Source organism: Mesorhizobium sp. M0514 (assembly GCF_040321145.1).
GTDB lineage: Bacteria > Pseudomonadota > Alphaproteobacteria > Rhizobiales > Rhizobiaceae > Mesorhizobium.
Genome location: NZ_JAMYQZ010000029.1, coordinates 1 through 57107, shown reverse-complemented (window position 1 = coordinate 57107; position 57107 = coordinate 1). Strand labels below are relative to the sequence as shown.

Genomic DNA, 57107 nt, shown 5'->3' with positions numbered 1-57107 from the left:
GCCCGCGCACCTCATTGTCAAAGTATCGATCAACGACATGAGGAGCAGCAGCCATGACCACCCAGACAGGCCACACCGAAGCCATCGCCGCTTCGCGCGTCATCGGCACGTCGGTCTACAACACCGAAGGCACGAGCATCGGCAGCATCGAGGACATCATGCTCGACAAGACGTCGAACGGCATCATGTTCGCGGTGATCGGGTTCGGTGGATTTCTCGGCATTGGCGAGAAGTATCACGCCATTCCGTGGGCGAGCCTCGACTATGACGAGGACAAGGGCGGCTATGTCGTGCCGTTCTCGAAGGAGCAGCTGAAGGCAGCACCCGCCTATTCGATCAATGAACTGGCCGGCGCCGATGGCGAGGCCGCACGTGATGCTTCCTATGATTACTACAAGGTCACGCCGTATTGGCATTGATCAGCTGCGCTGACGCCTGACGTGAAAAGGCCCCCGAATTCCGAAACGGGGGCCTTTTCAGTGCAACCCGACAGTTTCTAAATTATTCTGCTGCATGAAGCGTGGACAGCTGCGTCGCCGCCTTTGGCGGCTGCTGCGTATCGCACGACGTCAGGAACGCCGCCGCGATCAGGAACAAACTCACGATACCGCTCAACTCGGACATGGCGAAACTCCTCCTGTTTCGCCCCGCGCATCACCATCCTAGTCGACACAGAGATTGTTATCTCTGAATTATGATGACGTGGTGTTGCCGAACGTGATCCGAGGCATGCTCAGCCGAGGAGTCCGGCATTCTTCACCGCCTTGAAAATCTTTTCGTGCCAGGCGATCCGATCCGCTTCGCCATTGGCCGGCGTGGTGGAATTGGCGTTGCCGACGTTGATCGCGCGCGAGATCTTTTTAATCAGGCCGGCATCGGCAAAGGCATTGCAGCCTGACCCTTTCCATTCGGCGCAAGCTGCGAGCAGCGAAATCTGCGGATCCTCGATCAGTTCAGGATGATTGGCGAGGTCGACCTTGGCGAGCTTGCCCTTGGCCGTGTACGCGTCGCGCCCGGTGGTCTGGAACGTGCCGCCGCCGCGGAAATTGAAGCCGTCCAACGTTCCTTTCACATTGCCCATGCGGCCGCCATAGGCCCAGTCGCCCAGGGCTTGCGGCTTGCGCAGCAGGTTGTCCTCGATCCACTGATCGGTCTTGCCCGCGGCTCGCGACCTCCATGCGTTCCGGATTGCCGCCACGGTCGTGTAGGTCAGGGATTCGCGAATGAGGGTGAAGCCACCGGTTTCCATCGCCGCTTGAGCGAAGAAATGCATCAGCCGATCATAGTTGTTGCACACCCCATGATCGCCAAGTGTCTTGAGGCCTTTGTCGGAGGTAAAGGCGCCGATGTAACCGTCATAGATTGTTCGCTTGGAACCGCTTGCCGGTCTCTGCGCGAATTTCTGGAAGACCGCTGCTGGCAAACCCTTGTTCGGATCGCCCGCAACGGCTTCGAGCACGCTCTCGACACTCTCGGTCGACAGCACCGGTTCGCCTTCGACGACCACCGAAGCATTGGGGATTCGCTTGCCGTTGCTTTTCGGGAAGCCACCGCCGGCAAAGGTTTTCAGATCGTCGATGAGGGCGATTACGCGTGTCCGGCTCTCCGTGAAATCCATGTCGGAAAGCGGACCGCTCACCTTCTTCGTCGGGTTGATGCATCCGACGCTGGACAGGAAATTGACGCCCGGATGGATCAGGATTTCGGTGCGCTTGTTGGTCTTCAGCAGTTCGAGTCCAGGTTTGGGTGGCGTCTTGGCGCCAGTGTAGCCGATCGTCACATATTTGCCTCCGGCCTGTGTCGCCAGCGGATAGGTGCCGGGCTCGATGCGCCTGCCATTGTCTTCTTTGGAATTGTCGCCTGGGCCGCGAGATTCACACACGAACCCCGATAGACCCGTTACTGCCGTGCCGTTGTGAAAGACTTTATAGGTACCAACTGTCCTGCGTCTGGTGCCCCTCATATGCTCGACTTTGCGGCTAATAAGAAGTTCCCAGCCAGTACCTGAAATCGCTGCCATTGCCGCCTCCCCAAAGAGTTCAAGTTTGTTGATTTCACTGTGGTCGCCAAATAGTTCGCGTTGTAGATGTGACCCTAACATCTTCGAATTCTCTGCATTGTGAAGTTTGTCACGTTGGCGGTAGCCTCTTTTGAAGCATCGGGTGGAGTTTGTGTGCCGCCTGGTTTCGTGACAAAGGCATTGCCGCAGGGGCGGGGCACCCACCCCATGCCGCGCCAGACATATGACGTCAGGGCGGGCTGTTTGCGTTCAGATGGCGTCGCCCATGCCCCACGGCCTGAGCGCATGGGGCGACTGTCACCATTATTTCATGCCATTCCTGATTGCCTTTTGCGGCACTTTGGCTAAGAGGGGCGCGACGCTTTCAATCGATCAATCGGGGACATCGCAATGACCGCCATCATCGACATTGTCGGGCGTGAAATCCTGGACAGCCGTGGAAGTCCGACCGTCGAGGTCGACGTCGTCCTCGAAGACGGCTCGATGGGCCGCGCCGCGGTGCCGTCGGGCGCGTCGACCGGCGCGCATGAGGCCGTCGAACTGCGCGACGGTGGCGCCCGCTATCTCGGCAAGGGCGTGCTCAAGGCGGTCGAGGCCGTCAATGGCGAGCTGTTCGAGGCGATCGGCGGCTTGGAAGCCGAAAACCAGATCCACATCGACCAGACCATGATCGAGCTCGACGGCACGCCCAACAAGAGCCGGCTCGGCGCCAACGCCATCCTCGGCGTCTCGCTGGCGGTCGCCAAGGCCGCGGCGGAAGCCGCCGGCCTGCCGCTCTACCGCTATGTCGGCGGCACCAAGGCGCATTTGCTGCCGGTGCCCATGATGAACATCATCAATGGCGGCGCGCATGCCGACAATCCGATCGATTTCCAGGAATTCATGATCCTGCCGGTCGGCGCGCCGACGCTGCGCGAAGGCGTGCGCTGGGGCTCGGAAATCTTCCACACGCTGCGCAAGAAGCTCAAGGATGCCGGCCACAACACCAATGTCGGCGACGAAGGCGGCTTCGCGCCCAATCTGAAGAGTGCGCCGGTGGCGCTCGATTTCATCATGGAATCGATCGAGAAGGCCGGCTTCAAGCCGGGCGAGGAGATCGCGCTTGGTCTCGACTGTGCGGCGACCGAATTCTTCAAGGACGGCAATTACGTCTATGAGGGCGAGAAGAGGACCCGCGATCCCAAGGCGCAGGCCAAGTACCTGGCCAAGCTTGCCGCCGACTATCCGATCATCTCGATCGAGGACGGCCTGGCCGAGGACGACTGGGAGGGCTGGAAGTACCTGACCGATTTGATCGGCAACAAGACGCAGCTGGTTGGCGACGACCTCTTCGTCACCAACACGGCGCGGCTGCGCGACGGCATCCGCATGGGTGTCGCCAATTCGATCCTGGTCAAGGTCAACCAGATCGGCTCGCTCACCGAAACGCTCGACGCTGTCGAGACCGCGCACAAGGCAGGCTACACAGCCGTCATGTCGCACCGTTCGGGCGAAACCGAGGATTCGACCATCGCCGACCTCGCCGTCGCCACCAATTGCGGGCAGATCAAGACCGGTTCGCTGTCGCGCTCGGATCGCATGGCCAAGTACAACCAGCTGATCCGCATCGAGGAAGAGCTCGGCAAGCAGGCGCGCTACGCCGGCAAGTCGGTGGTCAAAGCTTAAATTCTGCCGAACTGGCGAAAACGACGAAGGGCGGGATTTTCCCGCCCTTTTTCGTTGCGGCCGCTGGCTAATGCACCTGTCCGTAACCGTCCATTAAGCACAATCGAGCGACAAATGGCGGTCAAAGGATTGCGACCATGTGGACACGCCAGCACAAGCAGAGAAACACCGGCCGGCTGATCATCCCGTCGCTTTGCGTGGCGTTCCTGGCCTATTTCGGCTTCCATGCCTATCATGGCGAGTTCGGCATCAATTCCAAATATCAGCTCGAAGCGCAGACCATCGAATTGCAGGCCAAGTACGATGCCATCAAGGCGCGCCGGATCGATCTGGAGCGGCGCGTCCAGCTGATGCATGAGGGCACGCTTGAAAAGGATATGCTCGACGAGCAGGCACGCCGGGCGCTCAATCTGTCCCAGCCCGATGAAATCACCATCATGCTGCCGGCCAATTCGAAATAACCGAATTTCGGTTAATCGCTGATATCTCTAACGATTCTGGGCGTTTAGGCGCATGCCAGCCATGCGTTTTTCTGCATGGCGAAACGCCGTCTCGCATGTTAGCTTCCTTCCAATCGGTGGGGAGGAGCTGATCCTCCCCGGAGCAGACATGGTCTGCTTTAGTGTCCGCGAAGAGACGCCAACAGGGAGTGATGCATGGCCACCGCCGCCAAAAAAGCGCCTGCCAAATCCGTTAAATCGACATCCGCCAAATCAACGGGGCTTTCCGCCCCCAAGCCGGCCGACTTCACCAAGGACGAGGAGCTTGCCGCCTACCGGCACATGCTGCTTATCCGTCGCTTCGAGGAAAAGGCCGGCCAGCTCTACGGCATGGGCTTTATCGGCGGCTTCTGCCACCTCTATATCGGCCAGGAAGCGGTCGTCACCGGCATGAAGATGTCGCTGATCAACGGCGACCAGATGATCACCGCCTATCGCGACCATGGCCACATGCTGGCGATGGAACTGTCACCGCGGGGCGTCATGGCAGAGCTGACCGGACGCCGTGGTGGCCTGTCGAGGGGCAAGGGCGGCTCCATGCACATGTTCTCCAAGGAGAAGCATTTTTACGGCGGCCACGGCATTGTCGGCGCGCAGGTTTCGCTCGGCACCGGGCTGGCCTTCGCCAACCGCTACCGCGACAACAACAATGTCTCGCTGACCTATTTCGGCGATGGCGCAGCCAACCAGGGCCAGGTCTATGAAAGCTTCAACATGGCCTCGCTGTGGAAGCTGCCGGTGATCTACATCATCGAGAACAACCGCTATGCCATGGGCACCTCGGTGTCGCGCTCGTCGGCGGAAACCAATTTTTCGCATCGCGGCGCATCGTTCAAGATTCCCGGCATTCAGGTCGACGGCATGGATGTGCGTGCGGTCAAATCCGCCGGCGATCAGGCGACCGAATGGTGCCGTGCCGGCAACGGTCCGATCATCCTCGAGATGCAGACCTATCGCTATCGCGGTCACTCGATGTCGGATCCCGCGAAATACCGCTCCAAGGAAGAAGTGCAGAAGATGCGCTCGGATCATGATCCGATCGAGCAGGTCAAGGCGCGGCTGACGGCCAAGAAGTGGGCGACCGAGGACGAGCTCAAGAACATCGACAAGGAAGTCCGCGACATCGTCGCCGACGCTGCCGAATTTGCCCAGCACGACGCAGAGCCGGATCCGTCCGAGCTCTGGACCGACATCGTATTGTAACGGGAGGGCAAGGACATGCCGATCGAAATTCTCATGCCCGCTCTCTCGCCGACCATGGAAGAGGGCAATCTTACCAAGTGGTTGAAGAACGAGGGCGACAAGGTCGTCGCCGGTGATGTCATCGCCGAGATCGAAACCGACAAGGCGACGATGGAAGTCGAGGCCGTCGATGAAGGCACGATCGGCAAGATCGTGGTTCCCGCCGGCACCGAAGGCGTCAAGGTCAATGCGGTGATCGCCGTGTTGCTGCAGGACGGCGAAAGTGCAGGCGACGTCGAAAAGAGCGGCAAGCCTGGCTCCACCCAGGATGCCGTTTCCGCTGGCGGTCAGCGGACCGATGCAGCCGAGGAAGGTTCAAAAGCGGCTCCCCAGGATGCCGGCGAGGCTCCGAAGGCAGTTCCCGCCGCTCCGGCGGCCAAACCTGCGGCCGATCCCGATCTTCCCGCCGGCACCGAGATGGTCTCGACCACGGTGCGCGAGGCCTTGCGCGATGCCATGGCCGAGGAAATGCGCCGCGACGGCGATGTCTTCGTCATGGGCGAGGAGGTCGCGGAATACCAGGGCGCCTACAAGATCACGCAAGGGCTGCTGCAGGAATTCGGGCCGCGCCGCGTCGTCGACACGCCGATCACCGAGCACGGCTTTGCCGGCGTCGGCGTCGGTGCGGCGATGGCCGGCCTGAAGCCGATCGTCGAATTCATGACCTTCAACTTCGCCATGCAGGCGATCGACCAGATCATCAACTCCGCCGCCAAGACGCTCTATATGTCGGGCGGCCAGATGGGCGCACCGATCGTGTTCCGCGGACCGAACGGGGCTGCCGCCCGCGTCGGCGCCCAGCATTCGCAGTGCTATGCCGCCTGGTACAGCCATATTCCCGGGCTAAAGGTGGTGATGCCGTATACGGCGGCCGACGCCAAGGGCCTGCTCAAGGCAGCGATCCGCGATCCGAACCCGGTCATCTTCCTCGAAAACGAAATCCTCTACGGCCAGTCCTTCGACGTGCCGAAGCTTGACGATTTCGTGCTGCCGATCGGCAAGGCCCGCATTCACAAGCAGGGCAAGGACGTCACCATCGTCTCGTTCGGCATCGGCATGACCTATGCCATCAAGGCGGAAGCCGAGCTGCGCGGCATGGGCATCGATGCCGAGATCATCGATCTCAGGACCATCCGTCCGCTCGACCTCGACACCGTCATTGCCTCGGTGAAGAAGACCAACCGCTTGATCGTGGTCGAAGAAGGTTTCCCGCAAAGTTCGGTCGGCGACCACATCGCCAACCAGGTTTCGCAGCGCGCCTTCGATTTCCTCGACGCGCCGGTCATCACCATCGCCGGCAAGGACGTGCCGATGCCTTATGCGGCGAACCTCGAAAAGCTGGCTTTGCCCAATGTCGGCGAGGTCATAGAGGCGGTCAAAGCCGTCACGTATCGCTGACGGTCTTTCTTGCGGGGGAGGCAGAAATGGCGACGATGGCAGATGTGAGGAGAATAGCTTGGTCTCTATTTTGGCGGAGCTTCCTGTCTAGTATCGCTTGTGGATTTGTTGCTGGCGCGATTGTTGGGTTCGTCATTGGGTTCATTGGCGGTTTTTTTGGACTTCGCCATGAGGCAATTCAGGTACTGAGCTCTGTTGGGGGAGCATGCCTTGGGCTTGTAGCATCATTCCTTTGTTTGAATTTCTTCTTGGCCCGATCGATTGGCAAGGAATTCAAAGGCAAACGTCTAGAACTTGCCGTGGTTAGCCCGGCTGGCTTGCAGGGAGAGTAACTATGCCAATCAACATCACCATGCCGGCACTCTCGCCCACGATGGAAGAGGGCAATCTTTCCAAGTGGCTGGTCAAGGAGGGCGACAAGGTTTCGCCGGGCGACGTGATCGCCGAGATCGAGACCGACAAGGCGACGATGGAAGTCGAGGCCGTCGATGAGGGCACGGTCGCCAAGCTGGTCGTTCCGGCCGGCACCGAAGGCGTCAAGGTCAATGCGCTGATCGCCATTCTCGCCGGCGAAGGCGAGGATGCAGGGGCGGCGGCAAAGGGTGGTGGCGATGCCGCGCCCGCGAAAGCCGATGCCAAGCAGGACAAGGCGTCAATCTCCCCACCCGTGGGGGAGATGTCGACGAAGTCGACAGAGGGGGGCGCTGTCCCGCCGACCTCTCAGTCTGTCGCGCCCCCCTCTGGCCTGCCGGCCATCTCCCCCACAAGGGGGGAGATCAGCCAATCGTCAGGCGAGCGCACTTTCGCCTCGCCGCTGGCGCGGCGCATAGCCAAGGACGCCGGCGTCGATGTGTCCGCTGTGAGTGGCACCGGCCCGCATGGCCGTGTCGTCAAGGCCGATGTCGAGGCGGCGATTGCCGGCGGTGGCGCCAAGGCTGCACCGGCCGCGAAAGCCGCACCTGCCGGCGCTCCGGCACCTGCGGCTCCGGCTGCGGCACCCAAGGCGATGTCGGACGAACAGGTGCTGAAGCTGTTTGCCGAAGGGTCCTATGAGCTCGTCCCGCACGACAATATGCGCAAGACCATTGCGCGCCGCCTGGTCGAGGCCAAGACAACCATCCCGCATTTCTACCTGACGCTCGACTGCGAGCTCGATGCGCTGCTGGCGCTGCGCACACAGATCAATGCGGCTGCTCCGACGAAGAAGACCGACAAGGGCGAGGCTCCCGTCTACAAACTCTCGGTCAACGACATGGTGATCAAGGCGATGGCGATGGCGCTGATGGCGGTGCCGGATGCCAATGCATCGTGGACCGAAAGCGCCATGGTCAAGCACAAGCACGCCGATGTCGGCGTTGCCGTGTCAATCCCCGGCGGCCTGATCACGCCGATCATCCGCCACGCCGACGAAAAGACGCTGTCCACTATCTCCAACGAGATGAAGGATCTGGCGAGCCGTGCCCGCAGCCGCAAGCTGAAGCCTGAGGAATATCAAGGCGGCACGACGGCTGTCTCCAATCTCGGTATGTTCGGCATCAAGGACTTTGCCGCCGTCATCAACCCGCCGCATGCGACGATCCTGGCGGTGGGTGCGGGCGAGCAGCGGCCGGTGGTCAAGAATGGCGAGATCAAAATCGCCAATATCATGTCGGTGACGCTGTCGACCGATCACCGCGCCGTCGACGGTGCGCTCGGCGCCGAACTTCTGGTCGCCTTCAAGCGCATGATCGAAAATCCGATGGGCATGCTGGTCTAGGAAGGAAAGGCTGTGCGGAAATTCGTCACCAGCCTTTTCGCCCTGATCCTTTCCGGCCTGGCCGGCGGGCTGGCGGCGCTGTGGCTGGCAATCGCCACCAATGCGAATTCGGAATACATCCTGGTGTTCATGGTTTCGGCGCTGGTCACCATCGTTGCGACGGTGGTATTTTTCATCGCGCAGTTCGTGCCAAATCCGCAAAGGGCGATAAACCTGGCGGGGCTTGTTGGGATTACGTTGTTCGTGCTGGCCGGAATCGGGCTGATTGCCTGGACCTTCTCGCAGCCGCCGGGCAAGGCCCAGTGGTCGGGCGATCTTCCCGTTGGCGCCGGTCTGATTTTGCCAAGCATCGCCACGGTTATCGTGCAGTGGCTGTTCGTGGGATGGCGCGTGCGGCGCGGGCTTAAGGCGGAGGCGGGTGCGGGTGCATGAAGACGATCCTCTGCTATGGCGATTCCCTGACCTGGGGCTACGACGCGGCGAGCCTCGGGCGCCATGCTCTGGATAATCGCTGGCCGAGCGTGCTCAAGGCGGCGCTGGGCGACGATGATACCGAGGTCATCGCCGAAGGGCTGAACGGTCGCACCACGGCATTCGACGACCATCTGGCCGGTGCGGACCGCAACGGCGCCAAGGTGCTGCCGACAATCCTGACCAGCCATGCGCCGCTCGACCTGATCATCATCATGCTCGGCGCCAACGACATGAAGCCCTGGATCCACGGCAATCCGGTCGCGGCCAAGCAGGGCGTGCAGCGGCTGATCGACATCGTGCGCGGCCACGATTACCCGTTCGACTGGGCCGCGCCGCAAATCCTGATCGTCGCGCCACCAGCGGTCAGCCGCACGGACAATGCCGAATTCAAGGAAATGTTTGCCGGCGGCGACGAGGCATCGAAGCGGCTGGCGCCGCACTATTCCGCGCTCGCCGACGAGGCCGGCTGCGGCTTTTTCGATGCCGGCACGGTGGCCGAGACCACACCGATCGACGGCGTCCATCTCGATGCCGAAAACACGCGAAATATCGGCCAGGCGCTGGCGCCATTGGTGCGCGTGATGCTGGAACTCTAGAGAAAAATCAGGGAGAAACCCCGTGGCTGAATCCTACGACGTGATCATCATCGGCTCAGGCCCCGGCGGCTATGTCACGGCGGTGCGCTCCGCCCAGCTCGGCTTCAAGACTGCCATCGTCGAGCGCGAGCATCTCGGCGGCATCTGCCTCAACTGGGGCTGCATCCCGACCAAGGCGCTACTGCGCTCGGCCGAGATCATGCACTATTCCGACCATCTGAAGGACTACGGCCTGAAGCTCGAAGGCGGCAAGGTCAGCGCCGACACGGCCGCTGTCGTCGACCGCTCGCGCAAAGTGTCGTTGAGGCTCAATGGCGGCGTCGCCTTCCTGATGAAGAAGAACAAGGTCGACGTCATCTGGGGCGAGGCCAAGCTTTCAAAGCCAGGTGAAATCGTCGTCTCCAAGACGGCCAAGAAACCGATGGAGCCGCAGCCGCCGGTGCCGAAGGGCGTCAAGGGCGAGGGCACCTATACCGCCAAGCACATCATTCTCGCCACCGGCGCCCGGCCTCGCGCGCTGCCCGGCATCGAGCCGGACGGCAAGCTGATCTGGACCTATTTTGAAGCGATGGTGCCGAAGGAGATGCCGAAATCGCTGCTGGTCATGGGTTCGGGCGCCATCGGCATCGAGTTCGCCTCCTTCTATCGCACCATGGGTGCCGAGGTGACGGTGGTCGAGCTGTTGCCGGCGGTGATGCCGGTTGAGGACGCCGAGATCTCGAAATTTGCGCAAAAGCAGTTCGAGAAACAAGGCATGAAGATCATCCTCGAGGCCAAGGTGACCAAGGTCGAAAAGGGCGCCAACTCCGTCACCGCACACGTCGAGATGAAGGACGGCAAGGTCGAGAAGATCACGGCCGACCGCATGATCTCCGCCGTCGGCGTGCAGGGCAACATCGAGAATCTCGGCCTCGAGACGCTCGGCGTGAAGACCGACCGCGGCTGTGTCGTCATTGACGGTTACGGCAAGACCAATGTGCCCGGCATCTACGCCATCGGCGATGTCGCCGGGCCGCCTATGCTGGCTCACAAGGCTGAGCATGAGGGCGTGGTCTGCATCGAAAAGATCGCCAATTTCCCGGGCGTGCATGCGACAGACAAGCTGAAGATCCCGGGCTGCACCTATTGCAACCCCCAGGTCGCATCGGTTGGGCTCACCGAAGCCAAGGCCAAGGCCGAAGGCAAGGACATTCGTGTCGGCCGCTTCCAGTTCGGCGCCAACGGCAAGGCGATCGCGCTTGGCGAGGACCAGGGCTTCATCAAGACCATCTTCGACAAGAAGACCGGCCAGCTGCTCGGCGCGCATATGGTCGGCGCCGAGGTGACGGAGCTGATCCAGGGCTTTGTCGTGGCGATGAACCTGGAGACCACCGAGGAAGAACTGATGCACACCATCTTCCCGCATCCGACGCTGTCGGAGATGATGAAGGAAAGCGTGCTTGATGCCTATGGCCGTGCGCTCAACGTGTGATAAATTGCTGCCGCGAGACTCAGACGCATGCGCCGGAGGAACCTTACGGCAAGACAGTTCGTTTCCGGATGCATTTTCACCTGACACTGGAGGAGTTGGCATATGGACGTGAATGGCGTGGGCTGGATTGCGGCCATCATCATCGGCGGTTTGGCCGGGTGGCTGGCCGAGATGGTCATGAAGAGCAATACCGGCGTCTTGATGAACATCATTATGGGCATTGTCGGCGCGGTGGTGCTGAACGCAATTCTCAGGGCGCTCAACATCGAACCCTTCGGTGTCGGCTGGCTCGCCTACCTGATCACCGGCTTCATCGGCGCCTGCCTGCTGATCTTTGCCGGGCGGCTGATACGCCGCTAGACTACCGCTATGCGAAAAAGGCTGTGGCGGCATGCGCCGCCGCGGCCTTTTTCTTTGCACCGAAAAGTCCTAGATGACGTCAGAAGGGCGAATGCCGACGGGCAGACGCCAACAAGTCAGGTTTGAGATGGTCACCGTCCTCGACACGATCGCCAACGCGCCGCGCCTGCGGCACCCCGAGAAGGCGCACAAGCCTGATCAGGACGTGCTGCGCAAACCCGACTGGATCCGCGTCAAGGCGCCGATGTCCAAGGGCTATGCCGAAACCCGCGAGATCGTGAAGTCGCACAAGCTGGTCACGGTGTGCGAAGAGGCCGGCTGCCCCAATATCGGCGAGTGCTGGGAAAAAAAGCACGCCACCTTCATGATCATGGGCGAGATCTGCACGCGCGCTTGCGCCTTCTGCAATGTCGCCACCGGCATTCCCACCGCGCTCGATGCCGATGAGCCGGCGCGTGTCGCGCATGCCGTCAAGCAGATGGGGCTGACCCATGTCGTCATCACCTCGGTCGACCGCGATGATCTTGCCGATGGCGGCGCGCAGCATTTCGCCGAGGTTATCCGGGCGATCCGAGCAGCGACGCCCTTGACCACGATCGAAATCCTGACGCCCGATTTCCTGCGCAAGGAGGGCGCGCTGGAGATCGTCGTGGCGGCCAAGCCCGATGTCTTCAACCACAATCTCGAAACCGTGCCGTCGAACTACCTGACGGTGCGGCCGGGTGCTCGCTATTTCCACTCGATCCGGCTGTTGCAGCGCGTCAAGGAGCTCGACCCGTCGATCTTCACGAAGTCCGGCATCATGGTCGGCCTCGGCGAAGAGCGGAACGAGATCCTGCAACTGATGGACGACCTGCGCTCGGCCAATGTCGACTTCATGACCATTGGCCAGTATCTGCAGCCGTCGAAGAAACACCACCCGGTGATCCGCTTCGTCACGCCGGAGGAATTCAGCTCCTTCGCGACGATCGGCAAGACCAAGGGTTTCCTGCTGGTGGCGTCGAGCCCGCTGACGCGCTCGTCGCATCATGCCGGCGACGATTTCGCCAGGCTGCGGGCGGCGCGTGAGGCGCAGCTCAAAAAAGCCAGTTAAATCCTGCTTCAATGCCGAAATTCGAAGCCACACGCCGCGTTGCCCACACGCCGGAGCAGATGTTTGCTCTGGTCGCCGATATCGAGACCTATCCGCAATTTCTGCCGCTTTGCGAGGCGCTGACGGTGCGCTCTCGCAAGGAGCGTGATGGCCGCACCATTCTCCTCGCCGATATGAGCATCGGCTACAAGGCGATCCGCGAGACCTTTACGACGCAGGTGCTGTTGAAGCCGGACGAGAACACAATCGACGTCAAATACATCGATGGGCCGTTCAAATATCTAAGCAATATCTGGCGCTTCGAGCCGGCCGACGGCGGCGGCTGCAACGTTCGCTTCTTCATCGACTACGAGTTCAAGAGCCGTATCCTCGGCGTGTTGATGGGCACCATGTTCGATCGCGCCTTCCGCATGTTTTCCGAAGCGTTCGAAAAACGTGCGGACGTCATCTACGGAACGACGCCCATCTCATGAGTGTCGCCCAGCGCGCGCAGGCCGATCTCCAGCGCATGCTTGACCGTCTCGCGGCGGATGAAGTCGCGGCCATTGTCGGCAAACATATTGAGCTCGGCAGCCACCGGCCCACCTCTTAGGGCAACTCCGAACCAGACGAGGCCGACCGGTTTTTCCGGCGAGCCGCCGCCTGGGCCGGCAATGCCGGTGACGGCAAGCGCAAGCCCGGCGCGCGAGCGGGCCAGAGCGCCCTCCGCCATCTCCAGAACCGTTTCGCGCGAGACGGCGCCATGCGCCTCGAGTGTGGCGGGCGAGACGCCGAGCATCTCCATCTTTGCTTCATCGGAATAGGTGATGAGGCCGCGATCGACGACAGCGGACGAGCCGGCAATGTCGGTCAGTGCCGAGATGATCATGCCGCCGGTGCAACTCTCCGCCGTCGCCAGCATGATGCCGCGTTGCTGGCAGACCTGGAGCAGGGCGTTGGCAAGATCGCTGTTGTTCATGCGGGAACCTCCCCGGGGAAGACGACACTGGCGGTGGCGATGGCGGCGATGCCTTCCTCGCGGCCGACAAAGCCGAGTTTCTCGTTCGTCGTCGCCTTGATCGAGATGCGATCGCTGGAAATGCCCAGCATCGCCGACAACGCGTTGGTCATGGCCTCGCGATGCGGGCCGACGCGCGGCGCCTCGCAGATCAGCGTGATGTCGGCATTGGCGATGCGGCCGCCGCGTTCGCGCACCAACCTGGCCGCATGCTCGACGAAGATCTTTGACGCCGCGCCCTTCCATTGCGGATCGGAAGGCGGGAAATGCGTGCCGATGTCGCCGGCGCCGCAAGTGGCGAGCAGCGCATCGGTCAGCGCGTGCAGGCCGACATCGGCATCCGAATGGCCGGAAAGCTTCTTGCCGTGCGGAATGGCGACGCCGCACAAAGTGACATGGTCGCCGGCCTCGAAAGCGTGCACGTCATAGCCATTGCCGGTGCGAATGTCTGGAAAACGCTCACCAGTAAGCCGTTGATCCGCCATCGCAATATCCCTTGCCCAGGTCAGTTTGACATTGTCCGGCGACCCCTCGACGATTTTCACCGGAATATGCGCCCATTCCGCAATCGCGGCATCGTCGGTGAAATCCGTCTTGCCGAGATGATGGGCCTTTTCGTGCGCGGCGAGCAACGGCCAGAACGGAAAGCCTTGCGGTGTCTGCGCGGCATGAAGGCCGGCCCTTGGCACCGTCTCCTCGATCATGCCGGTCGCCGACTCGCGCTTCAGCGTATCGGCGACAGGCAAAGCGGGCAGCGCGCCCTGGCGCTCGCCAATGGCCGCGATGGTACGGTCGATCAGGGCCGCGTCGACAAACGGCCGCACCGCGTCATGGACAAGGACACGGCCGGGCGTACGATCCCTCAGCGCCAGCAGGCCGAGCCGGACCGAGGCCTGGCGCGACTCGCCACCGACCACGGCGCTAACCCGCTCGGCATACAGGCCGGCTGCCTTGTCGAAAAGCGCGCGGTCATCGGCATGGATGGCGACGACGACGGGACCAATTTCGGGATGCGCCAGGAATGTCTCCAGCGTGCGCGCGATGACGGCACGGCCACCGACGCGCTGATATTGCTTCGGCCCGTCGGCCTGTCCGGCGCGCGCGCCGCGGCCGGCTGCAACGATGACCACGCCGACCTTGTCGGTCGTCGCCTCGGCCGGTTTTTCGCTTGCGTCTGTCATGCCGAGAGGCTTAGTCGCGGCTTATGGCGAAGGCCAGCATTTTCCCAAATGCGCCGCAATGTGACGTCATTGCGCGTTGCACAATGCCTTTCTTATGGCTAGAGAATGTGCAGCAATCCGATATGCTTGGTTTTTGTGCATGCCTGAAGTGACAAAATTGGCTTCGCCGCTCGACCTTGGCGGCGTGACGATCCGCAACCGCGTCTTCCTCGCGCCCATGTCGGGAATAACGGACGAGCCGTTCCGGCAGCGCGCCTACGCGCATGGCGCGGGCCTGGTCGTGTCGGAAATGGTGGCGAGCGGCGAGCTTGCCAAGGGCAGGGCCGGCTGCGACCTGCGCATCCGTCATTCCGGGCTGCCCGTCCATATGGTCCAGCTTGCCGGCCGCGAGGCCGAGCACATGGCCGAGGGCGCGCGCATCGCTGCCGGCGAGGGCGCTGACATCATCGACATCAATATGGGCTGCCCGGCCAAGAAGGTGACCGGCGGCTATGCCGGCTCGGCGCTGATGCGCGATCTCGACCACGCGCTGTCGCTGATCGAAGCGGTGATCGGCGCGGTCCAGGTGCCGGTCACGGTCAAGATGCGGCTCGGCTGGGACGACAATGCGCTCAATGCACCCGTCTTGGCGCGCCGCGCCGAAGAGGCCGGTGTTAAAATGGTGACCGTGCATGGGCGCACGCGCTGCCAGTTTTATCAAGGCAAGGCCGATTGGGGCGCCATCGCCCGCATCAAGGACGTCGTCTCGATCCCGGTCGTCGCCAATGGCGATGTGGGCTCGCCCGCGGAGGCCGCCGAAATCCTTGAACAGTCGGGCGCCGACGCGGTGATGATCGGCCGCGCGCATTATGGCGCGCCATGGACGGCGGGCCACATCGCGGCAACGGCTGCGGGCGACGCGCCCTCCGGCGTGCCGGAAAGCCCGCAAGCCATGGCGGACTACATCGTTTCCCACTACGAAGACATGCTGACGCTTTACGGCGTCGAAAGTGGCTTGCGCCAGGCGCGCAAGCATCTCGGCTGGTATCTCGACCGCCACTCTGCTGGCGTTTCCGATGAGCGGCGGAAAGCCATCCTCACCTCTTTCGAACCCGCCCGCGTCATTGCCTTGCTGCATGAGGTGTTTTCCGGCGAAGCCACGCCCTTGCGGAGCGCCGCATGAACGCCACCGTCACACCGAGCTCCGACATGGCGGATGCCGCCAGTATCGTGCTGAACACCATCCGCCGTCCGGTCATCATGGTCGATCCGGACGGGTTCATCACCTACGCCAATGCCGATGCGGAAGACTTCTTCCGTTCAAGTGCCAACATGCTTGCCCGCAACACACTGTCCAAGCTGATCCCGTTCGGCAGCCCGCTGTTGCAACTGGTCGACCAGGTGCGCGAGCGCCGTGCGCCGGTCAACGAATACCGTGTCGACGTGTCGTCGCCGCGTCTCGGCATCGAGAAGGTCGTCGATCTCTATGTCGCGCCGGTGCCGGAATTCCCAGGCTCGATCGTGGTGATGTTCCAGGAACGCTCGATGGCCGACAAGATCGACCGGCAGATGACACACAGGGGTGCCGCGCGTTCGGTCACCGGCCTTGCCGCCATGCTGGCACATGAGATCAAGAACCCGCTGTCCGGCATACGTGGCGCCGCACAGCTGCTCGAACTCTCGGCGTCCGACGAGGATCGCGCGCTGACCCGCCTCATCACCGACGAGACCGATCGTATCGTCTCCCTCGTCGACCGCATGGAAGTGTTTTCCGACGAGCGGCCGATTGACCGCTATCCTGTCAACATCCATGTCGTGCTGGACCATGTGAAGGCAATCGCGAAGAACGGTTTTGCCAAGAGAATCAGGATATTGGAGGACTATGATCCATCATTGCCTCCGGTTTTCGCCAACCGCGACCAACTGATCCAGGTGTTTCTCAACCTGGTCAAGAACGCTGCCGAGGCGATCGGCGGCGACCCGCAGGGCGAGATCGTGCTGTCGACCGCGTTCAGGCCGGGCATCCGCGTTTCCGTTCCCGGAACCCAGGACCGCGTGTCGCTACCGCTTGAATTCTGCGTGCGCGACAATGGGTCCGGCGTTTCGGAAGACATTCTGCCGATCCTGTTCGATCCGTTCATCACCACCAAGCCGAACGGGTCGGGGCTCGGCCTGGCGCTGGTGGCGAAAATCGTCGGCGAGCATGGCGGCATCATCGAATGCGATTCGACGCCGCGCGGCACCACCTTCCGAATCCTGATGCCGGCCTGGAAAGAAACACCCATCGACACTGCCGATGATGAAGGCGAAGGAGACCGCAAATGACGGTTCGCGGCAATATTCTCGTCGCCGACGACGATGCGGCCATCCGCACCGTGCTCAATCAGGCGCTGTCGCGCGTCGGCCATGAGGTGCGCGTGACCTCCAACGCCTCGACGCTGTGGCGCTGGGTGGCGGCGGGCGAGGGCGATCTGGTGATCACCGACGTTGTCATGCCGGACGAGAACGCCTTCGACATGCTGCCGCGCATCAAGAAGGCGCGGCCCGAGCTGCCGGTCATCGTGATGAGCGCGCAAAACACTTTCATGACGGCGATCCGTGCTTCCGAAACAGGTGCTTACGAGTATCTGCCGAAGCCGTTCGACCTGACCGAACTGCTCAACATCGTCAACCGGGCACTGTCAGAGCCGCGCCGACCGAAGATCGATACGCGACCGGAAGAACAGCCTGACGCGATGCCGCTGGTCGGCCGGTCGGCCGCCATGCAGGACATCTACCGCATGCTGGCGCGCATGATGCAGACCGACCTGACGGTGATGATCTCGGGCGAGTCCGGCACCGGCAAGGAATTGGTGGCGCGCGCGTTGCACGAATATGGCCGTCGCCGCGGCGGTCCGTTCGTCGCCATCAACATGGCGGCGATCCCGCGCGATTTGATCGAATCGGAGCTGTTCGGCCACGAGAAGGGCGCCTTCACCGGCGCACAGAACCGCTCGACCGGCCGCTTCGAGCAGGCCGAGGGCGGCACGCTTTTCCTCGACGAGATCGGCGACATGCCGATGGAGGCGCAGACGCGGCTGCTGCGCGTGCTGCAGCAGGGCGAATACACAACGGTCGGCGGGCGCACCCCGATCAAGACCGATGTGCGCATCGTCGCCGCCACCAACAAGGATCTGCGCACGCTGATCAACCAGGGGCTTTTCCGCGAGGATCTGTTCTATCGCCTGAATGTCGTGCCGCTTCGGCTGCCGGGTTTGCGTGAGAGATCGGAAGACATTCCCGATCTGGTGCGGCATTTCTTCAAGATCGGCGCCAGCGAAGGCTTGCAGACCAAGCGCATTTCGACCGGCGGCATCGAATTGATGAAGCGCTATCCGTGGCCGGGAAACGTGCGCGAGTTGGAAAACCTGGTGCGCCGGCTTGCGGCGCTCTATTCGCAGGACGAAATATCAGCCGAGATCATTGAAGCCGAACTGAAGACAGGCGAAAGACCGGTCGTTCCCGGCGGCGGCAATTTGATCCCGGACGATCTATCCATCGGCCAGGCGGTGGAGCACTTCCTGCAGCGCTATTTTGCCTCTTTCGCCGGTGAGTTGCCGCCGGCAGGTCTCTATCAGCGCATCTTGTCCGAGGTCGAATATCCGCTGGTGCTCGCTTCCATGACGGCAACGCGCGGCAACCAGATCAAGGCGGCCGAATTGCTCGGCTTGAATCGCAACACGCTGCGCAAGAAGATTCGCGAGCTGGGCGTCAACGTCTACAAATCGTCGAGATCATGAGCGCCTGGCGCCCGAAGTGACGCGAGGTCGTCCCCTTTTCAGGGGATCGGCGGCCGAAAGATTTCCGTCACGGCCACACTTGTTGCATAATCGCCACAATGCGTTGCATACATCCGACGCAATCACTGGCTCTTAGACGGCGACATGGCTTCGCAAGCTCTGACATCAAACGAACCGCTTTTCAGCAGACCCGGCCAGAGGGATGGACGGCGGCTGCTTGCGTTGCCCGGCGTTGTGGCAATTGCCGGCGCGCTGGTTACGGCGGCAATCTCGTTTGCGATTCTTGTCGGCGCCACGCCGATCACGCCAGACGCAAACACAACGCTGACGCTGATTGCGGCCAATGCCTTATTTGTGCTGGCGCTGATTGCCCTCGTCGGCCGCGAGGTGCATCGCATCACCATGGCGCGCCGGCACGGCAAGGCGGCGTCGCGGCTGCATGTGCGCATCGTGACGATGTTTGCGCTGGTCGCGGCCATCCCCGCCATCATGGTGGCCATCATCGCCTCGATCACGCTCGATATCGGCCTCGACCGCTGGTTCGAAATCCGCACCAAGGCAATCGTCAACTCGTCGCTGTCGATCGCGGACGCCTATGTGCAGGAAAACGCTCGCAATCTTCAGGGCACGACGCTGTCGATGGCCTACGATCTCGATGCGTCGCGCACGCTTTACGGCCTCGATCGAACCGGCTTTCTCGACCTGATGAACAAGGAAGCCGTGGGCAGGAGCCTGGTGCATGCGGCGCTGGTCAGGGAAGACGGCTCCTTTGTCATGAGCGCGAAGACCGATGCGGATTTCTCTATGCCGCCACCGCCGGAGGGCGCGGTCAGCGCCGCGGCCGACGGCAAACCGGTGCTGATCGAGCCGAAGACGCGCAACATCATGGGCGCCATCATCAAGCTGCGGGAGATCGAAGGCCTCTACCTCTACACCAATCGCCTCGTCGACCCCGAAGTGATCAAGGCGAGGGCGATCGTCCAGTCCAACACCGCCGAATATCGCGGCCTGGAAGACAACAGGCGGACGTCGCAGGTGGCGTTCGCGCTGCCCTATCTGTCGCTGACGCTGATCATCATCCTGTCGGCCATCTGGACCGGCATAGCGGTGGCCGACCGTCTGGTGCGGCCCATCCGTCAGCTCATCGGCGCGGCTGACGAGGTTGCGACCGGCAATCTCGATGTCGCCGTTCCGGTACGGCCTTCCGACGGCGATGTCGCCTCGCTTGGCGATACGTTCAACAAGATGCTGCTGGAGCTTAAATCGCAGCGCAACGAGATCCTGTCGGCCAAGGATTTGATCGACGAACGGCGTCGTTTCTCGGAAGCGGTGCTGGCCGGCGTCACCGCCGGCGTCATCGGCGTCGATCCCTACGGCATCGTCTCCATCGTCAACAAATCGGCCGAAACGATGCTGGCCATATCGGCCACGGCGGCGCTGGGGCAGAACCTGTCCGCCGTGCTACCGCATGTCGGCCGTGTCTTCGAGATCGGCCGCAAATCCGGCAAGCCGGTCTATCGCGAGCAGGTCACCTTCTATCGCACCGGCGCCGAGCGTACCTTCAACGTGCAGATCACCATCGAGGCCGGCGACGACGGCGAGGAGGAGAAATCCTACGTCGTGACGGTCGACGACATCACCGATCTGGTCCAGGCACAGCGCTCGTCTGCCTGGGCGGATGTGGCGCGGCGTATCGCACATGAAATCAAGAACCCGCTGACGCCGATCCAGCTCTCGGCCGAGCGCATCAAGCGACGCTTCGGCAAGGTCATCACCGAGGACCGCGAGATTTTCGACCAGTGCACCGACACGATCATCCGGCAGGTCGAGGATATCGGCCGCATGGTTGACGAGTTCTCGGCTTTCGCCCGCATGCCCAAGCCCGAGATGAAAGCCATCGATCTGCGTGAATCGCTGCGCGAGGCGTCGTTCCTGGTCGAAGTCAGCCGTGCCGACATCGCTTTCGAACGCGTGTTCGGCAACGAGCCGCTCAAGGGCACTTTCGATAGCCGATTGATGGCGCAGGCTTTCGGCAACGTGATCAAGAACGCGGCCGAGGCGATTGACGGGCTGGAACAAAAGGACGGTTCGCACGGCATAATCCGGATTCAAGCCGCCCGGGAGAATGGCGCGATCAGAATCGACGTCATCGACAATGGCAAAGGCTTGCCGCGCGAGAACCGCCAAAGGCTGCTCGAGCCCTATATGACGACGCGCGAGAAGGGCACCGGGCTCGGTCTCGCCATCGTCAAGAAGATCGTGGAGGACCATGGCGGGCGGCTCGAATTGCACGATGCGCCCGCGGATTTCCACGGTGGACGCGGCGCGATGATCTCGATCATCCTGCCGCCAGTTGCCGCAACCGCGCCGCCACGCGGTCAAGGCGAAACGGAACACGAACGAGAAACTGAAAAGGTCGGTAATGGCGTCTGATATTCTCATCGTCGATGACGAGGAAGACATCCGTGAACTCGTCGCGGGCATATTGAGCGACGAAGGGCATGAAACCCGCACGGCATTCGATGCCGACAGCGCGCTCGCGGCGATCGCCGACCGGGCGCCGCGGTTGATTTTCCTCGACATCTGGCTGCAGGGCTCGCGCCTCGACGGGCTGGCGCTGCTCGACGAGATCAAGACGATGCATCCGAGCCTGCCGGTGGTGATGATCTCGGGCCATGGCAATATCGAGACAGCGGTGTCGGCCATCCGCCGCGGCGCCTATGATTTCATCGAGAAGCCGTTCAAGGCCGACAGGCTGATCCTGATCGCTGAGCGGGCGCTCGAAACCTCGAAATTACGGCGCGAGGTGTCCGACCTCAAGCAGCGCAGCGGCGAAACCTTCGACTTGATCGGCATGTCGTCGGCGATGAGCCAGCTGCGCCAGACCATCGAGCGCGTGGCGCCGACCAACAGCCGCGTCATGATCATCGGTCCGTCCGGTTCGGGCAAGGAGCTCGCCGCGCGCGCCATCCACACGCTGTCGACGCGCAAGGGCGCGCCGTTCGTGACGCTGAGCGCGGCCAACATCACGCCCGAGCGCATGGAGATCGAGCTGTTCGGCACCGAATCGAACGGCACCGAGCGCAAGGTCGGCGCGCTTGAAGAGGCGCACCGCGGCATTCTCTACATCGACGAAGTGGCCGACATGCCGCGCGAGACGCAGAACAAGATTTTGCGCGTGCTGGTCGAACAGCAGTTCGAGCGGGTCGGCGGCACCAAGCGGGTCAAGGTCGACGTCCGCATCATCTCCTCGACCTCGCAGAACCTGGAGGCGATGATCGCCGACGGCCGTTTTCGCGAAGACCTCTATCACCGCCTGGCGGTGGTTCCGGTCATGGTGCCGGGACTGGCCGAGCGACGCGAGGACATTCCCTACCTCGTCGACAATTTCATGAAGCAGATCGCTCGCCAGGCCGGTATCAAGCCGCGCCGCATCGGCGACGATGCGCTTGCCGTGCTGCAGGCGCACAACTGGCCGGGCAATGTCCGCCAGCTGCGCAACAATGTCGAACGGCTGATGATCCTGGCGCGTGGCGACGATATCGATGCGCCGATCACCGCCGACCTGTTGCCGTCGGAGATCGGCGATGTCATGCCGCGCACGCCGAACCAGTCCGACCAGCACATCATGGCGCTGCCGCTGCGCGAGGCGCGCGAACAGTTCGAGAAGGACTATCTGATCGCCCAGATCAACCGTTTCGGCGGCAACATCTCGAAGACGGCCGAATTCATTGGCATGGAGCGCTCGGCTCTGCACCGGAAACTGAAGTCGCTGGGGGTCTAGCTGATCTCTTCAGGAAGAAAGCCCCCCGTCTGGCGTTTCCACAGCCGTGCGAACAAGCCGTCCTGCTTGACCAGCTCGTCCGGCTTGCCTTCTTCGACGATACGTCCCTGATCGAGCACGACTATCCGGTCCATCATCCCAATTGTTGAGAGGCGATGGGCGATGGCGATCACCGTCTTTGCCTCCATCACGAGATTAAGTTTCTCTTGGATAGCAGCTTCGGACTCGCTGTCGAGGGCGGAGGTTGCCTCGTCCAGCACCAGGATCGGGGCGTTCTTCAACAGGACGCGGGCGATAGCGACACGCTGGCGCTGGCCGCCGGACAGCTTGATGCCGCGGTCACCGACGAAAGCATCATAGCCCTTGCGGCCTTCGGAGTCCGAGAGATCGGCGATGAAGGCATCGGCGGCTGCCATTTTCGCCACCTCTTCGATGTCCTGCTCTGCCGCCTCCGGCCGGCCATAGCGAATATTGTCGCCGACCGAGCGATGCAGCAGCGCGACATCCTGGGCGATGACACCGATGGCGCGCCGAAGGCTTGCCTGGCTGACGGTGCGGATGTCCTGCCCGTCGATGAGTATCGCGCCTTCCCTGATGTCGTAGAAGCGCAAGAGCAGGTTTGCGAGCGTGGTCTTGCCCGCACCCGAAAGGCCTACGAGGCCGACCTTCTCGCAGGGGCGGACCGTCAGCGACAGATTTTCGATGACAGGCTTGCCGGCCTTGTAGGCGAAGTGAACATTTTCGAAACGGATCTCGCCGGTCTCAATCTTGAGATCAGCGGCATCCGGGCGGTCGGTGATGGTTGGCGGGGTTGTCATGACCGGCATGGCATCCTTGATCGTGCCGATCGCCTGGAAGATCTGTTGGCCCATCTGCAGAAAGGTGAAGATCTGTGTCGACAGCCGCTGGAGGATGTACACGGCGCCGACAAACTGGCCGACAGAGAGAAACCCTTTGACGAGACCAGAAAATCCGATCGAAAGCATCGTCAGCCACAGCACCGTATTGAGGACGACGACCGTCAGTTCCGAAGTGCGGTAGATGCGCTGTTCGCTGTGTTGCGTCTGCACGGCCTTCTGGATGGTGCGGCGGATAGCGCCTGCCTCACTGTCTTCTGCGGCGAACTGCTTGATCATCTGCATGTTGGTGTAGAGATCGGTGATGGCGCCGGCCACCAGGCTGCGCTGCTTGGCGGTACGGCGCGAGCGTTCGGCAAAGGTGGGAACTATCCTAACGGTGAATGCCACGTTGAGCGCGATCCAGACGACGACCGGCAAGGCAAGCTGCCAGGACAGTGTGCTGAGCAGGACGACGGAGCCGACCAACTGCAGTAGAAAGCGTGGAATGGACTGGAACGCGGCAATGATCTGCTGCTGCACGGCAGATGCCACCTGCTGCAGGCGCGAGGCGACCTGACCGGCATAGAGATCATGGAAAAAGGCGAGATCCTGCCGCTCCACCGCCTTGAGGCCCTGCCACTGAATGGCGGCCGGCATGCCGACGCCGAGCGTGTGTGAGGTCAGAGTGTTGAGCAGGAACGAGGCGACCGGCATGGCCGGAAAGATCAGCAGGCCGAGGAAGGTCAAAAGCTTCCATTCGTTCCGCAGGAATGCTGAAGCGCCCTGTTGCGTGACGCCGTCGACGATCACCGAAAGCCCCCAGACGATGGTCAGATTGATGGCTTCCCTCGCCATTGAGGAAAGTGCCAGCGCAATCAGCACGCCGCGAAACATCGAAATGAAGTGCAGGAGGACGGCTACAGGCCCCTTGGAGGGTAACGGCTGGTAAGGAATATCCAGTGGCCGGATCAAATTTTCGAAGGGACGGTAGATCGCATCTGATATTGACATTGGTGCGCTTGAGCTCTGATTGGGACCGAGGGCGAGGACTCAACTGCCGGGATAGGATCGCCTACCGGCCGCAACCTCAATTAGAGCAATTCCAGGAAAAGTGTGAAACGGTTTCCGTCCAGAATAGCGTCAACGCTCCGACAGGCGCGACCTCGGCTCACTCGCGCTGGGCCAAGCATTTGCCGGTTACGGCGGCAACGGAATCACATAAGAAAAACAGGAATTCTCTTTAGGGGTAACCCATGCCGCGCATTGCCTATGTGAACGGGCGCTATGTCGCCCATGCCGACGCTGTCGTGCATATCGAGGATCGCGGCTATCAGTTCGCCGACGGCGTCTACGAGGTCTGCGAGGTGGCGCAGGGCTTTGTCGTCGACATGCCGCGCCATCTTGCCCGGCTGAGCCGCTCGCTTGGCGAATTGTCGATCAACTGGCCGGTCACCAAGGGCGTGCTGCCGCTTCTCCTGCGCGAAATCGTCCGGCGCAACCACGTCGTCAACGGCCTGGTCTATGTCCAGGTTACGCGCGGTGTTGCCAGCCGCGACTTCGTTTTCCCGGCCGATACACCGTCATCGCTGGTGATTACGGCCAGAAAGGCCGACCCGGTGGCGGCCGCCAAGCGAGCCGAGGCGGGCATCAAGGTCATCACCGTGCCGGAAAACCGTTGGGACCGGGTCGACATCAAGAGCACCGGCCTGCTGCCCAACGTGCTGGCCAAGCAGAAGGCCAAGGAGGCCGGCGCCCAGGAAGCCTGGTTCGTCGACACCGATGGCAACGTCAAGGAGGGCGGCTCGTCCAACGCCTGGATCGTTACAAGGGACGGCGTTCTGGTCACCCGGCCGGCGGAGCATGGCATCCTGCGCGGCATCACCCGCACGACCATGTTCGAAGTGGCGGCAAAGCTCGGGTTGACGATCGAGGAGCGCGGGTTTTCAGTCACTGAAGCCAAGGCGGCGCGAGAAGCTTTCATCAGTTCGGCAACGACAATCGCCATGCCGGTCGTGGCAATCGACGGTGCCGCGGTCGCCAATGGGCACCCCGGTTCGATAACACTTTCATTGCGGCAAGCCTTTTTTGACGTTGCGGAAAAAAGTCCAGCCTGATAACCGCACAGACGGACTGCACATCAATATATCTCGTTCTGCTTGTCGTTACTGACGGCAAGGGGGTGTTTGCAAGCTTGACATGTGCCCGCTAATTTGGCGCATTAGCCTGCAAACCGAAGGGGATCGGCGAAAGACAAGAACAATGGCGGAACGATCGCAAAACCTTCAGGACCTGTTCCTGAATTCTGTTCGCAAGAGCAAAAATCCACTCACCATCTTTCTCATCAACGGCGTCAAGCTGACCGGCGTGGTCACTTCCTTCGACAATTTTTGTGTTCTGCTGCGCCGTGACGGCCACTCCCAGCTCGTCTACAAGCATGCCATTTCCACGATCATGCCGAGCCAGCCGGTTCAGATGTTCGATGGCGAGGAAAGCCAGGGCGCCTGATTGGCACGTGAAAAAGACGCGGACCGCGGCGTCCGCGGGAAACCAGCACATAATTCCGGGACGGAAGCCACAGGTCCGACCCGGGCGGTTGTCATTGTGCCGGTGCTTACCCGGCATCAGCGCAACGATGACGAAACGAACCGTCCACGGCTGACGCGTTCGGCGGATGCGCGCCACGACGAAGCGGTCGGCCTTGCCCGCGCCATCAACCTGGATCTGATCCACACGGCGGTGGTCACCGTCAACGATCCACGCCCGGCAACCTTGCTCGGCAGCGGCAAGGTCGCGGAATTCGCCGAGATCGTCAAAGAGGGTCACGCGGAGGTGGTCATCGTCGACCATCCGCTGACGCCGGTGCAGCAGCGCAATCTCGAAAAAGAAATGAATGCCAAGGTGCTCGACCGCACCGGATTGATCCTGGAGATTTTTGGCGAGCGCGCGCGGACCAAGGAGGGCACGCTGCAGGTCGAACTTGCCCATCTCAACTACCAGAAGGGCCGCCTGGTGCGGAGCTGGACCCACCTTGAACGCCAGCGCGGCGGCGCCGGCTTCCTCGGCGGCCCCGGCGAAACCCAGATCGAGTCGGACCGGCGGCAGCTGCAGGAAAAAATCATCAAGCTCAAGCATGAGCTGGAAACGGTGCGCCGCACCCGCGACCTGCACCGCGCCAAGCGCAAGAAGGTGCCGTTCCCGGTGGTGGCGATTGTCGGCTACACCAATGCCGGAAAGTCGACGCTGTTCAACCGGCTGACCGGGGCCGACGTGCTGGCCGAAGACATGCTGTTTGCAACGCTCGACCCGACGCTGCGCCGCGTGCGCCTGCCGCACGGCACGCCGATCATCCTGTCGGACACAGTCGGCTTCATTTCGGACCTGCCGACGCATCTGGTCGCCGCCTTCCGCGCCACGCTGGAAGAGGTCGTCGAGGCCGATCTGGTCATCCACCTGCGCGATATTTCGGATCCGGATACCGCAGCGCAAGCCGAGGACGTCGAGCGCATTCTCGCCGATCTCGGCGTCGATGCCGGCGATGCCAAGCGCGTCGTCGAAGTGTGGAACAAGGTCGACCTTCTCGACGACGGCAACCGGGAGCGCCTGCTCGCCGACGGCACTGACGCCAGCAAGGCGCCGCCGATCGCCATCTCGGCGGTCACCGGCGAAGGCATCGATGCGCTGAAGGCGCTGATCGAGACCAGGATGTCGGGCGAACTGGAGGAATTGACGGTGACGATCGAACCGGCGCAGTTCGGCCTTGTCGACTGGCTCTACCGCAACGGCGACGTCGTTTCGCGGGTAGACAATGAGGATGGCAGCGCGACCATCGCACTCAAGGCCACGCACAGCGCGCGGCATGAGATCGAAAGCCGATTGCACCGCAAAAACAGGCAGTAAGCCTGATTATTTCGCGCTCTTGGCCTGCTGCCAGAGCGCTTCCATCTCGTCCAGCGTGGCTTTTTCGAGCGTGCTTCCCGATGCATCGATCGCGCGCTCGACATAGTGGAAGCGCGAGCGGAACTTTTCGTTGGTGCCGCTGAGCGCCGCTTCCGAATCGAGCTTGAGGTGACGCCCCAGATTGACGACGGCAAACAGCATGTCGCCGAATTCGTCCTTGATCTCAGCCGTTTCGCCCTTGGCCAGCGCCTCGCGCAATTCGCCGATCTCTTCCTCGATCTTGTCGAGGATGGGCGCCGCCTCGCTCCAGTCGAAGCCGACCCGGGCTGCCTTTTCCTGCAGTTTCAGTGCCCGCGTCAAAGCGGGCAGGGCGACCGGCACGCTGTCCAGGAACCCCTTGCCATGGTCTTCGGGGTCGAGGCCGCGGGCGAGGCGCGCACTTCGCTTTTCAGCTTTTTCCTCAGCCTTGATCTTTTCCCACATGCCCTTTGCCATGCCGGCGCTGCGCGCCTTCTCGTCGCCGAAGACATGCGGATGGCGCCGGATCATCTTGGTGGTGATGGCCTCGACCACATCACCGAAGGCAAAATCGCCGGCTTCCTCAGCCATCTGCGCGTGGTAGACGACCTGCAGCAGGAGGTCGCCGAGTTCGTCGCGCAGATCGTCGAGATCGCCGCGCGCAATGGCGTCCGCCACCTCGTAGGCTTCCTCGATCGTATAGGGCGCGATCGTCGAGAAATCCTGCTCGATGTCCCAGGGACAACCGGTCTTCGGCGCCCTGAGCGCCGCCATGATCTCGATCAGCCGGGAAATGTCGCGCGAAGGTTTCATGCGGCGAATGCTATCCCGCTGCCTGTCGTGCGGCCAACGGCGTCAGCCGGAGAGGGGAGATTGTCCACAGCGAGCTTCAGCCGAGTACCGACACAACCGCCTTGGCGAGGTCATCCATGCCGTCCTCGGGCAGGCCGGCGACGTTGATGCGGCTGTCGCCGACCATGTAGACGCCATACTCGGCACGCAGCCGCTCGACTTGCGCCTCGGTCAGGCCAAGCCTGGAAAACATGCCGCGATGGCTGGCGATGAAGTCGAAGCGGTCGGAGTTGGACTGCCGGCGCAGCGCGTCGGCGAACTGGACGCGCAGCCTCAGCATGCGCAGCCGCATCTCCTCCAGCTCCGCCTCCCAGTCGGCGCGAAGGCCATCATCTTCCAGCACCATGCGCACGGCGGCGGCGCCATGGTCCGGCGGCATCGAATACATGGCGCGCGCCGCCGCCAGCATCTGGCTCATCGCCACATCGGCTTGCGCACCATCCTTCGCCAGGATCATCGCCGCGCCGACGCGGTCGCGGTAGACGGCAAAGTTCTTCGAGCAGCTCGAGGCAACGACCATTTCAGGCACCTTGCCCGCGAGAAGGCGCAAGCCGGCCGCATCGGCGTCCAGGCCTTCGCCAAAGCCCTGATAGGCAATGTCGACAAAGGGCAACAGCCCGCGCTCGACGACAAGATCGGTGACGCTGGCCCATTGCGCGATATCGAGATTGGCGCCGGTCGGGTTATGGCAGCAGCCATGCAGCAGCACGATATCGCCGGGCTCGGCTGCGCCAAGCGTTGCCAGCATCTCGTCGAAGCGCACCGCGCCGGAAACGGCATCGAAATAGGGATAATCGCGCACCGTGAGGCCGGCCCCGCGCATCACCGGCGGGTGGTTCGGCCATGTCGGGTCCGACAGCCAGACGGTTGCGTCGGGGCGGGTCCGCTTCAACAGCTCCGCCACCAGCCGCAGCGCGCCGGAACCGCCAGGCGCTTGCGCGGCGCGGGTGCGCGTCATGTCGGCAGCGGGGCCGAAGGCCAGCTTGACCATCGCCGTGTTGAAGCCGGTGTCGCCGGCAAGGCCGAGATAGGTCTTGGTGTCCTGGTCCTGCAGCAACCGCTTCTCGGCCTCGCGCAGGGCGCGCATGACCGGCGTCCTGCCGTCGCGGTCCTTGTAGACGCCGACGCCGAGATCGATCTTGCCGGGGCGCGGATCGGCGCGATAGAGCCCGATCAACGCGATGATCTTGTCAGCCGGGGCAGGTTGCAGGGTCTCGAACATCAATACGGCTCCAATGGCGGCGGAGTAATACGCAAAGCGACCGCGTTTCGCCAGTGCTTCCATCTGCGCCGGCCCGCTAGCCGTGCGGGACCGTTACGCCAAGCTTTGTCTGTCCGACAGGGGTCGGCGGCTATGGCGACGGGTTCATTCCAATCCGCCGAATAAGCACCCGTCCAATCACGGTGAGACCGGTGCCGGTCAGCAGGGAGAAACCGCCGAGCATGCCGACCAGCCCGGCAAGGAACCAGCGTCCGGCGAAGCTGTCGACGGAGGCATTTTGCGGATTGGTTGGGTCGTAAGCGACAGGGACGCTGTCGCCATCACCCCAGAACGAGCTGTGGACGGCATTGTTGAAGCGGATAACGGTGCCGTCGGCGGTCGAGAACTCGATGCGGGGATTGTATTCGGCGGCGACAATCCTGCCTGTCGCCGAAGCGGTACGAGGGCCGTACATCTCGACGATGGCCAGCACGCCGGAAGCGATCAGTCCGACAATGCCAAAGATGATGAACACCCTGCCGACGACCGGCAACGCTGCAAAACCCGTTACACGACTACCATTGGCCATCTTTTGCTCCTGGGACAGACGGATAAGGCTAGACTTCATCCATAAAGCAAACATCTGCCGCACGGGAGATGGGTAAGTGCGCAGCGGACTTCTGATTGCATGATGCCTATTGTGGCGACGCAAAAAAGTTTTGGTGGCGATGGATTAAGATCCCCGCCTGTTTCGTAAACGGGGCATGAAACGGTCGATGCCACGCTTCGATATTGTCGGACAGCTGGGTTCGCTCAGGCGCTACGCACGCTCGCTGACGCGCGACGGCACTGACGCCGAGGATCTGGTGCACGATGCGCTGGTGCGCGCCTACGAGCGGCGCGACACATTCCGCTCGGGCGGCAATCTGCGGGCATGGTTGCTGTCGATCGTCCACAACGCTTTTATCGACAAGATGCGCTCGCGCCGGTCGGAAGCAGCGCGTGTCGAGCAGGCCGGCTATCTCACCGATGCCAGCACGCCGGCGCCTCAGGAACATTCCGTGCGACTGGCGCAGGTGCGCGAGGCCTTTTTCAGTCTGCCGGAGGAGCAGCGTTCGGCGCTGCATCTGGTCGCCATCGAGGGCCTTTCCTACCAGCAGGCCGCCGACGCCAGCGGGGTGCCGCTGGGCACGCTGATGTCGCGCATCGGCAGGGCGCGCGCAGCACTGCGCGAGATGGAAAACGCTGCACCTTCGCCGGCCAAAAGCCATCTGAGGATCGTGGGAGACCCGTCATGACCGACCTGTTGCGGGACCCGGTGACCGATACCGATCTCGATTCTTATGTCGACGACCAGCTGGATGTCGCGCGCCGCATCGAGGTCGAGGCGTTCCTCTCGGTTCGTCCGGAGGCTGCGGCGCGGGTGATGTCCGACTTGAGGACGCGCGACGAACTGCGCCTGGCGCTGGCTGCTTCCACAGGAATGGCGAGGCCCGTGACGACTGAAGTCGCGCGCCGGCTGGGCAGGGGGCTGGCCAGTCGCCGCGTCTTCGCAGTGCTGCAGCGGGCGGCCGCGGTCGCCGTCTTTGTCGCTGCCGGCTGGCTGGCGAACGGCCTCTTCGGGCCGCTGCTGGTGACCAAGGTCGTGGCTTCGCCGCCGCCGCCCGCCTATGTCGAAGAAGCGATCCGGGCGCACAAGACGACGCTCATGCGCGAGGCGATGCCCTCGCAGCTGGAGGCGCCCAACTACAATGGCGACGAAATCCGCGCCGCCACCGCAATCGTCATGCCATCGCTGCCCAAGGACTGGAAGGTCCGCGACGTGCAGATCTATCCGTCGCGCTTCGGGCCGAGCGTCGAGGTGGCGCTGGAGACGAAGGATATGGGGCTGGTCTCGCTGTTTGCGATCCGGCCCGGAACCTTCGACGTCGTCAAGCCTGCCATCGCGCCCTCCGGCGACATCTCCTCTGCCTATTTCCAGATCGGCGAGGTCGCGTACGCGGTCGTCGCGCGCAGCGATGTCCACGACCTCGACCGCGCCGCCGAGACGCTTGCCAAGACACTTTACTGATCAGGACACTTTACTGATCAAGACGCTTTACTGAGACCACATAAGGAGAACCCGCAATGAATACCCCTGACCTCGGATACCGCATGGGCACTGGCGCGCGCGCCGGCGCCGTCTATGACGAGGGCCTGCGCAGCCACATGCTGCGTGTCTATAACTACATGGGCATCGGCCTCGTCGTCACCGGCGTCGTCGCCATGGTGGTCGCTTCGACGCCGGCCCTCTACGTGCCGATCTTTTCCAGCCCGCTGAAATGGGTGGTGATGCTGGCGCCGCTCGCCTTCGTGCTGCTGTTCTCGTTCAAGATGCAGACGATGTCGGCGGCGAGCGCCCAGGCGATGTTCTGGGCCTTCTGCGCGGTGATGGGGCTGTCGCTGGCTTCGGTGTTCCTGGTCTTCACAGGCACCAGCATCGCGCGCACCTTCTTCATCACCGCCACCATGTTCGGCGCCACCAGCCTCTACGGCTACACGACCAAGCGCGACCTGACCCAGTTCTCGTCCTTCCTGATCATGGGCCTGATCGGTGTGGTGATCGCCAGCGTCGTCAACATCTTCCTTGGCTCGACCGCGCTGCAGTTCGCCATCTCGGTGATCGGCATTGCCGTCTTTGTCGGCCTGACCGCCTGGGACACGCAGACGATCAAGGAACAGTATGCGGAGAATTTCGACGCGGAATCGCAGCAGAAGCTTGCCGTTTTCGGCGCGCTGTCGCTGTACCTGAACTTCGTCAACATCTTCCAGCTGTTGCTGAATTTCACCGGCGAGCGCGAATAGTCGAACCGTAGCAAGGCAACAATCTCGATCTCGCAGTGGCCGGAGGTGAATCTCCGGCCACTGTCGTTTTGGCGTGGAGACATCGCTCCTCTATCAGCGCGATGTCGCGCCCTTGAGTCCACGCGGGCTTTTGCTAACCTGCCGCTCGCACGCAGCTTTCCGCGAGAACGCATGGAACAAGTGACGCTTCACGGCGACGGCATCTCGGCAACCATTGTCGGGCAGGGGGCCGAGCTCATCTCCTTGCGCAATGCCGAGGGTCTGGAGTTTTTGTGGCAGGCCGGGCCGGAATGGCGGCGGCATTCGCCGGTGCTGTTTCCGATCGTCGGCCGGCTGAAGGGCGACCAGCTCCGCCATGGGGGCCAGGTCTATCCCCTGACGCAGCACGGATTTGCCCGCGACAAGCCGTTTGTGTGGGCTGCTGAGACGAGTCCCCGATCCTGCACGCTGGTGTTGACCGACGATGCCGATACACGCACGCGCTATCCGTTCGCCTTTCGCCTTGCCATCACCTACACGCTCGAGCGTCGCGAACTTGGTGTGAGCTTCGAGATTGCCAACACCGGCGACGAGACGCTGCCAGCCTCCATCGGTGCACATCCGGCTTTCAATTGGCCATTGCAGCCGGGGCTCGCCAAGACAGACTACCACCTGACCTTTGCCCAGAACGAGCCGGCGCCGATCCGCCGGCTGAAGGATGGCCTGGTGGTGGCTGCACCACAGCCGACGCCCATCGAGGGCAAAACGCTGGCGCTTTCCGAACAGCTGTTCGAGGCAGACGCCGTGATCCTCGACCGGCCGGCCAGCACCAGCGTGCGCTATGCCGCCGCGAACGGTGAGGCGATCGAGATGTCGTGGCAGGGTTTTAAGGAATTGGGCATCTGGTCGAAGCCGGGCGGCGCTCCGTTCCTGTGTATCGAACCCTGGCACGGGCTTGCCAGCCCCGTGGATTTCGATGGCGAGTTCGCGGACAAGCCGGGCGTGATGCTGATCGCGCCCGGTGAAAAGCGCGTGCTGAGCTATCAGGTACGGCTCGAGCATGCGCCGCTGTGACCGATGAACCAGAGACAGGCGCGATGAAACTTGGCTTCATCGGCACGGGTGCCCTTACAGCGGCCATTATCAGCGGGCTCAAATCCGTCGCGGATAACTCCGTCTCCGTGCTGCTGTCGCCGCGCAATGAAGAGATCGCCGCAGAGCTGGCAGCCCGTTATCCGGATGTGTGTATCGCTGATGACAATCAGGCGGTTCTCGATCAATGCGACCTAGTCATGCTGGCTGTCCGGCCGCAAATTGCGCATGACGTCCTGCCGGGTTTGCGGTTTCGGCGCGAGCATCACCTCATCAGCTTGATCGCCACGCTGCCGCGCGAGGAGATTGCCGGCTTGACCGCACCCGCGCACCAGGTGACGAAAGCGCTGCCCATGCCGATGATTGCCCACCGGCTGTGGGGGCAACGATCATCTGCCCGCCGGATGCCACTGTCGCTGCCTTGTTCGGCAGTCTGGGGAAAGTGATCGAGGTCGAGAACCCAGCCGAATTCAATGCGCTGAGCGTGGTCACCGCGACCTATGCAAGCTACTTCAGATATCTCGATACGATCAACAGCTGGCTCAAGAAGAATGGCGTCGAGGAAGGAAAGGGGCGCGATTACATCGCCTCGCTTTTCAAAGCCTTGGGAAGCGCCCCTGATATGTCGCCGGATGCCGACTTCATGCATCTGGCGCAGGACTATGCGACGCGCGGCGGCATCAACGAACAGGTTCTTCGCGAACTCACGGCGCGAAACGTCTTCGAGGCGCTCACCGAGAGCCTGGACGGCGTACACCGGCGCATCGTCGGCGATACGCCTTGATGGGCGGCACCTTGAAATTCCCTGATGATCAGGAGTATGGCTCCAACGGATGTTCCGGACCGTTTCGGGAGGGTCGGCGGGTGCCTGGATGCTTGAAATTGGGCTTTGTGGCAGCGGCGCTGGCTGTGCTGATTGTCTTTCCGGTCGCTGCCGCCGACATCGACCGCGCCGCCAGCCTCTACCGCGCGCAATCGGTGACCAGCGGCACTGGCGAGGAGAACCGGGCGTGGGGCCTGGCGCCGTGCCTTGAAGAGGTGCTGGTCAAGGTTTCCGGCGACCCGCGGCTGATCGGCGACCCGCGTGTTGCGGACATGAGCCGGCACGCGGCCGACTATGTCACTGGTGTCGGCTACCGCGACCTGCTCAACAACCGCCCGCCGCATGACGAGCAGGGCACCCACGACCGGCCGCATTACATCACCGCCGATTTCGACCCGGACAAGATCGATGCCTTGCTGGCGTCGCTCGGGCGCAAACCGTGGGCGGTGCCGCGGCCAAAAATCGTCGCACTGCTGGATGTAAGGCCGATGAAAGGCGACGGCTTCACGCTGGTGCGCGATGGCGGCGGCGAGCTTGCGGCGGATATGCGCGTTGCGCTGGCGGACGCGGCGCACCGGACCGGTTTGCCGCTGGAGTTGCCTCGGCCGTCCGACGTCGCGCTCGCCGACGTGGCCAACACGCTGGATGGGGACGCCCTGCTTGCCGGCACTTTGGTATGGCGCCAGGAAGCGCTGGGCTGGGTCGGCGACTGGCGGCTCAGCTTCAAGGATAAGGAGTATCGCTGGCAGGTACGTGGCGTCAGTTTCGACGATGCGTTCCGCAACGCCACGCGCGGAACGCTGCAGATCCTGTCGGGCAATGGAGAGCCGGAAGCCGTCACGCCCTGACTCAAGGGAACCTTCTTGCCGGAGCGCCGTAAACAAAGTGGCGGGCAAGCTTTGAGCAAGGAGGTAGAATTGCAACATCGCCGGATCGACGTTGACGGAAACAGCATCTTCTATCGCGAAGACGGCCCGCCTGATGCTCCCGTCCTCCTGCTGCCGCACGGCTATCCGTGCTCGTCCTATCAATTCCGAAGGTTGATGCCGGCACTTGCCGATCGCTGGCATACATTCGCGCCGGACTTTCCCGGCTTTGGCTACAGCGGCACGCCCGAAATGTCGGACTTTGGCTATGATTTCGATGCCTATGCCGGGTTTCTGACAGCTTTCGCCGATGCGCTCGGCACGTCGCGCTATGCGCTCTGGCTGCACGATTATGGCTCTCAGATCGGACTGCGCCACGCCATCGCACATCCCGAGCGCATCGCCGCACTCATTATCCAGAACGGTGACATCTACGAGGACGTTCTCGGGCCGAAATACGCCGCCATAAAAGCCTATTGGAATGAGAAGACGCCCGAAAAGCATCGGCCGTTGGAAGAGGCGGTAAGCGAGGAGGGCTTCCGGCACGAGTTTGTCGGAGAGGTGGATGACGCTGTAGCCGAGCGCGTGCCTCCCGATCTTTGGAAACTCCACTGGCCTTTGATGGACACGCCGATCCGCCGGCGGCTCGCGGTCAACCTGATGGAGAAGTTGGAGGCGAACCTCGGCTGGTTCCCCCGCTATCAGAGCTTTCTGCGCGAGCACCAACCTCCGACGCTCATCGTTTGGGGTCCCGAGGATGGTTACATGCCGGCGCAATCGGCGCATGCCTACCAGCGCGATTTGCCGGAAGCAGAACTTCATCTCATCGGCGGCGCCGGCCACTGGTTGCTCGAAACCCATTTCGATGAGGCGCTTCCGCTGGTGCGCGATTTTCTGGCGCGCGTCCACAGTCAGGAAGCGAAAGGGACGGGCAGGGCGGCCGGCCGGGCGTAGACCCCTCCGTTGCGGTCATCGGATCGATCTGCAACCATGGCGTCATGATGGAAAAGTCTGCCGCGCCCTGGCCTCTGCTGCAAATCGCGATCGAGCCGAAGTCGCGGGCCGATCAGGAGAAGCTGCTTGTCACTTCGTCCAAGCTCGCGCCTGACGACCGCGACCCGTCCGCTGCCATGGCCATGGCCAGATGACGTCGCCAAAATTCTCCTCGCGGGCAGGGTTCCTTGTCGGCCTCGGCATCACGCCCGTCGCCTTTTTCCTGGCGCTCTATTCGGCCGGAGCCGGGCATGGCGACTATGGGCTGGCGCGACTTCTCTATCCGGTCCCCATGCTGGCAACGCTGTTGACCAACACAACGATCACCGGCCTTTCCATCGGATTGGCTGCGCTGCAGTTTCCTGCCTATGGGGCATTTGTTGCGGGCGCCGGCGGCTCCAGATGGCTGGCCCTTGGCGTCTTCCATCTTGTCGCAATCGCAGCAGCCTTCAGCGGCCTCCTGGAAAGCTTCTCGGGATGACGCTCCTGTTCGTTATCCTGGTGCCAGCCCGTCGAGCAGGAAGTCGAGGCCTTTGCGAAAGGCGCCATCCCAATCGCTAAGGGGAGAGGGGGGAATCGACCTGAAGCAGCCGCTCGTTAATGAGGCGATCATCCCATACCTGCACCTCGATGAACTTGTCATACTTCATCGTTGGATCGGTCTTCCAGCGCTCACCGGGCATCCCAAATTCGGCCACGACGGCTTCGATCTCACCAAGAGTAAACACTTGCCCGTGGTATCGCTTTCGTTGGGGGCGAAGATCGTCACGCGTCGCGATCGGAAGACTTGCCATGCTGTCCGGATAGGTGAAAGTGAGCGTCTCCGGTGGGAACTCTCGCAGTCGCATAACGAGTGAGCTTGGCCGTGACGGGTCTTTGCCGTCGGCAAAGTCGCCAAGAAAGAAATAGACCGGACGCTCTAGCTTCGTGGGCCCAAGCAGTCGGCGCCGTTCTCGAATGAGCCATTCCTCCGTTAATCGTCGCCTCTCCAAGTAGTTTGCTTTGATAGCGCGCAGCCCAGACGCTCTGATCTCGTCAAGAACCCGTTCTGCCTGCTCTTCGGACAGCTCGCAAATATTTCTGCACGGTCCTCGACGGGGATCGTAGTTGTGAGTGATGACCTCGGGGAACGATTCCATTCGGGGAAGCTATACGAACCGCGCGTCAGCAGGCCAGATCGCTGGCAGATGGATGCCCCTGAGGGTACCCGTTGGGACGTTGTCGGCAAATCATGCGTTGTATCGCAACCATGGGATGGTGACCGCCCAGTGAGCCGCCGGCCTGCATCTCAGTCAGCAGGGCGTATATTGGCACGCCGCTAATGGAAGCAGCAGCCACATATGAAAGTCGCATAAGATAGATTATGGAACTTGTGCATTAGACTGAAGCTGGAAATTGCTGCGATTTTCACGGGTTTGGCATGATCGACGCGTGTTGCCTTGAGCCGATGGCCAACGCTACGCTGTGTCGATGACGACAGCAAAGCGTGACATCGAAGCGGCGATCGAAGTGTTCGTGCACGGCTTCAGTACCGATAAGAGCCGTTCCTTTCCCTACGAGGCCAGCCGCGTCGGACCCTTGTGGCTGATGCGCGATGCCGAGCGCAAGAATGCACGCGACTACCGTGGCGAAGAATGGATCGTCCATGACGTCGCCGCCGAGGAAGCCGATGCCATCGTGCGGCAGCATGCGCGGCCAAGCTTTGCCGTTTCGGTCGTGATCGCGAATGACGGCCCGGACGAACCGACGCGAACTGCCTACAAGGCGCTCGGCTACCGGCTGCTGCGGACGGAAGGCTTTTTCGTCCAGTCGCTGCGCCAAATTCCAGACCCGCCAGCAATCGTCTCTATCGAACGCGTGAGGACGGCTGAACGCGCTGCACAACTGGGAAAGGTCATACGCAGGCGGCCACTTCCAGACGATCAACTCGGCGACGATGCGCCGTTTCGCCAGTATGTGGCGCTCGATGGCGACGCCATCGTCGGGCGTGTGCGCAGCATAGACGCCATCGGCGCCACATGGTGCTCGGCAATGTTTGTCGAGCCTTCGCACCGGCGTCGAGGCATCGGCCAGGCGCTGATGGCCAAAATGCTGCATGACGACAAAGCGCATGGGTCGCGGTGCTCGATGCTGTTGGCGACGCGTGCCGGAGCGCTGCTTTATCCCCGCATGGGCTATGAGCGGATTGGAACGCTGCTGATCTTCGCGCCGAAGAACCGAACGTCCTTATAAAGATCTGCTCGTATCATGCTGTCTCATAAAGGAATTTCGATCACCATGCCGTCATAGGCCGGAGTGACGTTGGCCGGCACCTCGGCCTTGACCGTGGCATAGTCGAGCGGCACATGCATATGCGTCAGCACGGCCTGTTTCGGCGCCAGTTTTTCAATCCAGCCAAGCGCCTGACCGAGCGACAGATGACTGGGATGGGTATGGTACTGCAAGGCATCGATGACCAGCATTTCCAGGCCGCGCAGTCGCTCGGCGGTGGCATCCGGGAAGTCGCTTATATCGGGGCAGTAGGCCAGCCCGCCGATGCGGAAGCCGAGCGAAATGATGTCGCCATGGATCTGCGGCAGCGGATCGAGGGTGAGGGCACCGCCCTCGCCTTCGATCGTCACCGCCCTTGCGTGATCGATGATGTGCGGCCTGACGATCGGCGGATAGGAACTGCCAAACGGCGTCTCGAAGCAATAGCCGAACGCTTCGCGCAGCCTGAGCATGGTCGGCTGGTCGGCATGGACATCGATCAAATGGCGCTGCTCCAGCACGTAGCCGCGCAGATCGTCGATGCCGTGGATGTGGTCGGCGTGCGGATGCGTATAGACGACGGCGTCGATGCGCCGGACGGCCGCCATCAGCATCTGCTCACGGAAATCAGGCCCGGTGTCGATGACGACCGTGGTTCTGGCGCCGTTGGCTGCTATCCGCTCGACGAGCGCGGCTGAGCGTGTACGCCGGTTTTTCGGATTGGCCGGGTCGCAATTGCCCCAATCGCCGGTGATGCGCGGCGTGCCAGGTGACGAGCCGCAGCCGAGGATGGTGAGGCGCAGCCGGTCGCTCATGTGTCAGAGCCCTGCGGGCCGCGGCATCTTGCCGAACAGCCGGAAGAAGTTCGCCGTCGTCAGCGTCGCGATCTCGGCTTCGCCAACGCCGGCCGTCTCCGCCAGCACCTTGGCTGTATGCGCGACATAGGCCGGCTCGTTGCGTTTGCCGCGGAACGGCACCGGCGCCAGATACGGCGCGTCGGTCTCGACCAGCAGCCGGTCATGCGGCACATCGGCTGCGATGGCGCGTAAATCGGCGGAGTTCTTGAAGGTCAGTATGCCCGAGAAGGACACATAGCCACCAAGCGCCACGCCGACCTCTGCCAGCCGTCGCCCCGACGAAAAACAATGCAGGATGAAGGGGAAGGCGCCCTTCCCTGTTTCGTCTTCGAGGATGGCAGCCATGTCGTCATCGGCATCGCGCGAATGGATTACCAGCGGCAGCCCGGTCTCGCGCGCAGCTGCTATATGAGTGCGAAAACCCTGCGCCTGCGCATCGCGTGGGGCCTTGTCGTAAAAATAGTCGAGCCCGGCCTCGCCGATCGCCACCACCTTCGGGTGCGCGGACAGGCGCACAAGGTCCTCAGCCGTCACATCCAGCTCTTCGCCGACATTGTGAGGATGAGTGCCGACCGAGCAATAGATTTCGTCGAAACTCTCGGCAATCTCAAGCACTTGCACAAACCGCTTCACGCGTGTCGAGATGGTCACCATGTGACCTATACCGGCAGCCTTGGCGCGGGCGACGATGGCCGCCCGCTCCTCGGTGAAATCCGGAAAGTCGAGATGGCAATGGCTGTCGACGAGCATCAGGCGCTCGCCTCAGGGTTTTCGACATAACGCGGAAACACGCCCTCCGGCGCGGGCAGCGCCGTGCCGGGCACCAGCGCATAGTCGGCATGGACATGCGCGAAGTCACGCTTGTCCGCCGGCACCGCCAGCAGGTCCAGCAGCTTGCCGGCCGACCCCGGAATGTAGGGCTGGCACAGCAATGCCACGCGCCGCACCAGTTCGGCGGTCGTCCACAGCACTGTTTCCATGCGCGCCGGATCGGTCTTCTTCAGCGCCCAGGGCGCCTGCGAGGCGAAGTAGCGATCCGCTTCCGCCACAACGCCGAAGATCGCCGCCAACGCGAGATGGATGCCCTGTTCCGCCATCGCCTGGCGCGCGGTACCCAGCGCTTCCACCGCCTGGTCGAGGATCGCGCTGTCGGCTTCGGTCAGCTCGCCGCGATGCGGCACCACGCCGCCGCAGTTCTTGGCGATCATCGACAGCGAGCGCTGCGCCAGATTGCCGAGACCGTTGGCGAGATCGGCATTTGTGCGGTTGACGATCGCGTCATGGCTGTAGCTGCCGTCCTGGCCGAATGGCACCTCACGCAAGAAGAAATAGCGCACCTGGTCGAGGCCGTAATGCTCGACCATGGTGAAGGGGTCTACGACATTGCCGACCGACTTCGACATTTTCTCGCCGCGGTTGAACAGGAAGCCATGCGCGAAGACGCGCTTCGGCAGTTCGATGCCGGCCGACATCAGGAAAGCCGGCCAGTAGACGGCATGGAAGCGGACGATGTCCTTGCCGATAATGTGCGTGGCCGGCCAGTAGCGCCATTGCTCGGCCTTGGTGTCGGGATAGCCGGCAGCGGTGATGTAGTTGGTCAAGGCATCGACCCAGACATACATCACATGCTTGTCGTCGCCGGGCACCGGCACGCCCCAATTGAAGGTCGTGCGCGAGACCGAGATGTCCTTGAGGCCGGACCTGACGAAGCTCATCACCTCATTTCGGCGCTCGGCCGGACCGACGAAATCGGGCTGGCTTTCGTACAGCGCAAGCAATTTGTCCTGATAGGCGGAAAGCCTGAAGAAGTAGCTTTCCTCCTCATTCCATTCGACCGGCGAGCCAAGCGGCTCGCGGCGCACGCCGTCGTCGCCGAGCGTGGTTTCGCTCTCTTCGAAATAGGCTTCCTGGCGGACCGAATACCAGCCACTGTAGCGGTCGAGATAGATGTCGCCATTGGCCGCCATCGCCTTCCAGATCGCCTGGCACGACTCGTAGTGGCGTGGTTCCGTCGTGCGGATGTAATCATCATTCGAGCCGCCCAGGACCTCTGTCATCGAACGGAAGATCGCCGAGTTGCGGTCGGCAAGCGCGAGTGGCGTTATGCCTTCCTTCTCGGCCGTCTGCTGCATCTTGAGGCCGTGTTCGTCAGTGCCGGTGAGGAAGAGCACGTCCTTGCCGTCCAGGCGCTGGAAGCGGGCCAGCGCGTCGGTCGCGATGACCGTATAGGCGTGGCCGATATGCGGCTTGCCGTTCGGATAGAAAATTGGTGTCGTGATGTAGAATGTGTCGCGTGACATGAATTAACCGTCATGAATGGCCGAATGAATGTGAGCGGTGGATATCGCATCGAGACGGCGATTGCCATCCCGCCCCAATGCCGAAACCGGTCACATTCGCATTGCGGAATTCAGGCGGTCGATCATGGTCAAGGCGTGCTGCTTCTTGTCGAGATTGTAGGTATCGGTCTCAGATATGGCGTTCAGCGCCTCGTGCCAAGTGTCGGACAGCGTTTTCGCCCGCGCGAGATCCCCGGCCAGCGCGGCTTCACTGGCGCCGGTGGAGAGCAGATCGAGCGCGCGGCGGTTGAAGATGTCGAACTGGATCGCCTGGTCGCGGCCGGCGACGGCCTCGGCAAGGCGATAGGCGCCGGCGATGTCGCTCTTGCCCGACGTGACCAGGGCGTCGAGGGTGCCGGCAATCTCCAGCCCGCCATATTGGGTCAGAAGGATCGCATTGCGGGCGCTGCCCCCTGCCCGTTCCGCCAGTGCCGCGCGCGCGGCAGGATCGGAAGGTGGCGGCGGCTCGACGGTTTCCAGAACGCTCATCAGGCTGCCGGCATCGAGCGGCGTTAGCCGCACCATCTGGCAGCGCGAACGGATGGTCGGCAAAAGGCTGCCCGGCGCATGCACGATGAGGATGAACAGCGTGCGGCTCGGCGGCTCCTCGAGGTTCTTCAGCAAGGCATTGGCGGCGTTGGTGTTCATGTCGTCGGCCGGATCGACGATCACCACCCGGTAGCTGCCGTCATGCGAGGTCAGCGACAGGAAGCGGTTGACCTTGCGGATCTCGTCGACGGTGACGACGGTCTTGAAACTCTTGGTCTTGTCGTTCAGCGGCCGGGTCAGGTGCAGCACGCCGGGATGCGCCCCGGTGGCGATCTGGCGAAACAGCGGTGAGGCCGGATCGGGAACGGCAAACACATCCGGCGCCTGGTCGAAGGCCGGATGCTTCAACAGATGGTGCGCCAGGTGAAAGGCAAGCGTCGCCTTGCCGATGCCGACCGGCCCGGCAAAGATCAACGCATGCGGCAGTTTTCCCGAGCGATAGGCGGCAGCGAGCATCGCGGCCGCCTGCTCATGGCCGACCAGGCGCAGCGTCTCGGACGGCTCCGGTACACCGTCCAGTGTGTCGTGCTGCTCGGGAGCGATGCGTTCGAAGATCATGCGGGCGCCGCCTGTCGGTTGCGCGCGGGCGCCCTCGCCTCAAGTGCGGCGAACACCACCGCGGTGATGGCATCCTCCACCGTAGCGGGAGGCGCCGACGCGTCGATCACGATGCAGCGGTCCGGCTCGGCGGCTGCGATCGCCAGGAAGGCGTCACGGCGGCGCTGGTGGATGTCCAGCGTCTCCTTTTCGAAGCGGTCCGGACCGTCCTCGGCGCCACGCCGCGCGGCGGCGCGCCGCAAGCCCTCGGCAGGGTCAATGTCAAGGATCAGCGTCATGTCCGGCATCATGCCGTTGATGGCGACCTCCTCCAGAGCTTCCATGAAAGCCGGATCGAGGCCGCCGGTGACGCCCTGATAGACGCGCGACGAATCCAGGAAACGGTCGCACAGCACGATGGAGCCGCGCTCCACCGCCGGCCGGATGACCTGCTCGACATGGTCGGAGCGCGCGGCGGCAAACAGCAGCGCCTCCATCTTCGGCCCGAACGGCTCGGCGGCGCCGGACAGGAGCACATGCCTGACCGCCTCGGCCCCGGGTGACCCCCCGGGTTCGCGGGTGAGGAGGACATCGTATTTCTTGGCGCGCATTTTCTGGGCCAGCCGTTCGATCTGCGTCGACTTGCCGGCGCCCTCGCCGCCTTCGAAGGTGATGAAAAATCCGCTTGCCAATCGAAAGGCCTTTGTCCTGCTTTGCGCTGGTGTCTTAGTCCGCGCCCGAGAAAAGGTCCACGCCGCAGGATCTCAACGCAGCCAGCCTACGGCCAGTTCCCTGGCGGCATCAAACGCGCGTTGCGGCAACGTGCCGACGCCGACCGATTCGGCGGCGAAAAGCGGCGTTTCCTGGCTCAGCGTGTCGCCGATCCAGACGCGCAGCGCGCCGACGGGTTGTCCCTCCTCCACCGGCGCCGATACCGGCCCCTGATAGACGATCCTGGCGGTCAGCTTGTCGCGGTTGGCGATCGGCAGCAGGAAGTCGATGGGCGCCTTTGCCTTCAGCGCTACGCTGGATTTGGCGCCGCCGAACACCTGGGCCTCGCCGACCACTTCGTTGCTGGCGAAAATCTCGGTCTTCTCGAAGGAGCGGACGCCCCATTCGAGCAGCTTGCGCGCTTCCTCTGCGCGCTCGCGGTCATTGGCCAATCCGCTCATCGCCGCGAACACCCTGGTCCCCTCATGGCTGACCGAGCCGACGATGCCGAAACCGCCCGCCTCGCTTGACCCGACCGCCATTCCGTCGGCGCCGATGCCCATGGCCAGCAACGGGTTGCGGTTCTTTTGCGAGATCTTGTTCCAGGTGAAATCGGGCCGGCCGTAATAGAGATAGAGATCCGGATATTCGCGCCATATATGCAGGCCAAGCTGCGCCAGTTCGCGCACCGTCGTCTGCTGGCCGTCGGCCGGCAGGCCGGTCGAATTGACGAATGTCGATTTCGCGAGCCCGATCTGGCGCGCGCGATCGTTCATCTGCGCCGCGAAATTCTCTTCCGAACCGGCCATGCCTTCGGCCAGCACCATGCAGCCGTCATTGGCGGCCTGTATGGTGACCCCCTGGATCAGATCCTCGACCCGGATCGCCGATTTGAGCTTGGCGAACATGGTCGACGTTCCCGACGGGGCGCCGCCCTTGCGCCAGGCATTCTCCGAGACCACGAAGGTGTCGTCGAGGCTCATGCGCTTCGACTTGATGGCGTTGAAGACCATCTCCATGGTCATCAGCTTGGCCATCGAGGCCGGCGGGATCGGTTGGTCGGCATCCTTGGAAAAGAGCACCGTGCCGGTTTCGGCATCGATCATGAAAGCCCGCGTCGCCTTGGTCTCGAAAAGCTGCGCGTTGGCCGGAACCAGCGCGGCAAGCAAGAAGCCAAGGCCAAAAAGCCCGGCAAAAGGGTGGAAAAGGCGAAATCGCATGAAGAGGCTCGACTGTTAGCCGGCAGAAACTTGCCGCAACGCTATCAGGCTTCTTCCCGGCGGATCAACCGCGCAATCACAAAACCGGCGTGCCTTTGTTGGTCAGTTGCGCACAGCCAGCGCGTCCGGCGCGCCATGCGACCATGCCGCGCGCAAGAGGTCGTCGACATTGCCATGGCCATCCGGATAGAGATTGACCGCGTACCAGTCATTGCCGTCGAGTTCGGTGCTCTGGATTTCGGTCCTGCCGAACGGTTCGAGAGCCGCAGCCACCCGCTTTGCCTCGGCAGCATCGTCGAAGGATCCGGCGGCGACATAGTCGGAAACGGCAGGCGATGCCTGCGGGTTGGATTTCTTCCACGATTGCAGGATGTCGGCTGGCGACATGCCCTGGTCGTCAAGCGCTGCAAAGACGTCGGCGCGCTGTACGCGCTCATCCGCATAGGAGAGCGAAGCCACGGCAAAGGGCGATTCCGGGCGCTGAGGCACGATCGGCCCGAATTCAGGCAGCGTCACATCGCTTGAGGCCGGTGCCTGCATCGACATCACTGGCTGTGTGTCGGAATTCGTCAACTGACCAGGAAACGGCACTACGGCAGGGGGTGCGCCAACAGATAGGCTCGGCGAAGGTCCGTTCATCGCCACCATGACGCCGGTCGGCAAGCCATCGGACGGGTCCGGGCGGTTGCCCGGGCGGTAGGAGGCGACCAGATATTGGTCGTCGTCGCCGTCGAGCGGTGCGCGGCCAATATATTCCACCTTGACCCTGGCCGTGCCGACCTTGGCATAGTCGAGCATTTGCGCGGCGCGTTCCGAGACATCGATGATGCGTCCCTCGTGATAGGGGCCGCGGTCGTTGACGCGCACGATGACCGAGCTTCCGGTCTCGGTGTTGGTGACACGGGCGTAGCTTGGCAGCGGCATGGTCGGATGCGCCGCCGTCAGATGGGTCATGTCGTAGACTTCGCCATTGGCTGTGAGACGACCGTGGAAGGCATCGCCATACCAGGAGGCGAGACCGACCTTGGCGTAGCGCTTGTCTTCCTTGGGGTAATACCACTTGCCGCGCACCTGATAGGGCTTGCCCAACTGGTCGCGGCCGCCGCCGCGCCGCATGTACTGAACGCGCGGGCTGGCCTTCACACCGTATTCGGTCTCGGCAAAATATTCCTTCGAGCGAGGCTTCTTGTAGACCATGGCTTTCGGCTCGGACTGCGGCGACGCGCACGCGGCCAGCAACGCAGCCGAAAGAGCGCACAACACCAAAGCAGGAGCGCGACGAAGACGCCGATGCGTCGTGGTCTGCATGTTTTCCGATGTCCCCTACCGTCTCGACACAGGCGCCGCTTCAGAATTTCGGCGGAGCCAGATGAGCAATGCCTGCGACGCGCCAATCCCCATCCCTTGTGCGCAGGAATTGCTTATCAGCGTATTAATCGATTGTGTCCGGAACCGGGCAGGAATGTGGCGGCCAGGTCCCGGGCTGGCCGGGCGCCTGTGAGGAGGCATCCGAGACCTCTGTCCTTTGGAGTCTGGAAGTGAACCTGTGGCATGAAGCGCGGCTGCCTGGAACCGACCGACCCGAGATACGTTCTGCGCCTCATGGATGAATTCATTGAACGTTTCGGGCAACAGACGTGGCTGCCCTTTTCCGTAATTTCAGCCAGGCTTTTGCTCGCGGCCGTCCTTGGCTCCATCGTTGGGATCGAACGCGAATGGCGTAACCGACCGGCCGGATTGAGGACACACGTCCTAGTCTGTGTTGCGACGGCTCTAATTGCCATCCTCACGATCGAGATTACTCATCTTCACGTCTTCGATGGTCAGGAAATCGCCATTGATCCTATCCGCTTGATCGAAGCCACGACTGCCGGCGTGGCATTTCTGGCCGCGGGCTTGATCTTCTTCTCCAAGGGCGAGGTTCAAGGGCTTACCACTGGGGCGGGCATGTGGCTGGCAGGCGCCATAGGCCTGGCGGTTGGGCTCGGGTTCTGGCAGATCGCGGCTTTGGCTACCTTGCTCGCACTTGTCGTGCTGGGTCTTCTGCAACTTGTGCAGGTCGGCAGCAAGGATCGCAATTAGATCCCGGCCCCTTCGAAAACGGGTTCGCAGCTCCGTTCGGGTAACGAACGCCACCCCCTATTATCCATGGCAGCGCCGATGGTTGACTTGGCGATGGGCAACGCTCTAGAGAAATGAACCGCAAGCTGGTCCGGAAGGACAGGTATCATTCGATACCAACTGTCGTTCACTGGGTCGGTTGATGTTCCTAGATGATTGAAAAGTCACGTTGGAGGGATGGCCGAGCGGTTTAAGGCACCGGTCTTGAAATTCGGTTGCGGCCGTCCCTGCCCTTCCCTTTTGGTACTGCAAAATCCTTGTCTGTAACGGCGTTGAGCCGCTCCCAAATACCGTTCCTGCTACGCTGTCCCGGTGCATACCGTAGCGTTGCGTTGCAAAAACCGTAGCAGTGTGTTCGCAACCTGTTCTGTCTCGAACTCCTAGTCTTTCTAGGCAAGATCGCCCGATAAAAAGGGCGCCAGACGGCGAGGCATTCGGCTGCGGGCCGCCCCTACGCGACGTCGGACCGACCTCGCGCGGAATGAGTGTGGTTGCGTGCTTCGGGCCGAGTCGAATAATCAGAGACAGGCTGAGAATGGTGTGGCTCAACAACAGCTAGGGCAACCGTGGAATGATTGGACTTTACAACGTATGGCCGGCGCTCCGTCTCCCGATGACGCGGCAAGCCTCAGCAAGTGGCGGGCGGCTCTACGTCGGAGAAATCAGTCCGCTAGGCGCCGCAAAGCATGAGTGACGTAGGGCGGTGGGGGTCCTGGCTTTCTCATTTTAGGCGCCGACTCACCTTCAGCCGCCCGAGCCTTCACCGCCGAGCGCTTACCCGTGAGCCGGCCGCCTCGACCTCCACCCGAACGGATGCAGGCTCAATTCGATGCAGCGACTCGGCGTCGTGAGTGCCCGCCCCTACGGCGGCGACGTGGTCGACGATGACGTAGGACCCACCAGGCCTCAGCCGATCGTAGACGTCTCGATTGACGTCGGCCGCGGGCTTTCTTCTGAATTATCGCGGTGTGGAGATCGAGAGGCCACATCCGTCACGGTCAAGGGGCGTCTATACCCTGTCAGGCGAGCAGCCGATGAAAGGCGGTAAGCTAAAGAGGCGCGGCTTGAAGCAGTTGTGGCATACGACCCGGGGTGCAGCGTGCAAGGACCAGCAGGATCCCCGACCGCAAGTGCGACGCGGCTCTATGCGGCCGCTGTTCAGCGGTCACTGCGCTCTCACCGTGGAAGCATTGAGGCTTCTCAACGAGGCCAGTCCCCCAACGACGGCAAAGGCAAGAGCCGTTAAATCACGCCTTGGCCAGCAGCAGATCCCGTCGGTATCTGCCGCAGCATTCGAAACCAGTCGTCGAACAAGGTTCCGCTTTTAGCATCGCTTCTTTGCCGCAATCACCACGAAGTCGCTTCCGATCGTACCGGCATCCATGAGTGCATCTTCAATCTTAAACAGCATGTCGAGAACCAGCATGGAGGACGCATCGTCTTCGCGGAAGTTTCCGGCGATGCCACTAAGCAGAAACTGCATGATTGTCCCGCCACACGCATTCATTGCGATGATGTCGAAATTGTCTGCGATAGCGGAAACGATGTCCTGCGACCGAATAGCTTCCGACGGATCGACACGCCGAACCTCGGCTGGATCCGGTATGGGTGCTTGAGTCGCCACTTGACCAAGGTTCGCAGGGATAAAACTCCGTCGATATTGGTGCGGGATCAAATGGAACGCATGTGAGATCGCCTCCCGTTGGGCAGGCGGAAAGCCGAAATGGTTCGCTCCGACATACTCGTTGACGAACAGCAGACCACCCGGCTTGAGGCTATTGTGGACACGTTCGAGCACGCGCTCAAGCGCTTGGATATGGTGAAGTGATCCGTTGAACCAAGCGGCATCATACACTCCCTGCTCTAGGCCCGCCGTTTCGATGTCTGCGCAGCGATAGTGGATGCCGGTGAACCCTTCTTGACGTGCTGCCAATATTGCACCCTGGATTGCCGCTGGCGCGATATCGAACGCATCGCACATTAGACTGGCGTCAATTCGCATGAAGTGCCGCTCAAGGTCGCCGTAACCGCAGCCGATGCTAAGCATGCGAAGGTCGTGACCTTGCGGGGCGAATGACCCAAGGCAATACTCTACCCACGACCCATAATTCCCGCCGGCGCAAGCGCGACGCTGGTGACGCGCCATGACGGCTGGGACAGCAAGCCAGTAGACATTCGCCGAGAACTCGTCAGATCCGCTGCTTATATCAGACCAGCGCTCCGCGACGCGCGCTTTGTCGTCGTTAGTCATAGCGCCTTCTATCGGCATGCTAAGCTTTCTCCATCCTGTCATCCTGAATTTCGGCGTAGCCTGCTTCCACCGGCAATTGCGTTCAACCGGTATCTTAGCGTATCTCCCTCATTGGGGAACACTGGCGCCGCCAGCGTGGGATCAGGAGCTCTGATGTCGTCGCGTAAAGAGGCAGGACAGAAGCCACACGCTCCCATGAATAGTGAGACCTATTGGTCGCGCCGCTTCGAAACCGACTGGGTTGTCAATCGAGGTCGGGAGCAGTCGGTTTTCTTTGGCCGGATCATTCTCGATCATCTGCCGGAATGGCTGACCCGTTCGCTGCGTGATGAGCGCTGGACGATCTGCGATTGGGGGTGCGCTCTGGGCGACGGTACGGACCTCCTGGCTCAAGTGTTCCCAGGCCCGGTCACAGGGATCGATTTCGCCGAACCCGCGATTGCCTCGGCGCGCGCGACATTTAGCAAGCCGCATTTTTTGCGGGTCGACCTTTTTCGCGAACTGTTCAATGAGCGTTTCGATGTGGTTGTCTCCTCCAACACCCTTGAGCACTTCGACGATCCCGTGGCCGTCCTCGAGCGTCTCGGGGAAATGGCAACCGAAGCTCTTGTGATCCTCGTCCCTTTCCGAGAGTATTTGAGGTTAGACGAGCACAAAAGTACGTTCGATCCCTCGAACATCCCGGCAACGCTTGCAGGCGGGGAACTAGTGCTCGCTACCTCGAAAGTTGTCGACGCTCGAGCGATGGAGCCGACGTATTGGGCAGGCGAGCAAATCCTTCTCGTTTATGCCCGAACACAACGTATCGCCGAGCGTGAATTTCGCCTCAGTGACCTCACGTTCGAGCATTGTCCGTCCGCCCCGATCGCGCGTAGGCAGATCGAAACTGAGGACGAGGCGCGGGCCAGGAGCTTCATCGACGAACGCGCGCGTTGGAACGTCGAGGTCGCCAGGCTGGCCAGGGAACTCAGCGACGTCAGGATCGAACACGCGGAAGCCGAAGTGGTTCATTCGGCGACCAAGCGTCGAATAGTTGAACTGTCGGAGGAAGTCGGGGCGGCGAACACACGAAGCCTTGAGACCGAGCGTATCCGCACGGCTTTGGCTGATGAGGTGGCGCGGCTCAGCGACTCACTATCGGCTGAACGTCATGCCACCAATGTCGAACGGGTCAAAGTCGCCGAGCTTCTCGCAGCCGCCAACCTGGCTGCCCTTGATCACTCGCGGCAGATCCGGGCGCTAGCTGAGGAGTTTCGGGTCGGTCGCAAACCCGTAAAGGAGATTAGCGAGTTCCTTGCCAATGCAACACAAGGCCAGGAGTGGAGCAATTCCGCCAAAGACGAGGAGATCGCGACACTGCGAACTCTCCTCCAGGCGCGCGATGATGGTATCGCCTGGCTGCAGGGCGAGATACAAGTCCTAGCCGGCGAGTACGAGCGGCGACGTACCAGCTTCCGCATTCTCCTGGCTGACCTGATCATCCTGATCCGGCGTAGATGGCCCTGGCTCCGGGGCATCGGAAAGGTCCTCCTTCCGCCTCGTCTACGTTTCAGGATACTATCCCGGGCGAATTCCTCGCCACTCCTGACGCTCGTAAATCGCGCCGGTGGTCAACCGCGGGCCGTCATGGCTCCAAGTGTTGCCAGGGCCGGGACACCGGGCGCGCCCGCGCCAGGAGCGGAGCACGCCGGCCTCCTAGACATAGTATGCTTCGCCAACATCGCTTGGTCAGCGCGTTACCAGCGTCCTCAGCAGCTAATGTCGAACCTCGCTGCCCGCGGCTACCGCGTGTTCTATATCGTACCCTCGCGCACGCCTCCATCGGGCCGGGATTACGACCTCATGGAGGTTGCGAACGGCGTCTTCGAGGTCTCATTGCGAGCCGACGGAGTGCAGGATTTCTACAGCAAATCTATGAGCCGTGGGAATCAGACAGCCTTCGGTGAAGCGATGTCGGCGCTCGCGCGCGATCTCAGGATTAAAACGGCGGTCACCGTCGTCCACCTCACATACTGGACGCCGCTAGCACTTGCGTTGCGGACGTCCCGCGGCTGGCACGTGCAGTACGATTGCATGGACGAGTGGGACAATTTCCCGAACATCGGCCGCGACCTCCTCCATGACGAGGAGACGCTGGTTCGTGAAGCCGACCTCGTGACCGTCACAGCCGCCCTGCTACAGGATAAGTGGCAATCCAAGGCGCGCCGTTGCGCCCTCGTTCGCAATGGGGTGGACTACGCGTTCTTCCAAGAGCGGTGCGTTCCGAATGATCTCTTGGCAAGCATGAAGGCTCCGATCATCGGCTACTATGGTGCGCTCGCCGAATGGCTCGATTTCGAGCTAATCGCTGCCGTGGCCCGCCAGCGTCCCGATTGGTCCTTCGTTTTGATCGGCGATGATTTCTCCACTGACCTGGCCGGCCTCGACAGCCTTCCAAATGTGCATCTGCTTGGACTGCGTCCCTATAGTGAGATGCCTCAATACCTCTACTGGTTCGACGCATGTTTGATTCCGTTCCGGGTTTACAACGTCACGCATGCGGTCGACCCGGTGAAGTTCTATGAATACATGAGCGCCGGAAAGCCTGTAATCGCGACGCCGACTGCTGAACTCCAAGTCTACAAGGACTATCTCTCATTCGCGGCCACTCCTGATGAGACAGTGCAGGCCATAGAAGCAGCGCTTGCCGATAGTGACCAGGCACTGTCCCGCCGCCGACGGGAACTGGCGAAAGCTAATGACTGGTCCGAGCGGGTGGACGCCACGCTCACGGCCCTCCGTCACGGCTTTCCAGTGGTGTCAATCATTGTTGTTACGTACAACAACATCGATCTCACTAAGGCCTGCATCGACAGCCTGATCCGGAATACCACTTACCCGAATTACGAGATCATCGTGGTCGACAACGCATCGGAAGACGGAACGCAGTCTTACCTACGGCAACTATCCGGCTTGGAGCTGCCCGTCAGGATCGAGCTCAATCGGGATAACCGCGGGTTCGCTGCCGCAAACAACCAAGGCCTACGTATAGCGACTGGCGACGTACTCGTTCTTCTGAATAACGACACCCTCGTGCCGAAGGGATGGCTCGACCCCCTCATTCGTTACCTGGAAAATCCATCTGTCGGCCTTGTCGGTCCTGTCACCAACGAGATCGGCAACGAAGCGAAAATCTCGGTGGATTATGTAGACACGGAAGGCATGGAGGCGTTTGCAGATAAGAATGCGGCTCGTCACGCCGGTCAATCCTTCGACATTCCAATGTTAGCGATGTTCTGCGTCGCGATGCGTCGTGACACGATGGAGGCTGTGGGACCACTCGACGAGGCATTCGGGCTGGGGCTATTCGAGGACGACGATTATTCACGCCGCATTCATGAAAAGGGCTTGCGCACAATCTGTGCCGAAGACGCCTTCGTTCACCATATTGGTGGGGCAAGCTTCACCAAGCTCCCACAGGCGGAATACGCCGAGCTCTGGCAGCGCAATCAAGCCCAGTTTGAAAGTAAATGGGGCGGGTGGACGCCTCACCGCCACCGTGATGTTTAAGAAAATAATTGGCGGGGTGTTGCGGCAAGAACAAATGGCCAAGATTTTATGCGTTATCGGGTCTCAGGACTGGCAATCTCCAGCACCCATTTCCGGAGGAGTAACCGAATGGCCACTCCGATAGTGGCGACTGTGCATTTCGCGCCAACTGAGAAGGCTCAACGTCGCGCTACTGAACCAAGGGGTTGGGAGTTCGGCCATCAGCTTCCTGTTGCTGACGTCGGTCGCCTTATTGAGAAGGGGTATTGCTTGGCTGTCAGGCGCCTCGGCCTATTCGCGCTAGGGCTTTGCACCCCCCTTCCGGACACTAAGAATAGCTCGTACAGTCTAGCATTCCTCAGCCCATCGACTGTGGGACCGGTATGGTGGAACAGCAGACGACCCGCCGGCTTTCGGCCATTCTAGCAGCCGACGTTGTCGGGTACTCCAGCATGATCGGAACCGACGAGGCCGGAACAGTGGCGGCGCTGCGGGAGGTTTGGCGAGAAACTTTCAACCCCGCTGTCACCGCGCGTCACGGCCGCATTGTAAAGATGATGGGCGACGGAGCGCTGGTCGAATTTCCAAGTGTAGTGGGTGCGGTCGAATGCGCAGCGGCGATCCAGCGAGCGATGGTTGAGCGAAATCTCGTCTCCACTCCCTCAATTCAATTTCGCATCGGCATTAATCTTGGCGACGTCATAGTAGAGGGCGATGACATTTTCGGTGACGGCGTGAACATCGCCGCGCGGATCGAGGCTATCGCCAAGCCCGGTGGCGTGTCGGTGTCCGCTTCTGTTCGGGAAAATGTCGGCAACAAGCTCGAATTGGCATTCGAAGATACCGGCGAGCACAGCCTTAAGAATATCGAGCAACCGATACAGGTCTACAATGTCCTTTTGGACAGCACGTTGCCCAAGGGCGCCGCCAGCGCGCGCGCTTCGGAAACGCGGACCAAAGGCAGCATAGCCGTGCTGCCTTTCTCCAACATGGGAGGAGATCCGGAGCAGGATTATTTTGCTGAAGGCATCGCGGAAGACATTCTGACCGAACTTTCGCGCTTCAGAAACCTGTTCGTGATTGCCCGGAATTCATCGTTCTCGTTCAAGGGTAAGGACGTTGGTACTCAGGAGATCGGAAAGGCACTGAATGTCGAATATATCGTAGCTGGCGGCGTGAGGCGCATCGGCAAACGGGTCCGCGTGGCGGCACAACTTATCCACAGCACTACTGGTCAGGAACTTTGGGCCGAACGCTATGATCGCGAAGTTGAAGATATCTTCGTCGTCCAAGACGAAGTTGTCCGAACCATCGTTGTCACGCTCGAATCGCGCCTTCAATTGGCCATTGCCAATGATGCAAGCAAGCGGAATCTCCCGAGCCTGGCGGCCTATGAATGCGTTCAATTGGCAAAAAAGTATGTTGCCCTGCATGATGCTGCACGAGCAATGCCATTTGTAGAGAGGGCTCTCCAGCTAGATGCTGAATACGCCGTTGCTTATGCTATGCGAGCCGCGACGTTCTACGTGCAGTACCTCGAAAACGCGCAAGCGAATACGCTCGACGAAATGGCGGCGGCCTCTCGAACCGCCATCGCTTTGGATGAAGGTGATTCCATAGGGCATGCGCTACTCGGAATGGCCCTGATTCTCAAAGGGCAATACGAGTTGGCAGCGTCTCATCTGGAACGGGCCATCACCCTAAATCCGGCCAATTCTGTCGCCGTCGCGTATCAGGCAGAGTTGCTCTTGCGAAACGGTGACTTCGCCATAGCGCTCAAGACGATGGATGAGTTGCTTCAGCGCGATCCAATTCCGGCTACATGGCATTCGGAAATCAGGGGCATGGCTCTACTAATGCTGCGACGATATCAAGAAGCGATCTTGGCATTTTCTCGGCAGATCCATCCATTTTGGTACATTCATGGCGACCTAGCGATGTGCCATGCGCGCCTCGGTCACCTGGGTGAGGCGAAGGCGGAGGTTGAGAAGCTCATATCGGCAATGCCCGATATAACGATCAGCCGGTATGTCGAAATCGACCCATATAGAAGTCAGCAGGATCGCGACTTCATCGTAGAGAGCCTTCGGCTGGCTGGGCTGCCCGAGTAGCGATGCCAGATTAGCGCTCGCGCGCTGGATTGCCGACCGCCCCGCAACCCTTGACGGGCGCAACCGGCCCCGCAGGACCGACAGGAGCTACCGGTCCCGTCGGCGTGACGTTTGTGGCGACGCGGACGGCACTGAAGACCGTCAACACCGGCACCACGATTCAGGTCTATCTGACCGAAGTCGGCCGCGAGGGTCGATTGAGGACGCTCTGCGCACCCACGGCCTCATCAACTAGGCCATTCCAACCAACGACAGGGCCTTTCGCTTGACGCGGCTTGCCAGAAGCAGCGCCACAGCTTTTGTTGACAGGATCGGTGGATGCACGGGTACCTCGATATGCACGGGTACCTCGATATAGACGGGGACCTCGATATAGATGGTCCTCGCCGGCATAGGCGGATTGCCGCTGCCGAACAGTTCTTGAGCCACCTCCGCGATCTGCCGTTGCGACAGTTCCAACCGCTTGGCATCGAAATCAGCCGATGACATCTTCGCAACCGGCGCGACCTTGAGCTGGACGATGAACTCGGATCCGTGGCTTTCCTCGAGACTTGTAATAGCCAGGCTGATCAGGCCCATTTGGCGCAGTTCAAGGACCAGCAATTCGAATGAAGCCGGAGTGAAGAACCAGGCGTGAGCATCGACATAGGGGCCATCGAGATTGGCGATGTCGGCCTGATAACATCCCCACGCATGGTCAAAATTCCCGGTAAAGCTCAGCGGCGCCTTCGACCCTGCGAGCCAAGAGCCGACGCCGTTTCTGTTAACGGAGCAGGCGCGGGCCTCAAAGAGAGTTTCCGGTGTGTGGCGGGTCCGCTTCTCTCGGTAGGCCGTCAGCACTTCGCGGATGCCGGTCGCCGGCTTCAGGACATCGAAGCACTTGCGCATGTCAGGTACGGCGAGAGAGACAATGCCCCCTGGCCGCAGAATGCGTGATACCTGTTGAAAGAAGCTGACCAAATCGGGCGTGTGTTCAATGACGTGGCTGGCAATGAAAAAGTCGTAGCCGCCCGGTTTTCTAGAGAGTGCTAATGTATCTAGCGGCTCGCCTGACCAGACGATGTCGACATCTTCAATTTGATCGGCTCGCTTGCGTATGGCTTCGACTTTGTGATTGCGGGCCGCTGCGCGCAACGCTTCCCCATCCTGAAAATCGATTACCGTTGTTTTCCAGCCGTGGGCCTTCGGCGCAACGGGACTATAGAAAGGGCCGATCTCGACGCCGGCCATAGTGCTCTTGTCGAGATTCCGCAGAAGCTCATCAAATCTCATCATGTTATCGCCACAACCTGATTGGTGTGGCGTTCTGTTCTCGTCATGATCAACCGTCGCGCCGGCTTTTCGATGCCGTAGTAGGTCAATGTAGCTGCCACGAGCGTACCGGCGAGGACCAATGAAGTGTAGAGGGCAGGATGTTCCGCGTAGCTGATCCAGCGTGTCAACTGCGCCATGACAGGCCAGTGCAGCAGATAGATCGAATAGGATATTTCGCCTAAGTAACGCGCGGGGCGGCTGCCAAGCGTCCTGGTTGCCAAGGGGGCCGAGATTGCGGTTTGTACGAGAAGGGCGACTGCAGCGAAATTCAGAGGGGATTTCCAGAAATCGAAAAAGTCTATGCCGAGTCGTTTCGACACTGCTGGCATTGCGGCAAAAAATAGGGCGACGGCTACGGCAAAGCTGGCGTTTGATGACGTGCGCGGCAGCAGTGAAACGCCAAGCCCGACCATAAAGTACGAGACGAAAAAGAGCCGCCCGCCGAAGGTATCGGACATTATCACCAGCAGGGGGATCGCCGTTAGCAGCATTAGGATCGATGCTAGCCTGTTGATCGAGAACATCAGCCAGATGAGGCCGAAAAGAGCGTAGAATTGAGCCTCGATCGGGACCGTCCACAAGACGCTCGTCGCCTGAAAGAAGGTCAGGTGGGCTGCCAGGTTGGAGTGGTCGACGGCATAAAGAACAGGGGTTCCCGTGAAGTTCATTAGGACGAACGAAGCCAAAACTACCGCGAGATACATCGGAAACACCCGAGCGATCCGACGTCTGTAAAAGCCAGTCACTTCCGCCCCGCTGAACGGCAAGTTCAGGTACAGCATTCCCATAAGAAAACCGGAAAGGCAGAAGAAAAGTTGAACCCCGACCTGCGCACCACCGTCGCCGAAAACTCCAGGAAGGAAGCCGAGCACATTGCACACGTGGCCGGCGACCACCAACAGCGCAGCAAAGCCGCGCAGGCCGTCAAGATTTTCTAGCCTTCCCATGCGTGTTACGTGCCCTGAATGGCGGTAACATGCCACAGGGTATCGGGATTACTTCGCTGATTTCAGGTTAGGCCGGCAAAAAGGTCACACAGAAGCTGACTAGGTAAGCCGGGTCACCGGCTTTTCGCTAGCCGCATCCACCGCAACTTCCGTTCGAGAGGATCGGAGGCGTGACGTAAACCGGAACTTCCACCACGATCGGTATGTGTGTGTCTTAAGGCTCGCCATAAGAACGTATAGAGAACAAGGTTCTTGATCGTCAAGCCGATTTGTGGAATCTTTTCAACATGAGCGACGAACCATCACGGCTTGCCGAGGGCATGACAGTGGCACCGCGCGATCGACGGCGCGTCGACAACCATGCGTGCGAGCACCCGGGCTGTGGCATGGATGCTGGGTTTGGCTTTGCTAAGCCGCGTCAGCCTTCGCACTGGTTCTGCCTGACTCATCGCGAGAACGGCGAGCGATACCTGTAGGCAGGTGAACATCGGCTGTTATACGGTGACTACGCGTGGACATGTGGCAACTTCACGGCAGGCATGTGCGAGCTTGCGCACATGGAGTGCGTTCATTAGAGAGGTCTCAAAGACAAGGGACCAACACATGACTGACGAAGACAACCATGCTGTCGAACTGGCGGAACTTACAGCGGACGTCGTTTCCGCATACGTAG

General features: G+C 61.5%; 54 protein-coding genes and 1 pseudogene. 35 read left to right on the top strand and 20 right to left on the bottom strand.

Annotation, left to right across the window (positions count from 1 at the left end; translation table 11 throughout):
* Window positions 1-53: 53 nt before the first annotated feature.
* Complete coding sequence (locus NKI61_RS14535; RefSeq protein ID WP_023668909.1) at window positions 54-419, top strand: PRC-barrel domain-containing protein; 366 nt, start codon at window positions 54-56, stop codon at window positions 417-419.
* An 82-nt stretch (window positions 420-501) separates the two neighbouring features.
* Here NKI61_RS14535 and NKI61_RS14530 read toward each other — a convergent pair whose 3' ends face one another.
* Together NKI61_RS14530 and NKI61_RS14525 are read right to left on the bottom strand one after the other, a co-directional pair.
* Window positions 502-624 carry a hypothetical protein gene (locus tag NKI61_RS14530; protein ID WP_023835249.1) on the bottom strand — a complete coding sequence of 41 codons (123 nt, stop codon included), beginning with the start codon at window positions 622-624 and terminating at the stop codon, window positions 502-504.
* Window positions 625-733: 109 nt separating this feature from the next.
* On the bottom strand, window positions 734-2224 hold the full coding sequence (locus tag NKI61_RS14525; protein ID WP_352462429.1) for a glycoside hydrolase family 19 protein: 1491 nt from the start codon (window positions 2222-2224) through the stop codon (window positions 734-736).
* A gap of 186 nt (window positions 2225-2410) precedes the next feature.
* Between NKI61_RS14525 and eno the strand changes: the two genes are divergently transcribed.
* The 12 genes from eno (at window position 2411) to NKI61_RS14465 (ending at window position 13048) form a co-directional block, all read left to right on the top strand.
* On the top strand, window positions 2411-3685 hold the full coding sequence (gene eno / locus NKI61_RS14520) for a phosphopyruvate hydratase (protein WP_352839886.1): 1275 nt from the start codon (window positions 2411-2413) through the stop codon (window positions 3683-3685).
* Between the two features lie 137 nt (window positions 3686-3822).
* Window positions 3823-4146 carry an FtsB family cell division protein gene (locus NKI61_RS14515; RefSeq protein WP_023682560.1) on the top strand — a complete coding sequence of 108 codons (324 nt, stop codon included), beginning with the start codon at window positions 3823-3825 and terminating at the stop codon, window positions 4144-4146.
* Window positions 4147-4341: 195 nt separating this feature from the next.
* Window positions 4342-5388: a pyruvate dehydrogenase (acetyl-transferring) E1 component subunit alpha gene (gene pdhA, locus NKI61_RS14510; protein ID WP_023682559.1), complete on the top strand. Its 1047-nt coding sequence runs from the start codon at window positions 4342-4344 to the stop codon at window positions 5386-5388.
* Window positions 5389-5403: 15 nt separating this feature from the next.
* On the top strand, window positions 5404-6825 hold the full coding sequence (locus NKI61_RS14505; protein WP_352839884.1) for a pyruvate dehydrogenase complex E1 component subunit beta: 1422 nt from the start codon (window positions 5404-5406) through the stop codon (window positions 6823-6825).
* 26 nt (window positions 6826-6851) lie between these two features.
* Window positions 6852-7157, top strand: a complete 306-nt coding sequence (locus tag NKI61_RS14500; RefSeq protein ID WP_023714177.1) for a hypothetical protein — start codon at window positions 6852-6854, stop codon at window positions 7155-7157.
* A 2-nt stretch (window positions 7158-7159) separates the two neighbouring features.
* A complete protein-coding gene (locus NKI61_RS14495) occupies window positions 7160-8581 on the top strand; it encodes a pyruvate dehydrogenase complex dihydrolipoamide acetyltransferase (protein ID WP_023710535.1) in 1422 nt (473 codons plus the stop codon).
* Between the two features lie 12 nt (window positions 8582-8593).
* On the top strand, window positions 8594-9013 hold the full coding sequence (locus tag NKI61_RS14490) for a hypothetical protein (RefSeq protein ID WP_352839882.1): 420 nt from the start codon (window positions 8594-8596) through the stop codon (window positions 9011-9013).
* Complete coding sequence (locus NKI61_RS14485; RefSeq protein ID WP_352839881.1) at window positions 9010-9651, top strand: SGNH/GDSL hydrolase family protein; 642 nt, start codon at window positions 9010-9012, stop codon at window positions 9649-9651. The genes NKI61_RS14490 and NKI61_RS14485 overlap by 4 nt, the downstream gene beginning before the upstream one ends.
* A 22-nt stretch (window positions 9652-9673) precedes the next feature.
* The gene (gene lpdA, locus NKI61_RS14480) at window positions 9674-11122 is read left to right on the top strand and encodes a dihydrolipoyl dehydrogenase (protein ID WP_352839879.1); all 1449 of its coding nucleotides are present in this window, start codon (window positions 9674-9676) and stop codon (window positions 11120-11122) included.
* A gap of 102 nt (window positions 11123-11224) precedes the next feature.
* Window positions 11225-11482 carry a GlsB/YeaQ/YmgE family stress response membrane protein gene (locus NKI61_RS14475; protein ID WP_023668920.1) on the top strand — a complete coding sequence of 86 codons (258 nt, stop codon included), beginning with the start codon at window positions 11225-11227 and terminating at the stop codon, window positions 11480-11482.
* Between the two features lie 127 nt (window positions 11483-11609).
* Window positions 11610-12575, top strand: coding sequence for a lipoyl synthase (lipA, locus tag NKI61_RS14470; protein WP_023668921.1), 966 nt, complete (start codon window positions 11610-11612; stop codon window positions 12573-12575).
* A gap of 11 nt (window positions 12576-12586) precedes the next feature.
* Entirely contained in the window at window positions 12587-13048 is a 462-nt protein-coding gene (locus NKI61_RS14465; RefSeq protein ID WP_023710532.1) for a type II toxin-antitoxin system RatA family toxin, read from the top strand.
* Here NKI61_RS14465 and NKI61_RS14460 read toward each other — a convergent pair.
* Both NKI61_RS14460 and NKI61_RS14455 read right to left on the bottom strand, forming a co-directional pair.
* Window positions 13024-13533 carry a CinA family protein gene (locus NKI61_RS14460; RefSeq protein ID WP_023696095.1) on the bottom strand — a complete coding sequence of 170 codons (510 nt, stop codon included), beginning with the start codon at window positions 13531-13533 and terminating at the stop codon, window positions 13024-13026. The genes NKI61_RS14465 and NKI61_RS14460 overlap by 25 nt on opposite strands.
* Complete coding sequence (locus NKI61_RS14455) at window positions 13530-14753, bottom strand: bifunctional 2-C-methyl-D-erythritol 4-phosphate cytidylyltransferase/2-C-methyl-D-erythritol 2,4-cyclodiphosphate synthase (RefSeq protein WP_352839877.1); 1224 nt, start codon at window positions 14751-14753, stop codon at window positions 13530-13532. Before NKI61_RS14455 ends, NKI61_RS14460 begins: the two co-directional genes overlap by 4 nt.
* Window positions 14754-14892: 139 nt before the next feature.
* Between NKI61_RS14455 and dusB the strand changes: the two genes are divergently transcribed.
* From dusB to ntrX, 5 genes are all read left to right on the top strand, one after another.
* Window positions 14893-15915, top strand: a complete 1023-nt coding sequence (gene dusB, locus NKI61_RS14450) for a tRNA dihydrouridine synthase DusB (RefSeq protein WP_352839876.1) — start codon at window positions 14893-14895, stop codon at window positions 15913-15915.
* Window positions 15912-17057, top strand: a complete 1146-nt coding sequence (locus tag NKI61_RS14445; protein WP_023706549.1) for a two-component system sensor histidine kinase NtrB — start codon at window positions 15912-15914, stop codon at window positions 17055-17057. Before dusB ends, NKI61_RS14445 begins: the two co-directional genes overlap by 4 nt.
* Window positions 17054-18511 (top strand): nitrogen regulation protein NR(I), encoded by a 1458-nt coding sequence (gene ntrC, locus NKI61_RS14440; RefSeq protein WP_023710528.1) that lies wholly within the window; start codon window positions 17054-17056, stop codon window positions 18509-18511. The genes NKI61_RS14445 and ntrC overlap by 4 nt, the downstream gene beginning before the upstream one ends.
* Window positions 18512-18655: 144 nt before the next feature.
* Complete coding sequence (locus NKI61_RS14435; RefSeq protein ID WP_352839874.1) at window positions 18656-20944, top strand: sensor histidine kinase NtrY-like; 2289 nt, start codon at window positions 18656-18658, stop codon at window positions 20942-20944.
* Window positions 20934-22295, top strand: a complete 1362-nt coding sequence (gene ntrX / locus NKI61_RS14430) for a nitrogen assimilation response regulator NtrX (protein WP_023668929.1) — start codon at window positions 20934-20936, stop codon at window positions 22293-22295. The genes NKI61_RS14435 and ntrX overlap by 11 nt, the downstream gene beginning before the upstream one ends.
* Here ntrX and NKI61_RS14425 read toward each other — a convergent pair.
* The gene (locus tag NKI61_RS14425; RefSeq protein WP_352839873.1) at window positions 22292-24145 is read right to left on the bottom strand and encodes an ABC transporter ATP-binding protein; all 1854 of its coding nucleotides are present in this window, start codon (window positions 24143-24145) and stop codon (window positions 22292-22294) included. The genes ntrX and NKI61_RS14425 overlap by 4 nt on opposite strands.
* A 242-nt stretch (window positions 24146-24387) precedes the next feature.
* On the opposite strand from NKI61_RS14425, the gene NKI61_RS14420 reads away from it, so the two are divergent.
* The 3 genes from NKI61_RS14420 (at window position 24388) to hflX (ending at window position 27031) form a co-directional block, all read left to right on the top strand.
* A complete protein-coding gene (locus NKI61_RS14420; protein ID WP_352825850.1) occupies window positions 24388-25248 on the top strand; it encodes a D-amino-acid transaminase in 861 nt (286 codons plus the stop codon).
* A 145-nt stretch (window positions 25249-25393) separates the two neighbouring features.
* A complete protein-coding gene (hfq, locus tag NKI61_RS14415) occupies window positions 25394-25639 on the top strand; it encodes an RNA chaperone Hfq (RefSeq protein WP_006202172.1) in 246 nt (81 codons plus the stop codon).
* Window positions 25640-27031 (top strand): GTPase HflX, encoded by a 1392-nt coding sequence (gene hflX, locus NKI61_RS14410; RefSeq protein ID WP_352839871.1) that lies wholly within the window; start codon window positions 25640-25642, stop codon window positions 27029-27031.
* A gap of 6 nt (window positions 27032-27037) precedes the next feature.
* Here hflX and mazG read toward each other — a convergent pair whose 3' ends face one another.
* The 3 genes from mazG to NKI61_RS14395 form a co-directional block, all read right to left on the bottom strand.
* Window positions 27038-27862 carry a nucleoside triphosphate pyrophosphohydrolase gene (mazG, locus tag NKI61_RS14405; RefSeq protein ID WP_352839870.1) on the bottom strand — a complete coding sequence of 275 codons (825 nt, stop codon included), beginning with the start codon at window positions 27860-27862 and terminating at the stop codon, window positions 27038-27040.
* A 76-nt stretch (window positions 27863-27938) separates the two neighbouring features.
* A complete protein-coding gene (locus tag NKI61_RS14400; RefSeq protein WP_352839868.1) occupies window positions 27939-29123 on the bottom strand; it encodes an amino acid aminotransferase in 1185 nt (394 codons plus the stop codon).
* A gap of 130 nt (window positions 29124-29253) precedes the next feature.
* Window positions 29254-29691, bottom strand: coding sequence for a DUF3592 domain-containing protein (locus NKI61_RS14395; protein ID WP_352839866.1), 438 nt, complete (start codon window positions 29689-29691; stop codon window positions 29254-29256).
* Between the two features lie 175 nt (window positions 29692-29866).
* Between NKI61_RS14395 and NKI61_RS14390 the strand changes: the two genes are divergently transcribed.
* From NKI61_RS14390 to NKI61_RS14345, 10 genes are all read left to right on the top strand, one after another.
* Window positions 29867-30400: a sigma-70 family RNA polymerase sigma factor gene (locus NKI61_RS14390; RefSeq protein ID WP_023688465.1), complete on the top strand. Its 534-nt coding sequence runs from the start codon at window positions 29867-29869 to the stop codon at window positions 30398-30400.
* Window positions 30397-31173, top strand: coding sequence for an anti-sigma factor family protein (locus NKI61_RS14385; RefSeq protein ID WP_352839865.1), 777 nt, complete (start codon window positions 30397-30399; stop codon window positions 31171-31173). Before NKI61_RS14390 ends, NKI61_RS14385 begins: the two co-directional genes overlap by 4 nt.
* A 56-nt stretch (window positions 31174-31229) precedes the next feature.
* The gene (locus NKI61_RS14380; RefSeq protein ID WP_352839864.1) at window positions 31230-31946 is read left to right on the top strand and encodes a Bax inhibitor-1/YccA family protein; all 717 of its coding nucleotides are present in this window, start codon (window positions 31230-31232) and stop codon (window positions 31944-31946) included.
* 171 nt (window positions 31947-32117) lie between these two features.
* A complete protein-coding gene (locus NKI61_RS14375) occupies window positions 32118-32999 on the top strand; it encodes an aldose 1-epimerase family protein (protein WP_352839862.1) in 882 nt (293 codons plus the stop codon).
* A gap of 23 nt (window positions 33000-33022) precedes the next feature.
* Window positions 33023-33463: an NAD(P)-binding domain-containing protein gene (locus tag NKI61_RS14370; RefSeq protein ID WP_352839860.1), complete on the top strand. Its 441-nt coding sequence runs from the start codon at window positions 33023-33025 to the stop codon at window positions 33461-33463.
* Window positions 33460-33801 (top strand): hypothetical protein, encoded by a 342-nt coding sequence (locus tag NKI61_RS14365; protein WP_352839858.1) that lies wholly within the window; start codon window positions 33460-33462, stop codon window positions 33799-33801. Before NKI61_RS14370 ends, NKI61_RS14365 begins: the two co-directional genes overlap by 4 nt.
* Window positions 33802-33908: 107 nt before the next feature.
* A complete protein-coding gene (locus NKI61_RS14360; RefSeq protein WP_245260834.1) occupies window positions 33909-34688 on the top strand; it encodes a DUF8605 domain-containing protein in 780 nt (259 codons plus the stop codon).
* A gap of 51 nt (window positions 34689-34739) precedes the next feature.
* A complete protein-coding gene (locus NKI61_RS14355; protein ID WP_352839893.1) occupies window positions 34740-35660 on the top strand; it encodes an alpha/beta fold hydrolase in 921 nt (306 codons plus the stop codon).
* Window positions 35661-35707: 47 nt separating this feature from the next.
* The gene (locus NKI61_RS14350; RefSeq protein WP_023830016.1) at window positions 35708-35854 is read left to right on the top strand and encodes a hypothetical protein; all 147 of its coding nucleotides are present in this window, start codon (window positions 35708-35710) and stop codon (window positions 35852-35854) included.
* Window positions 35851-36180 carry a hypothetical protein gene (locus tag NKI61_RS14345; protein WP_023696110.1) on the top strand — a complete coding sequence of 110 codons (330 nt, stop codon included), beginning with the start codon at window positions 35851-35853 and terminating at the stop codon, window positions 36178-36180. Before NKI61_RS14350 ends, NKI61_RS14345 begins: the two co-directional genes overlap by 4 nt.
* Window positions 36181-36256: 76 nt before the next feature.
* Here the strand turns inward: NKI61_RS14345 and NKI61_RS14340 are convergent, their stop codons facing one another.
* Window positions 36257-36838: a hypothetical protein gene (locus NKI61_RS14340; RefSeq protein WP_352839857.1), complete on the bottom strand. Its 582-nt coding sequence runs from the start codon at window positions 36836-36838 to the stop codon at window positions 36257-36259.
* A gap of 331 nt (window positions 36839-37169) precedes the next feature.
* Between NKI61_RS14340 and NKI61_RS14335 the strand changes: the two genes are divergently transcribed.
* The gene (locus NKI61_RS14335) at window positions 37170-37931 is read left to right on the top strand and encodes a GNAT family N-acetyltransferase (protein WP_352839855.1); all 762 of its coding nucleotides are present in this window, start codon (window positions 37170-37172) and stop codon (window positions 37929-37931) included.
* Between the two features lie 23 nt (window positions 37932-37954).
* Here NKI61_RS14335 and NKI61_RS14330 read toward each other — a convergent pair whose 3' ends face one another.
* The 7 genes from NKI61_RS14330 to NKI61_RS14300 all read right to left on the bottom strand — a co-directional run bounded on the left by NKI61_RS14330 (window position 37955) and on the right by NKI61_RS14300 (window position 45470).
* Window positions 37955-38764: an MBL fold metallo-hydrolase gene (locus tag NKI61_RS14330; RefSeq protein ID WP_352839853.1), complete on the bottom strand. Its 810-nt coding sequence runs from the start codon at window positions 38762-38764 to the stop codon at window positions 37955-37957.
* Window positions 38765-38767: 3 nt separating this feature from the next.
* Window positions 38768-39556, bottom strand: coding sequence for a TatD family hydrolase (locus NKI61_RS14325; RefSeq protein WP_352839851.1), 789 nt, complete (start codon window positions 39554-39556; stop codon window positions 38768-38770).
* Window positions 39556-41106, bottom strand: coding sequence for a methionine--tRNA ligase (metG, locus tag NKI61_RS14320; RefSeq protein ID WP_023668947.1), 1551 nt, complete (start codon window positions 41104-41106; stop codon window positions 39556-39558). The genes NKI61_RS14325 and metG overlap by 1 nt, the downstream gene beginning before the upstream one ends.
* Before the next feature lie 90 nt (window positions 41107-41196).
* Window positions 41197-42252, bottom strand: a complete 1056-nt coding sequence (locus NKI61_RS14315) for a DNA polymerase III subunit delta' (RefSeq protein ID WP_023730621.1) — start codon at window positions 42250-42252, stop codon at window positions 41197-41199.
* Complete coding sequence (gene tmk, locus NKI61_RS14310) at window positions 42249-42923, bottom strand: dTMP kinase (protein ID WP_352839849.1); 675 nt, start codon at window positions 42921-42923, stop codon at window positions 42249-42251. The genes NKI61_RS14315 and tmk overlap by 4 nt, the downstream gene beginning before the upstream one ends.
* A gap of 72 nt (window positions 42924-42995) precedes the next feature.
* The gene (locus NKI61_RS14305) at window positions 42996-44162 is read right to left on the bottom strand and encodes a D-alanyl-D-alanine carboxypeptidase family protein (protein WP_352839848.1); all 1167 of its coding nucleotides are present in this window, start codon (window positions 44160-44162) and stop codon (window positions 42996-42998) included.
* A gap of 102 nt (window positions 44163-44264) precedes the next feature.
* A complete protein-coding gene (locus NKI61_RS14300; protein ID WP_023701721.1) occupies window positions 44265-45470 on the bottom strand; it encodes a septal ring lytic transglycosylase RlpA family protein in 1206 nt (401 codons plus the stop codon).
* A 294-nt stretch (window positions 45471-45764) separates the two neighbouring features.
* Here NKI61_RS14300 and NKI61_RS14295 point away from each other — a divergent pair, with 294 nt between their 5' ends.
* Window positions 45765-46244 carry an MgtC/SapB family protein gene (locus tag NKI61_RS14295; protein WP_352839846.1) on the top strand — a complete coding sequence of 160 codons (480 nt, stop codon included), beginning with the start codon at window positions 45765-45767 and terminating at the stop codon, window positions 46242-46244.
* An 823-nt stretch (window positions 46245-47067) separates the two neighbouring features.
* Here the strand turns inward: NKI61_RS14295 and NKI61_RS14290 are convergent.
* Both NKI61_RS14290 and NKI61_RS14285 read right to left on the bottom strand, forming a co-directional pair.
* Window positions 47068-47260 (bottom strand): annotated as a pseudogene (locus NKI61_RS14290) (class I SAM-dependent methyltransferase); the annotation flags it as partial.
* Window positions 47261-47607: 347 nt separating this feature from the next.
* Window positions 47608-48534 carry a class I SAM-dependent methyltransferase gene (locus NKI61_RS14285; RefSeq protein WP_352839845.1) on the bottom strand — a complete coding sequence of 309 codons (927 nt, stop codon included), beginning with the start codon at window positions 48532-48534 and terminating at the stop codon, window positions 47608-47610.
* Between the two features lie 153 nt (window positions 48535-48687).
* On the opposite strand from NKI61_RS14285, the gene NKI61_RS14280 reads away from it, so the two are divergent.
* Window positions 48688-52083, top strand: a complete 3396-nt coding sequence (locus NKI61_RS14280; RefSeq protein WP_352839843.1) for a glycosyltransferase — start codon at window positions 48688-48690, stop codon at window positions 52081-52083.
* A 362-nt stretch (window positions 52084-52445) separates the two neighbouring features.
* A complete protein-coding gene (locus NKI61_RS14275) occupies window positions 52446-54173 on the top strand; it encodes an adenylate/guanylate cyclase domain-containing protein (protein WP_352839842.1) in 1728 nt (575 codons plus the stop codon).
* A 231-nt stretch (window positions 54174-54404) separates the two neighbouring features.
* Here the strand turns inward: NKI61_RS14275 and NKI61_RS14270 are convergent, their stop codons facing one another.
* Both NKI61_RS14270 and NKI61_RS14265 read right to left on the bottom strand, forming a co-directional pair.
* Entirely contained in the window at window positions 54405-55448 is a 1044-nt protein-coding gene (locus tag NKI61_RS14270) for a class I SAM-dependent methyltransferase (protein ID WP_352839840.1), read from the bottom strand.
* The gene (locus NKI61_RS14265) at window positions 55445-56434 is read right to left on the bottom strand and encodes an acyltransferase family protein (protein ID WP_352839838.1); all 990 of its coding nucleotides are present in this window, start codon (window positions 56432-56434) and stop codon (window positions 55445-55447) included. The genes NKI61_RS14270 and NKI61_RS14265 overlap by 4 nt, the downstream gene beginning before the upstream one ends.
* Window positions 56435-57107 lie beyond the last annotated feature (673 nt).

Bases quoted from the DNA above. Each gene is read 5' to 3' on its own strand.
- NKI61_RS14535 (WP_023668909.1), top strand. From the start codon at position 54: ATGACCACCCAGACAGGCCACACCGAAGCCATCGCCGCTTCGCGCGTC.
- NKI61_RS14530 (WP_023835249.1), bottom strand. From the start codon at position 624: ATGTCCGAGTTGAGCGGTATCGTGAGTTTGTTCCTGATCGCGGCGGCG.
- eno (WP_352839886.1), top strand. From the start codon at position 2,411: ATGACCGCCATCATCGACATTGTCGGGCGTGAAATCCTGGACAGCCGT.
- NKI61_RS14515 (WP_023682560.1), top strand. From the start codon at position 3,823: ATGTGGACACGCCAGCACAAGCAGAGAAACACCGGCCGGCTGATCATC.
- pdhA (WP_023682559.1), top strand. From the start codon at position 4,342: ATGGCCACCGCCGCCAAAAAAGCGCCTGCCAAATCCGTTAAATCGACA.
- NKI61_RS14505 (WP_352839884.1), top strand. From the start codon at position 5,404: ATGCCGATCGAAATTCTCATGCCCGCTCTCTCGCCGACCATGGAAGAG.
- NKI61_RS14500 (WP_023714177.1), top strand. From the start codon at position 6,852: ATGGCGACGATGGCAGATGTGAGGAGAATAGCTTGGTCTCTATTTTGG.
- NKI61_RS14495 (WP_023710535.1), top strand. From the start codon at position 7,160: ATGCCAATCAACATCACCATGCCGGCACTCTCGCCCACGATGGAAGAG.
- NKI61_RS14485 (WP_352839881.1), top strand. From the start codon at position 9,010: ATGAAGACGATCCTCTGCTATGGCGATTCCCTGACCTGGGGCTACGAC.
- NKI61_RS14475 (WP_023668920.1), top strand. From the start codon at position 11,225: ATGGACGTGAATGGCGTGGGCTGGATTGCGGCCATCATCATCGGCGGT.
- lipA (WP_023668921.1), top strand. From the start codon at position 11,610: ATGGTCACCGTCCTCGACACGATCGCCAACGCGCCGCGCCTGCGGCAC.
- NKI61_RS14465 (WP_023710532.1), top strand. From the start codon at position 12,587: ATGCCGAAATTCGAAGCCACACGCCGCGTTGCCCACACGCCGGAGCAG.
- NKI61_RS14460 (WP_023696095.1), bottom strand. From the start codon at position 13,533: ATGAACAACAGCGATCTTGCCAACGCCCTGCTCCAGGTCTGCCAGCAA.
- NKI61_RS14455 (WP_352839877.1), bottom strand. From the start codon at position 14,753: ATGACAGACGCAAGCGAAAAACCGGCCGAGGCGACGACCGACAAGGTC.
- dusB (WP_352839876.1), top strand. From the start codon at position 14,893: ATGCCTGAAGTGACAAAATTGGCTTCGCCGCTCGACCTTGGCGGCGTG.
- NKI61_RS14445 (WP_023706549.1), top strand. From the start codon at position 15,912: ATGAACGCCACCGTCACACCGAGCTCCGACATGGCGGATGCCGCCAGT.
- ntrC (WP_023710528.1), top strand. From the start codon at position 17,054: ATGACGGTTCGCGGCAATATTCTCGTCGCCGACGACGATGCGGCCATC.
- NKI61_RS14435 (WP_352839874.1), top strand. From the start codon at position 18,656: ATGGCTTCGCAAGCTCTGACATCAAACGAACCGCTTTTCAGCAGACCC.
- ntrX (WP_023668929.1), top strand. From the start codon at position 20,934: ATGGCGTCTGATATTCTCATCGTCGATGACGAGGAAGACATCCGTGAA.
- NKI61_RS14425 (WP_352839873.1), bottom strand. From the start codon at position 24,145: ATGTCAATATCAGATGCGATCTACCGTCCCTTCGAAAATTTGATCCGG.
- NKI61_RS14420 (WP_352825850.1), top strand. From the start codon at position 24,388: ATGCCGCGCATTGCCTATGTGAACGGGCGCTATGTCGCCCATGCCGAC.
- hfq (WP_006202172.1), top strand. From the start codon at position 25,394: ATGGCGGAACGATCGCAAAACCTTCAGGACCTGTTCCTGAATTCTGTT.
- mazG (WP_352839870.1), bottom strand. From the start codon at position 27,862: ATGAAACCTTCGCGCGACATTTCCCGGCTGATCGAGATCATGGCGGCG.
- NKI61_RS14400 (WP_352839868.1), bottom strand. From the start codon at position 29,123: ATGTTCGAGACCCTGCAACCTGCCCCGGCTGACAAGATCATCGCGTTG.
- NKI61_RS14395 (WP_352839866.1), bottom strand. From the start codon at position 29,691: ATGGCCAATGGTAGTCGTGTAACGGGTTTTGCAGCGTTGCCGGTCGTC.
- NKI61_RS14390 (WP_023688465.1), top strand. From the start codon at position 29,867: ATGAAACGGTCGATGCCACGCTTCGATATTGTCGGACAGCTGGGTTCG.
- NKI61_RS14385 (WP_352839865.1), top strand. From the start codon at position 30,397: ATGACCGACCTGTTGCGGGACCCGGTGACCGATACCGATCTCGATTCT.
- NKI61_RS14380 (WP_352839864.1), top strand. From the start codon at position 31,230: ATGAATACCCCTGACCTCGGATACCGCATGGGCACTGGCGCGCGCGCC.
- NKI61_RS14375 (WP_352839862.1), top strand. From the start codon at position 32,118: ATGGAACAAGTGACGCTTCACGGCGACGGCATCTCGGCAACCATTGTC.
- NKI61_RS14370 (WP_352839860.1), top strand. From the start codon at position 33,023: ATGAAACTTGGCTTCATCGGCACGGGTGCCCTTACAGCGGCCATTATC.
- NKI61_RS14350 (WP_023830016.1), top strand. From the start codon at position 35,708: ATGGAAAAGTCTGCCGCGCCCTGGCCTCTGCTGCAAATCGCGATCGAG.
- NKI61_RS14345 (WP_023696110.1), top strand. From the start codon at position 35,851: ATGACGTCGCCAAAATTCTCCTCGCGGGCAGGGTTCCTTGTCGGCCTC.
- NKI61_RS14340 (WP_352839857.1), bottom strand. From the start codon at position 36,838: ATGGAATCGTTCCCCGAGGTCATCACTCACAACTACGATCCCCGTCGA.
- NKI61_RS14335 (WP_352839855.1), top strand. From the start codon at position 37,170: ATGACGACAGCAAAGCGTGACATCGAAGCGGCGATCGAAGTGTTCGTG.
- NKI61_RS14330 (WP_352839853.1), bottom strand. From the start codon at position 38,764: ATGAGCGACCGGCTGCGCCTCACCATCCTCGGCTGCGGCTCGTCACCT.
- NKI61_RS14325 (WP_352839851.1), bottom strand. From the start codon at position 39,556: ATGCTCGTCGACAGCCATTGCCATCTCGACTTTCCGGATTTCACCGAG.
- metG (WP_023668947.1), bottom strand. From the start codon at position 41,106: ATGTCACGCGACACATTCTACATCACGACACCAATTTTCTATCCGAAC.
- NKI61_RS14315 (WP_023730621.1), bottom strand. From the start codon at position 42,252: ATGATCTTCGAACGCATCGCTCCCGAGCAGCACGACACACTGGACGGT.
- NKI61_RS14305 (WP_352839848.1), bottom strand. From the start codon at position 44,162: ATGCGATTTCGCCTTTTCCACCCTTTTGCCGGGCTTTTTGGCCTTGGC.
- NKI61_RS14300 (WP_023701721.1), bottom strand. From the start codon at position 45,470: ATGCAGACCACGACGCATCGGCGTCTTCGTCGCGCTCCTGCTTTGGTG.
- NKI61_RS14295 (WP_352839846.1), top strand. From the start codon at position 45,765: ATGGATGAATTCATTGAACGTTTCGGGCAACAGACGTGGCTGCCCTTT.
- NKI61_RS14285 (WP_352839845.1), bottom strand. From the start codon at position 48,534: ATGACTAACGACGACAAAGCGCGCGTCGCGGAGCGCTGGTCTGATATA.
- NKI61_RS14280 (WP_352839843.1), top strand. From the start codon at position 48,688: ATGTCGTCGCGTAAAGAGGCAGGACAGAAGCCACACGCTCCCATGAAT.
- NKI61_RS14275 (WP_352839842.1), top strand. From the start codon at position 52,446: ATGGTGGAACAGCAGACGACCCGCCGGCTTTCGGCCATTCTAGCAGCC.
- NKI61_RS14270 (WP_352839840.1), bottom strand. From the start codon at position 55,448: ATGATGAGATTTGATGAGCTTCTGCGGAATCTCGACAAGAGCACTATG.
- NKI61_RS14265 (WP_352839838.1), bottom strand. From the start codon at position 56,434: ATGGGAAGGCTAGAAAATCTTGACGGCCTGCGCGGCTTTGCTGCGCTG.